Annotated in this window: 40 protein-coding genes and 1 tRNA gene (1 of these 41 cut by a window edge); 30 read left to right on the top strand and 11 right to left on the bottom strand. The window is 67.3% G+C overall.

Annotated features, from left to right (window positions below):
• From addB to trxA, 3 genes are all read left to right on the top strand, one after another.
• Nucleotides 1-1,498, top strand: a 1,498-nt coding sequence (gene addB / locus ACFQ4E_RS09395; RefSeq protein WP_386802876.1) for a double-strand break repair protein AddB, incomplete at its 5' end; no start/stop codon positions are given.
• Nucleotides 1,495-4,851, top strand: a complete 3,357-nt coding sequence (gene addA / locus ACFQ4E_RS09390) for a double-strand break repair helicase AddA (protein WP_386802874.1) — start codon at nucleotides 1,495-1,497, stop codon at nucleotides 4,849-4,851. The genes addB and addA, both read left to right, overlap by 4 nt.
• A gap of 85 nt (nucleotides 4,852-4,936) precedes the next feature.
• A complete protein-coding gene (trxA, locus tag ACFQ4E_RS09385; protein ID WP_386802872.1) occupies nucleotides 4,937-5,257 on the top strand; it encodes a thioredoxin in 321 nt (106 codons plus the stop codon).
• 51 nt (nucleotides 5,258-5,308) lie between these two features.
• On the opposite strand, the gene ACFQ4E_RS09380 is transcribed toward trxA, so the two are convergent.
• The gene (locus ACFQ4E_RS09380) at nucleotides 5,309-6,283 is read right to left on the bottom strand and encodes a phosphotransferase (RefSeq protein WP_386802870.1); all 975 of its coding nucleotides are present in this window, start codon (nucleotides 6,281-6,283) and stop codon (nucleotides 5,309-5,311) included.
• 74 nt (nucleotides 6,284-6,357) lie between these two features.
• On the opposite strand from ACFQ4E_RS09380, the gene hslV reads away from it, so the two are divergent.
• From hslV to ACFQ4E_RS09360, 4 genes are all read left to right on the top strand, one after another.
• Nucleotides 6,358-6,915 (top strand): ATP-dependent protease subunit HslV, encoded by a 558-nt coding sequence (hslV, locus tag ACFQ4E_RS09375; protein WP_386802868.1) that lies wholly within the window; start codon nucleotides 6,358-6,360, stop codon nucleotides 6,913-6,915.
• A complete protein-coding gene (locus ACFQ4E_RS09370; protein WP_386802866.1) occupies nucleotides 6,912-7,988 on the top strand; it encodes a hypothetical protein in 1,077 nt (358 codons plus the stop codon). Before hslV ends, ACFQ4E_RS09370 begins: the two co-directional genes overlap by 4 nt.
• 52 nt (nucleotides 7,989-8,040) lie before the next feature.
• Entirely contained in the window at nucleotides 8,041-9,348 is a 1,308-nt protein-coding gene (hslU, locus tag ACFQ4E_RS09365) for an ATP-dependent protease ATPase subunit HslU (protein WP_386802865.1), read from the top strand.
• 81 nt (nucleotides 9,349-9,429) lie between these two features.
• Complete coding sequence (locus ACFQ4E_RS09360) at nucleotides 9,430-9,639, top strand: hypothetical protein (RefSeq protein ID WP_386802863.1); 210 nt, start codon at nucleotides 9,430-9,432, stop codon at nucleotides 9,637-9,639.
• 112 nt (nucleotides 9,640-9,751) lie between these two features.
• Here the strand turns inward: ACFQ4E_RS09360 and ACFQ4E_RS09355 are convergent, their stop codons facing one another.
• Complete coding sequence (locus ACFQ4E_RS09355) at nucleotides 9,752-10,348, bottom strand: hypothetical protein (protein WP_386802862.1); 597 nt, start codon at nucleotides 10,346-10,348, stop codon at nucleotides 9,752-9,754.
• 133 nt (nucleotides 10,349-10,481) lie between these two features.
• Between ACFQ4E_RS09355 and ahcY the strand changes: the two genes are divergently transcribed.
• From ahcY to ACFQ4E_RS09335, 4 genes are all read left to right on the top strand, one after another.
• Complete coding sequence (gene ahcY, locus ACFQ4E_RS09350) at nucleotides 10,482-11,870, top strand: adenosylhomocysteinase (RefSeq protein WP_386802860.1); 1,389 nt, start codon at nucleotides 10,482-10,484, stop codon at nucleotides 11,868-11,870.
• Nucleotides 11,871-12,074: 204 nt separating this feature from the next.
• Nucleotides 12,075-13,256, top strand: coding sequence for a hypothetical protein (locus ACFQ4E_RS09345; protein ID WP_386802858.1), 1,182 nt, complete (start codon nucleotides 12,075-12,077; stop codon nucleotides 13,254-13,256).
• A gap of 150 nt (nucleotides 13,257-13,406) precedes the next feature.
• The gene (locus ACFQ4E_RS09340) at nucleotides 13,407-14,390 is read left to right on the top strand and encodes a PRC-barrel domain-containing protein (protein WP_386802856.1); all 984 of its coding nucleotides are present in this window, start codon (nucleotides 13,407-13,409) and stop codon (nucleotides 14,388-14,390) included.
• A 136-nt stretch (nucleotides 14,391-14,526) separates the two neighbouring features.
• A complete protein-coding gene (locus ACFQ4E_RS09335) occupies nucleotides 14,527-14,868 on the top strand; it encodes a DUF2853 family protein (RefSeq protein ID WP_386802854.1) in 342 nt (113 codons plus the stop codon).
• A gap of 231 nt (nucleotides 14,869-15,099) precedes the next feature.
• Here the strand turns inward: ACFQ4E_RS09335 and ACFQ4E_RS09330 are convergent, their stop codons facing one another.
• Genes ACFQ4E_RS09330 through tsaD form a run of 4 tightly spaced genes read right to left on the bottom strand, consistent with a single transcriptional unit; the run spans nucleotide 15,100 to nucleotide 17,813 of the window.
• On the bottom strand, nucleotides 15,100-15,513 hold the full coding sequence (locus ACFQ4E_RS09330) for an EVE domain-containing protein (RefSeq protein ID WP_386802852.1): 414 nt from the start codon (nucleotides 15,511-15,513) through the stop codon (nucleotides 15,100-15,102).
• Entirely contained in the window at nucleotides 15,513-15,782 is a 270-nt protein-coding gene (locus ACFQ4E_RS09325) for a YciI family protein (protein WP_386802851.1), read from the bottom strand. The genes ACFQ4E_RS09330 and ACFQ4E_RS09325 overlap by 1 nt, the downstream gene beginning before the upstream one ends.
• Nucleotide 15,783: 1 nt before the next feature.
• Entirely contained in the window at nucleotides 15,784-16,737 is a 954-nt protein-coding gene (locus ACFQ4E_RS09320) for an NAD(P)H-dependent glycerol-3-phosphate dehydrogenase (RefSeq protein ID WP_386802849.1), read from the bottom strand.
• On the bottom strand, nucleotides 16,734-17,813 hold the full coding sequence (tsaD, locus tag ACFQ4E_RS09315) for a tRNA (adenosine(37)-N6)-threonylcarbamoyltransferase complex transferase subunit TsaD (protein WP_386802847.1): 1,080 nt from the start codon (nucleotides 17,811-17,813) through the stop codon (nucleotides 16,734-16,736). Before tsaD ends, ACFQ4E_RS09320 begins: the two co-directional genes overlap by 4 nt.
• A gap of 73 nt (nucleotides 17,814-17,886) precedes the next feature.
• Here tsaD and ACFQ4E_RS09310 point away from each other — a divergent pair, with 73 nt between their 5' ends.
• The 6 genes from ACFQ4E_RS09310 to ACFQ4E_RS09285 all read left to right on the top strand — a co-directional run bounded on the left by ACFQ4E_RS09310 (nucleotide 17,887) and on the right by ACFQ4E_RS09285 (nucleotide 23,928).
• Nucleotides 17,887-18,612, top strand: coding sequence for a uroporphyrinogen-III synthase (locus tag ACFQ4E_RS09310; RefSeq protein WP_386802845.1), 726 nt, complete (start codon nucleotides 17,887-17,889; stop codon nucleotides 18,610-18,612).
• A 53-nt stretch (nucleotides 18,613-18,665) separates the two neighbouring features.
• Nucleotides 18,666-20,219: a mitofilin family membrane protein gene (locus tag ACFQ4E_RS09305; protein WP_386802843.1), complete on the top strand. Its 1,554-nt coding sequence runs from the start codon at nucleotides 18,666-18,668 to the stop codon at nucleotides 20,217-20,219.
• Nucleotides 20,220-20,232: 13 nt separating this feature from the next.
• The gene (locus ACFQ4E_RS09300; RefSeq protein ID WP_386802841.1) at nucleotides 20,233-21,732 is read left to right on the top strand and encodes a heme biosynthesis protein HemY; all 1,500 of its coding nucleotides are present in this window, start codon (nucleotides 20,233-20,235) and stop codon (nucleotides 21,730-21,732) included.
• Nucleotides 21,733-22,059: 327 nt separating this feature from the next.
• Nucleotides 22,060-22,875 (top strand): TIGR04255 family protein, encoded by an 816-nt coding sequence (locus ACFQ4E_RS09295; RefSeq protein ID WP_386802839.1) that lies wholly within the window; start codon nucleotides 22,060-22,062, stop codon nucleotides 22,873-22,875.
• Entirely contained in the window at nucleotides 22,872-23,450 is a 579-nt protein-coding gene (locus tag ACFQ4E_RS09290; RefSeq protein WP_386802838.1) for a hypothetical protein, read from the top strand. Before ACFQ4E_RS09295 ends, ACFQ4E_RS09290 begins: the two co-directional genes overlap by 4 nt.
• A gap of 118 nt (nucleotides 23,451-23,568) precedes the next feature.
• Nucleotides 23,569-23,928 (top strand): hypothetical protein, encoded by a 360-nt coding sequence (locus tag ACFQ4E_RS09285; RefSeq protein ID WP_386802837.1) that lies wholly within the window; start codon nucleotides 23,569-23,571, stop codon nucleotides 23,926-23,928.
• Nucleotides 23,929-23,933: 5 nt separating this feature from the next.
• Here the strand turns inward: ACFQ4E_RS09285 and ACFQ4E_RS09280 are convergent.
• Nucleotides 23,934-24,009 (bottom strand) — tRNA-Thr (locus ACFQ4E_RS09280).
• A gap of 357 nt (nucleotides 24,010-24,366) precedes the next feature.
• On the bottom strand, nucleotides 24,367-25,344 hold the full coding sequence (locus tag ACFQ4E_RS09275) for a LysR family transcriptional regulator (RefSeq protein ID WP_386802835.1): 978 nt from the start codon (nucleotides 25,342-25,344) through the stop codon (nucleotides 24,367-24,369).
• A 177-nt stretch (nucleotides 25,345-25,521) separates the two neighbouring features.
• Between ACFQ4E_RS09275 and chvE the strand changes: the two genes are divergently transcribed.
• From chvE to yjfF, 11 genes are all read left to right on the top strand, one after another.
• Entirely contained in the window at nucleotides 25,522-26,586 is a 1,065-nt protein-coding gene (gene chvE / locus ACFQ4E_RS09270; protein ID WP_386802833.1) for a multiple monosaccharide ABC transporter substrate-binding protein, read from the top strand.
• Between the two features lie 108 nt (nucleotides 26,587-26,694).
• Nucleotides 26,695-28,227, top strand: coding sequence for a multiple monosaccharide ABC transporter ATP-binding protein (gene mmsA, locus ACFQ4E_RS09265; protein WP_386802831.1), 1,533 nt, complete (start codon nucleotides 26,695-26,697; stop codon nucleotides 28,225-28,227).
• The gene (gene mmsB / locus ACFQ4E_RS09260) at nucleotides 28,224-29,429 is read left to right on the top strand and encodes a multiple monosaccharide ABC transporter permease (protein ID WP_386802829.1); all 1,206 of its coding nucleotides are present in this window, start codon (nucleotides 28,224-28,226) and stop codon (nucleotides 29,427-29,429) included. Before mmsA ends, mmsB begins: the two co-directional genes overlap by 4 nt.
• Before the next feature lie 4 nt (nucleotides 29,430-29,433).
• Entirely contained in the window at nucleotides 29,434-30,426 is a 993-nt protein-coding gene (gene araD1, locus ACFQ4E_RS09255) for an AraD1 family protein (protein WP_386802827.1), read from the top strand.
• Between the two features lie 8 nt (nucleotides 30,427-30,434).
• On the top strand, nucleotides 30,435-32,180 hold the full coding sequence (gene araD, locus ACFQ4E_RS09250; protein ID WP_386802825.1) for an L-arabinonate dehydratase: 1,746 nt from the start codon (nucleotides 30,435-30,437) through the stop codon (nucleotides 32,178-32,180).
• Nucleotides 32,167-33,132: a Gfo/Idh/MocA family protein gene (locus ACFQ4E_RS09245; RefSeq protein ID WP_386802823.1), complete on the top strand. Its 966-nt coding sequence runs from the start codon at nucleotides 32,167-32,169 to the stop codon at nucleotides 33,130-33,132. The genes araD and ACFQ4E_RS09245 overlap by 14 nt, the downstream gene beginning before the upstream one ends.
• Nucleotide 33,133: 1 nt before the next feature.
• Nucleotides 33,134-34,657, top strand: a complete 1,524-nt coding sequence (locus ACFQ4E_RS09240; RefSeq protein ID WP_386802821.1) for an aldehyde dehydrogenase (NADP(+)) — start codon at nucleotides 33,134-33,136, stop codon at nucleotides 34,655-34,657.
• A gap of 101 nt (nucleotides 34,658-34,758) precedes the next feature.
• Nucleotides 34,759-35,706, top strand: a complete 948-nt coding sequence (ytfQ, locus tag ACFQ4E_RS09235) for a galactofuranose ABC transporter, galactofuranose-binding protein YtfQ (RefSeq protein ID WP_386802820.1) — start codon at nucleotides 34,759-34,761, stop codon at nucleotides 35,704-35,706.
• Nucleotides 35,707-35,767: 61 nt separating this feature from the next.
• On the top strand, nucleotides 35,768-37,276 hold the full coding sequence (locus ACFQ4E_RS09230; protein ID WP_386802818.1) for a sugar ABC transporter ATP-binding protein: 1,509 nt from the start codon (nucleotides 35,768-35,770) through the stop codon (nucleotides 37,274-37,276).
• Nucleotides 37,273-38,298 (top strand): ABC transporter permease, encoded by a 1,026-nt coding sequence (locus ACFQ4E_RS09225; protein WP_386802817.1) that lies wholly within the window; start codon nucleotides 37,273-37,275, stop codon nucleotides 38,296-38,298. Before ACFQ4E_RS09230 ends, ACFQ4E_RS09225 begins: the two co-directional genes overlap by 4 nt.
• The gene (yjfF, locus tag ACFQ4E_RS09220; protein ID WP_386802814.1) at nucleotides 38,295-39,260 is read left to right on the top strand and encodes a galactofuranose ABC transporter, permease protein YjfF; all 966 of its coding nucleotides are present in this window, start codon (nucleotides 38,295-38,297) and stop codon (nucleotides 39,258-39,260) included. The genes ACFQ4E_RS09225 and yjfF overlap by 4 nt, the downstream gene beginning before the upstream one ends.
• 19 nt (nucleotides 39,261-39,279) lie before the next feature.
• Here the strand turns inward: yjfF and ACFQ4E_RS09215 are convergent, their stop codons facing one another.
• Genes ACFQ4E_RS09215 through ACFQ4E_RS09205 form a run of 3 tightly spaced genes read right to left on the bottom strand, consistent with a single transcriptional unit; the run spans nucleotide 39,280 to nucleotide 42,916 of the window.
• On the bottom strand, nucleotides 39,280-40,275 hold the full coding sequence (locus ACFQ4E_RS09215; RefSeq protein ID WP_386802812.1) for an ABC transporter substrate-binding protein: 996 nt from the start codon (nucleotides 40,273-40,275) through the stop codon (nucleotides 39,280-39,282).
• Nucleotides 40,275-42,167 (bottom strand): MFS transporter, encoded by a 1,893-nt coding sequence (locus ACFQ4E_RS09210; RefSeq protein ID WP_386802811.1) that lies wholly within the window; start codon nucleotides 42,165-42,167, stop codon nucleotides 40,275-40,277. Before ACFQ4E_RS09210 ends, ACFQ4E_RS09215 begins: the two co-directional genes overlap by 1 nt.
• Nucleotides 42,164-42,916, bottom strand: a complete 753-nt coding sequence (locus tag ACFQ4E_RS09205; RefSeq protein ID WP_386802809.1) for a hypothetical protein — start codon at nucleotides 42,914-42,916, stop codon at nucleotides 42,164-42,166. Before ACFQ4E_RS09205 ends, ACFQ4E_RS09210 begins: the two co-directional genes overlap by 4 nt.
• A gap of 481 nt (nucleotides 42,917-43,397) precedes the next feature.
• On the opposite strand from ACFQ4E_RS09205, the gene ACFQ4E_RS09200 reads away from it, so the two are divergent.
• Nucleotides 43,398-43,805 (top strand): hypothetical protein, encoded by a 408-nt coding sequence (locus tag ACFQ4E_RS09200; protein WP_386802808.1) that lies wholly within the window; start codon nucleotides 43,398-43,400, stop codon nucleotides 43,803-43,805.
• A gap of 172 nt (nucleotides 43,806-43,977) precedes the next feature.
• Nucleotides 43,978-44,016 carry the start of a DUF3734 domain-containing protein gene (locus ACFQ4E_RS09195; protein ID WP_386802806.1) on the top strand. It continues 1,086 nt past the right edge of the window, so the window shows 39 of its 1,125 coding nt (coding positions 1-39); it begins with the start codon at nucleotides 43,978-43,980; the stop codon falls past the right edge of the window.

Below are 44,016 nucleotides of genomic sequence, written 5' to 3'. Positions count from 1 at the left end.
GCGGACCGAGGCGCTGGTGGCGGGGCCCGCGGGCGGCGCCGAGGCGCTCTGGGACCGGGCGGAGGGGCGCGGCGCGCTCAAGGTGATGGAGGCGCTGGCCGCCGAGGCCGAACATGGCACCGATCTCGACGCGCGGGGCTATGCCGATCTCTTCGAGGCGGTGCTGTCGCGGGCCGAACCGGTGCGCCGCCCGGACGAGGCGCATCCGCAGGTGCTGATCTGGGGCACGATCGAGGCGCGGGTGATGGGCGCGGATCTGTTGATCCTCGGCGGGCTCAACGAAGGCTCCTGGCCCGAGGTTCCCGCCGCCGATCCCTGGCTCAATCGCGCGATGCGGGCGGAGCTGGGGCTCTTGCTGCCGGAGCGGCGGATCGGGCTTTCGGCGCATGATTTCCAGCAGGCCGCCGCCGCGCGCGAGGTCTGGTTCACCCGCGCCGCGCGCTCGGATGAGGCCGAGACGGTGCCCGCCCGCTGGCTGAACCGGATCACCAACCTGATGTCCGGCCTGCCCGGACGGCAGGGTCCCGAGGCGCTCGCGGCGATGCGCGCGCGCGGTCAGGGCTGGCTTTCGGCGGCGCGCGCGTTGGAGCGGGCCGAGCCGGTCGCGCGGGCGCCGCGCCCTGCGCCGGTGCCACCCGTGGAGGTGCGCCCGCGCAAGCTTTCGGTCACCGAGATCCGGACGCTGATCCGCGACCCGTACGCGATCTATGCGCGCCATGTGCTGCGCCTCCGCCCGCTCGATCCGCTGCAGCCCGAACCCGATGCGCTGATGCGCGGCACGGCGCTGCACGACGCGATGGAGGCCTTTGTCGGGCGCAGCCTTCACGATCCCGATGCGCTGACCCCGGCCGAAATGCGCGCCGAGATCGCCCGGCAGCTCGACGCCCTGCCCTTTCCGCTGGTGCGCCATCTCTGGGCGGCGCGGGTCGCGCGGGTGGCCGAGAGCTTCTGCGCCGAGGAACGCGAGCGGCAGGCGGTGGCGCGCCCGGGCGTGTTCGAGCGCAAGGGGCGCGGCGAGATGGCCGATCCCGCCTTCACGCTGACCTGCAAGGCCGACCGGATCGACATCGACGACGGCGGCAACGCGCTGATCTACGACTACAAGACCGGCCGCCCTCCGACGCCGAAGGAGCAGCGGCATTTCGACAAGCAGCTTCTCCTCGAAGCGGCCCTGGCCGAGCGCGGGGGCTTCGACGATCTCGGTCCGATGTCGGTGCGCCGCGCGGCTTATATCGGCCTTGGCGCCGAGGGCGGCGAGGTCGAGGCGCCGCTCAGGACCGATCCCGCCGAGCCCTTTGATCCCGAGAAGCCCCGGCTGACGCCTGCAGAGATCTGGGCCGAGTTCGAAGAGCTGATGCGGCGGTATTTCGACCCCGGGCAGGGCTTCACTGCGCGCCGCGCGATGCGCGAGGACCGGATGAGCGGCGATTATGACCAGCTCGCCCGGCTGGGCGAATGGGAGCTGTCGGACGCGCCGGAAAAGCAGGTGTTGAGATGAGCCGCGATCTGGCCACCCAGCGGCAGGTCGATGCCGCCGATCCCGGGGCCTCGACCTGGCTCGCCGCCAATGCCGGGTCGGGCAAGACCCGCGTGTTGACCGACCGGGTGGCGCGGCTTCTTCTGGGAGGGACGGCGCCCGAGAACATCCTCTGCCTCACCTATACCAAGGCCGCCGCGAGCGAGATGCAGAACCGGCTGTTCCTGCGGCTCGGGGAATGGGCGATGCTAGACGACGCCGAGCTGACGCGGGAGCTTGCGGCGCTCGGGGCCGAGACCGGCGATACGGTGTTCCTGCAGAAAGCGCGGACGCTCTTTGCCCGCGCGATCGAGGCGCCGGGCGGGCTGCGCATCCAGACAATCCACTCGTTCTGCGCGGCGCTTTTGCGTCGTTTCCCGCTCGAGGCCGGGGTCAGCCCGCAATTTCGCGAGATGGACGACCGCACGGCGGAGCTTCTGCGCGCCGAGATCGTCGAGCGGATGGCCGAGGGTCCCGAGGCCGCGCTGGTCGCCGACCTGGCGGCGGAGTTCACCGGTGCCGACGATTCGCTCGACGATCTTCTGCAGGGCATCCTGGGACATCGCGCGGGCTTCGAGCCTCCGCGCAGCCGTGCCGATCTGGCCGCGGTCTACGATCTCGATCCCGGGCGCGATGCCGACAGCGTGCTGGCGGATGTGTTCAGCCCCGGGGCGGACCGGCTGATCGCCGATCTGGGTCCGGTGCTTGCGAGCTCGGGCGGCAATGACACCAAATATGGCGCGCCGCTCCTGGGCATCACCGGGCGCAGCCGGACGGATTTCGACCGGCTGGCCTCGGTCTGTCTGACGGCCAAGGGCACGCCGCGCGCGCGCTTCCCCAAAGCCGGGCTGCGCAAGGACCATCCCGATCTCTTCGAGGCCTATGATGCGCTCGCCTCCCGGGTCGAGGACGCGGTCGCGGAACTGGCCGCGCAGGACGCGCTTGCCCGCGACTTGGCGCTGCACCGGTTCGCGGCCGCGTTCCTGCCCGCCTATGACCGCGCCAAACTCCTGCGCGGGTTTCTCGATTTCGACGACCTGATCGAGAAGGCGCGCGCGCTTCTGTCCGAGCGGGCGGTGGCGGAATGGGTGCTCTACCGGCTCGATGGCGGCATCGACCACATCCTGGTGGACGAGGCGCAGGACACCTCGCCGGTGCAATGGCAGGTGATCGAGCGGCTGGCGCAGGAGTTCACCGCCGGTGCGGGCGCGCGCGAGGTGACGCGGACGATCTTCGTGGTCGGCGACAAGAAGCAGTCGATCTACTCGTTCCAGGGCGCCGATCCGCGCGAGTTCGACCGGATGCGGGCCGAGTTCCGCGACCGGCTGGCACGGACCGACCGGCCCCTGGCCGAGCGCAATCTCCAGCATTCCTTCCGCTCGGCGGCGACGATCCTGTCGCTGGTCGACCGCACCTTCGAGGGCGCCGAGGACTCGGGCTTTTCGCCCGAGGAGCGGCATGTGGCGTTCAAGTCCGGGCTGCCGGGCCGGGTCGAGCTCTGGCCCGTGGTCGAGGCGCCCGAGACGCCGGAAGAGGCCGAGTGGTACGATCCGGTCGACCGGCTGGGCGAAAGCCACGAGACCGTGGTGCTCGCCCGCCGCATCGCCGCCTGGATCGACGAGCGTCTCGCGGCGGAAACGCCCCTGCCCGAGGCCGAGCGGGACGGCTCGATCCGCTGGCGGCGGATGTCGCCCGGCGACGTTCTGATCCTCGTGCAGCGGCGCGGGCCGCTTTTCGGGGCGATCCTCAGGGCCTGCAAGGCGCGCGGGCTGCCGATGGCCGGAGCCGACCGGCTCAAGGTCATGGCCGAGCTGGCGGTGCGCGACATCCAGGCGCTCCTGTCGTTTCTGGCCACCCAGGACGACGATTACGCGCTGGCCTGCGCGCTGCGCTCGCCGCTTCTGGGGCTCGACGAACAGGCGCTCTACAGTCTCGCGCAGCCGCGCAAGGGCGGTCTCTGGGAGGCGCTGCGGCAGGCACGGGACGTGTATCCGGGCGTTCTCGCGATCCTCGACGATCTGCGCGGCGTGGCCGATTACCTGCGCCCCTACGACCTGATCGAGCGCATCCTGACGCGCCATGACGGGCGGCGGCGCCTGATCGGGCGGCTGGGCGAGGAGGCCGAGGACGGGATCGACGCGCTTCTGGGACAGGCGCTGGCCTATGAGGAGGGCAACGTGCCCTCGCTGACCGGGTTTCTCCAATGGATGCAGAGCGACGATCTGGAGATCAAGCGCAGCGCCGAGGCCGCGGGCGGGCGCATCCGGATCATGACGGCGCATGGCGCGAAGGGTCTCGAAGCGCCGGTGGTGATCATGCCCGATTGCGCGATGCGGCAGAACACGCTTCGGGCGCAGGTGCTGCCGGGCCCCGGCGCGGCGCTCTGGAAGGCACGGGGCGATGCCAAGCCCGCGGCACAGGCGGCAATCGAGGACGAGATGAAGGCCGCGCAGCTGCGCGAACGCGACCGGCTGCTCTATGTCGCGATGACGCGGGCCGAGACCTGGCTGGTCGTGGCGGCGGCGGGGCAGCTCGGCAAGGATGGCGCGGCCTGGCACGACCGCATCCGCGTCGCGATGGAGGCCGAGGGCGCGGCGCCGCTTCCAGTGACGAGCGATGGCGTGGCGGTGGGCGAGGGTCTGGTCCTCGGTGCGGATTTCGCGTCCGTGGGGACGGCGGAGGACGCGCCCGAGGCGGGCGACGAGGCGCTCGCCGATCCGCCGGAGCTTGCGCCCTTGCCGCCGCTGCCCTTCGCGGAAGTGCTGCGCAGCCCGTCGGACCTGGGCGGAGCCAAGGCGCTGCCAGGGGCGGCGGGCGACGACACGGAGACGGCGCTGGAGCGCGGCACGCTCCTGCACCTGCTTCTCGAGACGCTGCCGCTCTTCGACGCGGACGACCGGAAAGCGGCGTCGGACGCGGTGCTTTCAGCGCGCGGCGTGGCCGAGGCCGAGCGGGCGGCGCTGCATGACGAGGTGACGGCGCTGCTCGAGGCCCCGGCGCTCGCGCGGCTCTTCGATCCCGGCGCGCTGGCCGAGGTCGGGATCACCGGAGAGGTCGCGGGGCTCGGGCGGCTCTCGGGGATCATCGACCGGCTGGTGCTGACCCCGGAGCGGGTGCTCGCGGTGGATTTCAAGTCGAACCGCACCCTGCCCAAGGGCCCCGAGGACACGCCCGACGGGCTTTTGCGACAGATGGCGGCCTATCGCGAGATGCTGCGCGCGCTCTATCCCGACCGGCGCGTGGAGACGGCGCTTCTCTGGACCGCGGCGGGCCGTCTCGACACGGTTCCCGACGCGCTTCTTGATGCCGCGCTGGCGCAGGCCGCAACATCTTGACGCTACCCTGCCCCATTCTTACGTTCTGGGCCAACACGGGGCATATGCCTCGCGACCGATTCACTGCATTTTCAGGAGAACTGATATGGGCACTGTCGCTGTCACCGATGCCACGTTCGATCAGGAAGTAAAGAATTCCGACGTTCCCGTGGTCGTGGATTTCTGGGCCGAATGGTGCGGCCCCTGCAAGCAGATCGGCCCGGCTCTGGAAGAGCTGTCCGACGAGTATGGCGACAAGATCAAGGTCGCCAAGGTCGATGTCGACCAGAACCCGAACACCGCCGCCGCCATGGGCGTGCGCGGCATTCCGGCGCTCTTCATCTTCAAGGATGGGCAGGTCGTGTCGAACCGCGCGGGCGCGGCGCCGAAGGCCGCGCTGAAGGGCTGGATCGACGACTCGATCTGATCTCTGCCCGAGAGGTTTTAGGGACCCCGTCGCAGCCGCGGCGGGGTCTTTTCATGTGGGGTCGGCAAAGCTGCGCTCGGCCAGCGCCATGAGGCGGCGCAGGCGGCGATCCTGGGCGGGGCTGCGCTCGGCCTCGGTCGCGGGCAGGCCCCACCAGTCGGCGAGGATCCGGTGGCGCAGCAACAGCCCGACCGAGGGATCGTCGGGACCGACAAGATCGTAGCCCGCGAAGAAGCCGTCGCGGGCAGCGGCAGGCAGAACATCGCCCGGAGCGATGGTTTTGGGGTCGGCGCGGAGCGTGGCGTAATCGACGAGCAGGCGCGCGAGGTCGTGGCCGACCGGCGCTGATCCCGCCTCGGCGAAGTCGAGACCGGCGGTCTGCGGTCCGATCACGATGTTGCGCATGTGCAGATCGCCATGCAGCGCGGCGGTGACGCTCTGGCGTCCGGCGAAACCCGGCGCGAGCGCGCGGTAGCGGGCGGCGGCGGCGCGGAAGCGGCTGTCCTGCGCGACCCGACGGGTCCCTGCGTCCATCTCGGCGAGGATGCGGTCGAGATAGTCGAGCTGGAATTTCGGCCGGAACGGACGGCGCTCGCCGAAGCCGCTCTGGTGGAAGGCGGCGATCCAGGCCCCTGCACGCCTCAGAAGCGCCGGGTGGTCGCTTGCGGGCGCCTCTTCGGTCAGGCGAGACAGATGCGTGCCCGCGACGAAACCCATGAGGCAGGCCTGACGCTCGGGATGGATCGCCAGGAGCGGCGGCACGGTCATGTGGGCGCCCGAAGGAAACCGCGCGGCGATCTCGGAATGGCGCGCCATCTGCGCCAGGAACGCCTCGGGCCGCTCGGGGCGCGCCTCGTATTTCAGCACGAGATCCGCGCCATCGCGCGACATCCGAAGGAGCACCCGCGCCACGCGCGCATCCTGCCGGAGGGCCAGGCGCGACGCGGTCCAGCCCGACGGATCGAGCCCGGCCTCGCGGGCCAGATCGGGCCAGAGTGCCCGTGCATCGCGGTCCAGATCCTCCATGCCCGTCTTTCCAGCGGGTTGCGCCGCTGCTGTCCAGCCCTCATATCGAGCCGGACAAGAGATTGGAGATCCACATGGCCGAGAACGACTTTCCGGGATGGCACGGCACCACGATCATCGGCGTCAAGAAGGGCGGCCGGGTGGTGATCGCGGGCGACGGGCAGGTGAGCCTTGGCAACACGGTCATCAAGGGCTCGGCCCGCAAGGTGCGGCGGCTCTCCCCCGGCGGTTACGACGTGGTCGCGGGATTTGCCGGATCGACGGCGGATGCGTTCACGCTTCTGGAGCGGCTCGAGGCCAAGCTCGAGGCGACGCCCGGTCAGCTTCAGCGCGCCGCGGTGGAACTGGCCAAGGACTGGCGCACGGACAAGTACCTCCAGAAGCTCGAGGCGATGCTGATCGTGACCGACGGGGCGGAGCTTTACGTGATCACCGGCGCGGGCGACGTGCTGGAGCCCGAGCATGACGTGGCTGCCATCGGATCGGGCGGCAATTACGCGCTCGCCGCCGCCCGGGCGATGATGGACAGCGACAAGGATGCCGAGAGCGTGGCGCGCGATGCGATGGCTATCGCCGCCGATATCTGCGTCTTCACCAACGGCAACCTGACCGTCGAGACCATCGGCGGATGATCGACGAGGACGACCTGCGCGCCGCCGTCCAGGCGGGCATGATCACCGAGGCGCAGGCCGCGACGCTCGGCGCCCTGGCACACAGACGCCGCGGCGCGCGCGAGAACCTCGCCGAGGGCGACGAGCCCTTCGAGCTCTTCCGGGGCTTCAACGAGATCTTCATCGTCGTCGGCCTCATCGTCCTCGCGACCGGCTGGATCGGTCTGGCGGGCGTGTCGGTCACGCTGATGAGCTCCGACCCGCGCAACTCGGTGATCTTCTGGTCGATGATCGGCGCGGCGCTCGTCTGGCTGCTGTCGGAATATTTCATCCGCCGCCGCCGGATGGTGGCCCCGGCGATCATGCTCTCGGTGCTCTGGGCCGGGAACGCGCTGCCGGGACTGGCGGTGGCCTTCGCGAACATCTTCGAGCTGGCGATGAAGGAATACAGCTCGCTGACGGTGCCGCTCGGGGTCACCACCGCGGCGGTGGCGCTCTTCTGGTGGCGCTTCCGCGTGCCCTTCGCGACGGCGATGATCGCGGTCGGCCTCTTCGTGACCGCGATGCTGCTCGCGGCCTCGTCCTCGGGCTCGCCCACGACGCTGCGCGAGGTGTTCCTGCTGTCGGCGGACGGGCCCTTTGCCTGGATCACGCTGGCGCTCGGAGCCTTGGTCTTCGCGGTGGCGATGGCCTTCGACATGTCCGACCCGCACCGGGTGACGCGGCGGGCGGCGAACGGCTTCTGGCTGCATCTCGTGGCCGCGCCCGCGCTCGTCAACACGCTGGCGCTGACGCTTCTCGAGCGGCAGAACCATCCGCTCCTCGCCGCGATGCTGGTGGTTCTGGCGGCGATTGCCATCATCATCGACCGGCGCTCGTTCCTGATCGCGGCGATCGGCTACACCGTGGTGCTTTCGGGCACCTTGTTCGAGGCGGATGGCGCGGCCGTGACGGTGTTTCTCCTGGGGCTCGGGCTCCTGCTTCTGGGCGCGTTCTGGGACCGCATCCGGGCGCTTCTCCTGGCGATGCTGCCGGGCTGGCTGCCGCTCGAGAAACTGCCGCCCTCGACTGCGGTTCCGCTCAAGCGGGTTTGAATTCCTGCCTCCGCGCCCCCAACTCGATCCCGACAAAGCACAAAGGCACGACATGACCGACCTGACCCCGCGAGAGATCGTCTCGGAGCTCGACCGCTTCATCATCGGCCAGAAGGACGCCAAGCGCGCCGTGGCCGTGGCGCTGCGCAATCGCTGGCGGCGCAAGCAGCTTGCCGACGATCTGCGCGACGAGGTGTATCCCAAGAACATCCTGATGATCGGGCCGACCGGCGTCGGCAAGACCGAGATCTCACGGCGGCTGGCCAAGCTCGCCCGCGCGCCCTTCATCAAGGTCGAGGCGACCAAGTTCACCGAGGTCGGCTATGTCGGCCGCGACGTGGAGCAGATCGTGCGTGACCTCGTGGATGCCTCGATCGCGATGACCCGCGAGCACATGCGCGATGACGTGAAGGCGGCGGCGCACCAAGCCGCCGAGGATCGCGTGATCGCCGCCATCGCCGGTGAGGACGCCCGCGAGGGCACGCGCGAGCGCTTCCGAGAGAAGCTCAAGCGCGGCGAGCTCGACGACACGATGATCGAGCTCGACATCGCCGAGACCGCGAGCCCCTTCCCCGCCATGGAGATCCCCGGCCAGCCCGGAATGGGGATGGGCGGCATGAACCTCGGCGACATCTTCGGCAAGGCCTTCGGCGGGCGCACCGTGCGCAAGCGGATGAGCGTGCGCGACAGCTACGAGATCCTGATCGGCGAAGAGGCGGACAAGCTTCTGGACGACGAGCAGGTCAAGCAGGCGGCGCTGTCGGCGGTCGAGCAGAACGGCATCGTGTTCCTCGACGAGATCGACAAGGTCTGCGCCCGCACCGACGCGCGCGGCGGCGATGTGAGCCGCGAGGGCGTACAGCGCGATCTCTTGCCGCTGATCGAGGGCACGACGGTCTCGACCAAGCACGGGCCGGTGAAGACCGACCATATCCTCTTCATCGCCTCGGGCGCGTTCCACATCGCCAAGCCCTCGGACCTCTTGCCCGAGCTGCAGGGCCGCCTGCCGATCCGGGTAAACCTGCGTCCGCTGACCGAAGGGGATTTCGTCCGCATCCTGACCGAGACCGACAACGCGCTGACCCGGCAATACACCGCGCTCATGGCGACCGAGGAAGTGACGGTCACCTTCACCGAGAACGGCATCGCCGCGCTCGCGCGCATCGCCGCCGAGGTGAACACCAGCGTCGAAAATATCGGCGCGCGGCGGCTCTACACGGTGATGGAGCGGGTCTTCGAGGAGCTGTCCTTCACCGCGCCGGACAAGTCGGGCGAGACGATCACCGTCGACGCCGATTTCGTCGAGACCCACCTGGGCGACCTGAGCCGGTCGACGGATTTGAGCCGGTATGTGTTGTGACGCGGTCGTCTCGCGCTTGGTAGGGGCCTGTAAACCATTTGGCGCAATGCCGTTCTCTTACTGAGAACAGGAGGCCAGCCTGTGCTGGCAGAGGTCGTCAACGAGCGGCTCAAATATCTTGCCGGTCTTTGCAACGGGCTTGCGCTCGGGTTTATCGGTTTCTCGCTGATACGACCGCTCACCGATGGCGATAGTCCGGCCTGGCGATACGTGGCGGGCGGATTTGCCCTGCACGCGCTCGGTCATTATATTCTCGGCATGTTGAGAGAGGAAAACACCGATGTCGCCTGAGACGCAGGTTCTTCTCACCGGCTTGGGGATCGGCGTCGTTCTGGCGGCTTATGGTCGGTACCTCGTCTGGCGCTATGACCGCGAGGATGCCCGCAAGCGGTCGGAGTAGACCCTACCCGATCTCCGCCAGCAGCGCCGCATGCCGCGCGGTGAACTCGGCGCGGGTCTCCGCGGCGGGTCTGAGGCGGATCGACAGGCCCTCGCGCAGTTTCGGGTCAGGTGCGCCGAAGAAGCGGTTGGCCTCGGTCACCGAAAAGCCCGCGATCTCGACCGCCTCCATCCAGGCCGAGACCTTGTCTGCCTTCTTGATCTGCTTCTTCAGCGTCACGGGCGTCTGCGCTTGCAGTCCGAAGCGGATATGGATCGCCGCCGAGAGCCGCTTGTCGAGCTCCTCGTAATCGGGACCGACCGCGGCCTTCACCGGCGAGATCATGTCGCCAATCACGTATTCCGGCGCATCGTGCAGAAGTGCCGTCAGCCGCTCGCGCGGGCTGGCCTTGGGGCAGAGACGGCCGAAGATCTCCTCGACCAGAAGCGAATGCTCGGCCACCGAATAGGCGTGATCCCCGCGCGTCTGGCCATTCCAGCGCGCGACGAAGGCGAGGCCGTGGGCGATGTCCTCGATCTCGATATCCATCGGCGTCGGGTCGAGAAGGTCGAGCCTGCGGCCCGAGAGCATGCGCTGCCAGGCGCGGGGTTGTCTGGCCATGGGTGCCGTCCGTGAAGGCTGTGATGGCCCCTGAGTGACATGCGCGCGAGCGCGGCGCAACGCGCGTTGCCGCGGGCGCGACCGAATGCTACCAGCCTTGCCAAGCTCGAATTCACCGACCGGAGGGCCGGACATGACGCAAGACTACATCGTGAAAGACATCGCCCTTGCCGCCTATGGGCGCAAGGAACTCGACATCGCCGAGACCGAGATGCCCGGCCTCATGGCGCTTCGCAAGGAATATGGCGAGGCGCAGCCGCTCAAGGGTGCGCGGATCGTGGGCTCGCTCCATATGACGATCCAGACCGCGGTCCTGATCGAGACGCTGGTGGCGCTCGGGGCCGATGTCCGCTGGGCGTCCTGCAACATCTTCTCGACCCAGGATCACGCCGCCGCGGCGATCGCCGAGGCGGGCGTTCCCGTCTTCGCGATCAAGGGGCAGACGCTCGAGGAGCATTGGGACTATCTCGACCGGTCGTTCCTCTTCGAGGACGGTCCGAACATGATCCTCGACGATGGCGGCGACGCGACGCTCTACGTCCTGCTGGGCGCGCGCGCCGAGGCGGGCGAGGACATCATCCCGGTGCCGCAATCCGAGGAAGAGGCGGTCATCAAGGCGCAGATCAAGAAGCGGATGGAGGCGAGCCCCGGCTGGTTCACCAAGATCCGCGACCAGATCCGCGGCGTGTCGGAAGAAACGACCACCGGCGTGAACCGTCTGTATCAGCTGACCAAGGAAGGCCACCTGCCCTTCCCGGCGATCAACGTGAACGACAGCGTCACCAAGTCGAAATTCGACAACAAGTATGGCTGCAAGGAAAGCCTGGTCGACGGCATCCGCCGCGCCACCGACACGATGATGGCGGGCAAGGTCGCGGTTGTGTGCGGCTATGGCGACGTGGGCAAAGGCTCGGCGGCGTCCCTGCGCGGCGCGGGCGCGCGCGTGAAGGTGACCGAGGTCGATCCGATCTGCGCGCTGCAGGCCGCGATGGACGGGTTCGAGGTCGTGCTTCTCGAGGACGTGGTCGCGAGCGCCGACATCTTCATCACCACCACCGGCAACAAGGACGTCATCCGCATCGAGCACATGCGCGAGATGAAGGACATGGCGATCGTCGGCAATATCGGCCATTTCGACAACGAAATTCAGGTCGCCGCGCTCAAGAACCACAAATGGACCAACATCAAGGAACAGGTGGACATGATCGAGATGCCGAACGGCAATCGCATCATCCTCCTGTCCGAAGGCCGCCTTCTGAACCTGGGCAACGCCACCGGGCATCCGTCCTTCGTGATGTCGGCATCCTTCACCAACCAGGTGCTGGCGCAGATCGAGCTCTGGACCAAGGCGGATCACTACGCGATCGGCGTGCATATCCTGCCCAAGCATCTCGACGAGAAGGTCGCCGCGCTGCATCTCGACCGGATCGGCGTGAAGCTCACCAAGCTCGCGCCCGACCAGGCCGCCTATATCGGCGTCACGCCCGAGGGCCCGTTCAAGCCCGAGCATTACCGCTACTGACGACCCAAATCGTCGAATGATGTGTCGAGTTTCCGCCTTTTCGGCGGGAACTCGCCTGCGGGCGTGCCGTCATCGGCGCTTCTTGGCCCGCTGCAGCGCGGCATCCGCCGGATCGGCTGCAACCTTTTTCCCTCCTCCCTTGTTGGAAGCCCATACCAGCGCCGCTGTCATGGCTGCGCGATGCGTGCCGAAGGAGGACACGACATGCTTAAGAAACTTATGATGAGCGCGGCCACCGCCGCTTTGCTGACCAATGCCGCGACCGCGGAGCAGCACACCAGCGGCAACGACGCTGCGATGGAAGAGCAGACCGAAGAGTCGCAGACCTCGTCCGAAGGCTCGACCGACGCGGGCGGCGACGCCAGTGCCGAAGCCACGGCCTCGGGTGACGGTGCAAGCGCCGAAGCGAGCGCCGAAGGTGGCTCCGAGAGCGAGAGCGACAGCGCCGAGAGCGGGTCGATGGGCTCGGAGAACAAGTCTGAAGAGAACAAGTCCGAAGCGGGCTCGATGGGCTCGACCAACGGCGGCAACGCCAGCGAGACCGGCCAGCAGAACGCGGGCAGCGCCAATGACAACGGTCAGAACAACGCTGCAGCCCCCGCGCAGGACAATTCGCCCGCGATGGACGGCGCGCAGCCCGAGCTGGTTGCCCTGACCATCGGCGACATCCTCGGCATGCAGGTCGAGACCCCCGACGGCGAAGGCATCGGCGAGATCGACTACGTGATCGAAAGCTCGGACGGCGTCGACCTGGTGATCGGCATCGGCGGCTTCCTCGGCCTCGGCGAATACACGGTCGCCATCCCCGTGTCGGAGTTTAAGTACGATTCCGAGCGCGGCGTGCTGATCCTCGGCACCGACAAGGAGACCCTCAAGGAGAAGCCCGAGTTCGACGAGAGCGGCGCCGAGAGCCTGCCCTCGGATGACCCTCTGTCCAACTACTGGAGCGGTGAGAACGGCGACAGCGACGAATCCGCAGCCTCGTCCGAGACCGAGATGGGTGCGACCGATGGCGAAGCGTCGGACATGACCTCGTCCGAGGGCGAGACGTCCGACTCCGAAGCGACCGATGGCGAGACCGGCGAGATGGACGCGACCAACTCGGACACGCAGTCGGCCGACAGCGAGACGTCGACCGAGACCGAAGCGAGCACCGAGACCGACGCATCGGCTGAGACGGACACGAGCGGCACGGACACCGAAGCGACGACCGAGACCAACACCGAGATCGATGCAGAAGCCTCGACCGATGGGAGCTCGACCGACGCCGAAGCTTCGGCTGACACCGAGACCGAAACCGACGCTGGCACCGACACGGAAACGGACTCGGGCAGCTCGGAGACCGAAAGCAGCAGCGAGAGCGAGAGCGAGACCCAGAACAACTGATCTGGTCTGCTTGAGGTTGCTGGAAGGCGCGCCACATCGGCGCGCCTTTTTTCATGTCACACGGATCATGGATGTTTTTGCCCCGGACGGAAACCATCCCCCCGGTCTCGCGCGTTGAGCCGCAAACGTGATCCCTATCGGAGACCCGCCATGTTACGCACCCTGCTCCTCAGCGCTGCCGCGCTCACCATCGCCGTCCCGGCCTGGGCCCAGAGCGACGCATCGACCGACACGCAGCTTGTCTCGGCGGTGCCGCCGGGCACGCCGGAGCTGTCGCCCGACCTGAGGATGTCGCGCGTGAAGGACCTGGTCGGCCTGCCGGTCGTCAATCCCGAGGGCGAGACGCTGGGCGAGATCGAGGCGATCCAGACCGCCGGAGAGAGCTTCGAGGCGATCCTGTCGCATGGCGGGCTCTTGGGCCTCGGCGACAGCGACGTCGTGATCCCGATCACGGATCTGACCCTGTCCGAGGACCGCGCGTCCTTCATCCTGGCGATGACCGAGGACGAACTGGCGGCGCTGCCCGAGATCGACGACGACGCGATCGACCCGCTGATCGGCGAGGTCACTTTGGGCGATCTTCTTCCGACGCAGAACATGGGCCGCAACAGCCACATGAATATCGACACGACCGGCAATGGTGGTGGCGGTGGCGAGCGTGCCAGCTCCGAGGACGGGGGCGAGAGCGCGCAAGGCCGCGCCGACGCGCCTGCGGCCGGTCTGAGCGACAGCGCAAGCTCGCTGTCGGGTGGCACGGAGGCACCTGAGCAGGAGAGCGCTTCGAGCGACGGCGCGTCAGATCAGGGCGAGGACGATCAGAGCGCGTCTGAGGAAAGCTCCGACGGTCAGTCCGCGACCGAAGAGAGTGCCGACGGCGAGGCCACGACAGAGGAGAGCGCGGACGGCCAGACCACGACCGACGAGAACGCCGACGGCCTGACCGCGACCGAGGAAAACGCCGACGGACAAACCGCGACTGAAGAGGCCCCGGCCGAAGAGGGCGCGCAGTCCGAGGACGGGTCCGACCCGTCGGCCGAGGAGTTGAGCGAGAGCGTCCCGGACACGCCGCAGGAGGAAGAGCCCGGCAACCAGACCTCGAGCGGCGAGAGCGTCCCCGAGACCAAGGACAACTGATCCCGCCCGACACACCCCCCGCGCCAACGCGCGGGGGATTTCGCTTGGCGCGACGGGGTTTCAGCCGATACGCTCCTGCGCGGGTCCGCGGGAGGCGCGGGTTCAGGTATTTTCGGCGGAACAGGGAGCCAAGACCGTGGGAAAAAGAGACGAGTTGATCGCGAAATATGCAGACGATCTGCGCAACAAATGCGGCATGGAGCCGGACATGGACCTTCTGACGAAGGTGACCATCGGCTGCGGACCGGCGATCTACAATGACGACGCCTCGACCGTCGCAGCCTCGCAGAAAAGCGAGCTCGAGACGATCAAGGAGAACTTCCTGCAAAAGAAGCTCGGCCTGCCCGACAGCCCGGACCTGATGGCGGCCATCGACTCGGTGATCGAGACCTACGGCAAGTCCGAGCGGAACAAGTACCGCGCGGTCTTCTATTACATGCTGGTCAAGCATTTCGGCAAAGACAGCGTCTACGGCTGAGGCTTTGACCGCGTCCCGGTTACCGGGACGTTGACAGACTGAGAAGAATTGCGGGCGTTCGGCATTTGCCGCGACGCCCGCGTGCTTGTTAGGCTCGCGCGACAGAGACCAGAACGGTCGGTCCCGGATATCCGACGCAGCGTGGGAGCGCTGGGTGAGGACGAGGGTTCCGGCCCGGGCGGTCCGGGACCCTCGCGTGATCCTTTCGGCAATCGCGGGGGCGACGCGGGATCAGCCCTTGGCCATCTCGAGGATGAAGTCCCATTCCTCGTCGCGGACCGGCTGCACCGACAGGCGCGAATTGTTGACGAGCACCATCTCCTTGAGACGCGGCTCGTCCTTGATCGCATCAAGGCTCACCGGCGCGGGCAAGGGCTCGATCGCCTTGATGTCGACGCACTCCCAACGGTCGTCATCGGTGGTGCTGTCGGGATGCGCCTCGGCGATGATCTCGACGATGCCGACGATCTCGCGGTCCTTCTGGCTGTGATAGAAGAAGCCCCGGTCGCCCTTGGCCATCTCGCGCATGAAGTTGCGCGCCTGGTAGTTGCGCACGCCGTCCCATTCCTCGCCCGCATCGCCCTTGGCGACCTGATCGTCCCAGGACCAGGTCGAGGGTTCGGACTTGAACAGCCAATAGCGCATCAGCCGATCACCTTCTTCCACTCGATCAGCTCGACATCGCCGAAGAGGCCCGCGTGCTTGTAGGGATCGTTCGCGGCCCAGTCCTCGGCCTCGGCGAGATCGGCGACCTCGAGGATCACGAGCGACCCGGCCATGTCTCCGTCGACGATCAGCGGACCGGCCTGAACGACCTTCCCGGTCTCCTCGATATAGGCGAGGTGGCGGTCGCGGTTGGCCTTGCGGATCTCGAGCGCACCGGGCTTGTCGCGGGCGATCAGGGCTACGAACATGTCATTCCTCCTTGAGCGGGCGCGCCAGCAACGCGGTGATCGCGTCGCTCACGCTGGTTTTTCCGCTACATATCGCGTCCACCGCGACGGCGATAGGCAGCTCGATCCCGGCCTCGCCCGCAAGAGCGGTGACGGCCCTGGCGGTCGCGACGCCCTCGACGGTGCCGCTCTCGCCCGCGCCGCCCGAGCCGAGGCTTTGCCCGTGGCGGAAGTTGCGCGAGAGATCCGAACCGCAGGTGAGGGCGAGATCGCCCAGGCCCGAAAGACCGGCCAGAGTTTCGGGGTCGGCACCGAGATGCGCGGCGAGGCGGCGCATCTCGGCAAAGCCCCGGGTCATCAGCGCGGCGCGGGCGCTGTCTCCGAGGCCCGCGCCGATGGCCGCGCCGCAGGCGATGGCGACGACGTTCTTGAGCGCGCCGCCCAGTTCCGCGCCGATGGGGTCGGGGCTGCGATACAGCCGGAGCGTCGGCGTCGAGAGCGCCTTTTGCAGATGTTCCGCCGCGGCCTCGTCCCGGCAGGCCAGCGTCAGGGCGGTCGGCAGGTCGCGGGCGATATCGGCGGCAAAGCTCGGACCGGTCAGGATCGCGGGCACCGCGTCGGGATGGGCGCGCGCGATTAGCGCCGTGGGACCGAGGTTCGAGCCGAGGTCGATCCCCTTGCAGGCGGCGACGAGCCTCTGGCCGGGGCGCAGGCGCAGGTTCGGCAGGAGACCCGAGAGCGCCTGCATCGGCACGGCGAGAACCAGCGTTCCGGCCTGGGACGCGGCGCCGAGGTCGTCGGTGATCAGAAGGCTGTCGGGGAGGGCCGCGTCCGGCAGGCGCGGGGCGCGATGGGTCCGGCGCATCTCGGCGACGGCCCCGGGATCGCGGCTCCAGAGCGTCACCTCGCGCCCGGCCCGGGCCCAGACCACCGCGAGCGCGGTGCCGAACGCCCCCGCTCCCAGAACCGAGATCATGCCTTGGCGCCTTTGCGTCCGCTGCCCAGCATCGGCGCGGCGCCTTGGTCGAGCGGCCAGCGCGGGCGCGCGGCGAGGGTCATGTCGTCGCCCGCGCCTGCCTCGAAGAGCTCGCCGCCCGCATAGGCGATCATCGCGGCGTTGTCGGTGCAGAGCGCCAGCGGCGGGGCGGTGAAACGCAGGTCCCTCTCGGCACAGAGTTCGGTCAGCGCGCCGCGGATCGCGGTGTTGGCGGCGACCCCGCCCGCGACGGCGAGCGCAGGCTCGGCGGGGTGTTCGGACAGGTAGAGCGTCAGCGCGCGTCGGGTCTTCTCGGCGATGACATCGCAGACCGCCGCCTGGAACCCGGCGCAGAGATCGGCCCGGTCGGCGCGGGTCAGCCCGCCCTTCTCGGCCACGATCGCGTCGCGGGCGCGCAGGAGCGCCGTCTTCAGGCCGGAGAAGGAGAAATCGCAGCCCTCGCGGTCCAGAAGCGGACGCGGGAACGCAAAGCGGGCCGGATCGCCCGTGGCGGCCTCGCGCTCGACGGAGGGGCCGCCGGGTTGCGGCAGCGCCAGAAGGCGCGCGGCCTTGTCGAAGGCCTCGCCGGGCGCGTCGTCGATGGTGCCGCCGAGCCGCGAAAAGGCTTGCGCGCCGCGCACGATCAGGAACTGGCAATGGCCGCCTGAGACGAGGAGCATGAGATAGGGATAGGCGAGCCCGTCGGTCAGCCGGGGCGTCAGCGCGTGACCGGCCAGGTGATTGACCCCGATGAGCGGCGTGCCGAGCCCGAGCGCCAGCCCCTTGGCCAGCATCACCCCCGACAAGACACCGCCAATCAGGCCGGGACCGGCGGTCACGGCGATGGCATCGATGCCGGAGAGGGTCACACCCCCGCGCGACAGCGCCTCTTCGACCGCGAGATCGAGCTTCTCGGCATGGGCGCGGGCGGCGATCTCGGGGACGACGCCGCCGAAGGCCGCGTGCAGTTCGGCCTGCCCCAGGACGACCGAGGACAGCACCTCGCGGCCGCGCACGAGGGCCGCCGCGGTGTCGTCGCAGCTCGATTCGATGCCGAGGATCAGGGGCGGGCTCATGGCGACCGGCGTTGCGTGAAACCAAAGGCCGGGGTAGCACCGTCGGGTGCTGCCCACAATGCCGGAGCTCGCGATGCCGAGACCGCCGATCCTGTTGATGACCCGGCCAGAGCCGCAATCCCGCGCCTTTGTCGAGAGCCTCGGCGTGGAGGTCGACGTGGTGATCTCGCCGCTCATCGGGATCGCGCCGGTGGGTCCGTTGCCCGATCCGGGGCGGTTCGCGGGGCTGATCCTCACCTCGGCCAACGCCGCGCGGATCTACGGCGAGATCGACGGGACCAAGGGCCTGACCGCCTGGTGCGTGGGTGCCCGCACCGCCGACGCCGCTCGCGAGGCCGGGCTCGAGGCCGAGGCCCTGGGCGGCGACGCCGCGGCCCTGACCGAGTCGCTCATCGCCCGGAACGTACCCGGTCCGCTTCTGCACCTGCGCGGCTTCCACAGCCGCGGCGCGGTGGCCGACCGGCTGATCGAGGCAGGGATCGAGACCCATGAGGCGGTGATCTACGACCAGCCCGCGCAACCGCTCACGCCCGGGGCCCGCGCCGCGCTCGATGGCGACAGACCCGTCATTGCACCGCTATTTTCCCCGAGGACAGCGGAAGTTTTCGCCCTATATGAGCCGTTTGACGGATCGGTGCATGTGGTCGCGATGAGCGCCGCGGTGGCCGAAGCGGTCGAGGGGCTGCCCCTCGCCGGATTAGAGATCGCTGCCTCTCCGACGGGCGCGGACATGGCCGAGACGGTTCTGCGACTGTTGTCTCGGCTGGCTGCGCTTGAGACACCGGAAGGCGGACAGTAAGGTTCAATGGGCGTCCGGATCGCCCGGACGACAGACTCGAAGGGGATTGCCGCGTGGCACGATCGAAAAAACCCGCAAGCGAGACGCCCAAGGGCGGCACGGAAACCGAGGCCGAAACCGACGCCAAGGTGACCGAGGCGGCCTCCGACACCGCAGGCGACGGCACCGAAACGCGCGACGAGGACACGCCGGGCCGGGTCGAGGAAGGCGAAGCGCTGACCGCGGCGGCCCCCGAGACCGACGGCGCGGGCTCGGAGACACCGACGCCCGCCGACGGCGACATCTCTTCGGACGATCCCGACGCGGCGATGATCGACAAGGGCGAGGCGCTCGCCCCCGAGGGCACGGACGAGCCGGGCGGCCCCGCCCCGGAGACAAACGCAGACGCGCCGGTCGCGGCCGAGACAAGCGACGAGACCGAGGCGTCGCGCCCCGGCGAGCTGCCGGGCTTCGCGCCCGCCCCGAACCCGCCGGTGCGCGAGGTCGTGGTGCAGCGCAAGGGCGGCTTCTTCCCGATGCTGCTCGGCGGTGTCGCCGCCGCCGCCCTGGGCTTCGCGCTGTCGGAATATCTCGGGCCGCAGGGCTGGTTCGGTGTCGGCAAGAGCATGTTCGAGGACGAGACCCGCGACGCGATGGCCGCCCAGCAGCAGAGCCTCGACACGCTGAGCGGACGGATCAACGGCATCGAGACCGGCCTCTCCGAGGTCGACCTGACCAGCGTCGAGACGGCGGTCGCCGATCTCGTGCAGCGCAGCGGCGAGCTTGGCACCCAGGTCACCGCGCTCAAGGGCCGCGTCGACGACATGGCGGGCGTGCTCGAGACCATGGCGGGCGAGTTGACCAACACCAGCTCCTCGGGCAGCGCGCTCGACCAGCGGCTGACCGCGCTCGAGAAAGCCCCGATGGAAGAGATCGTCTCGCCGGAGACCATCGCCGCCTACGAGCGCGAAATGGCGCGCATCCAGGAGGCGGTCGAGTCGCAGCGTGGCGATTTCGAGAGCCGCATCGCAGCGCAGCAGGCGGAGATGGAGGCGCAGCGCGCCGAGATCGCAACGCTCGCCGAACGCGCGGTCGAGGCCGAGCGCCAGGCCGCCAGCGAAGCGCGCACCGCCGAGCTGCGCGGCGCTGTCGCCCAGCTGGCCTCTGCCGTGGACAACGGCGCGCCCTATGCCGAAGAGCTCGCGACGCTCGATGAGAGCGGCGCGGTCGAGGTCCCCGAAGGCCTGTCGGCCTCGGCCGAGGAAGGCGTCGCCACCCTTCAGAGCCTCGTCGAGAGCTTTCCCGATGCAGCCCGCGACGCGCTCGCGGCAGCGCGCGGCGAGACCCCCGACAGCCCGCCTCAGGGCGTGGGTGGCGTGGTCAGCTTCTTCAAGTCGCAACTGGGTGCCCGGTCGGTGGTACCGCGCGACGGGGACGATCCCGACGCGGTCCTGTCGCGGGCCGAGGCCGCCGTCCGGGACGGCGATCTCTCTACCGCACTCTCGGAGATTTCCGCACTTCCCGAGGCCGCGCAGGACGCGATGGCCGACTGGACCGCACGGGCAGAGGCCCGGGCCGCGGCTCTCACGGGCGCCGAGGCGCTCGCCGAGCAACTGAACTCGAACTAAGGGGCGCGCCGACATGCTGTGGTCTCTCATCAAGATACTGGTTTTCGTCGCCCTCGTCGCCGCACTGGCCTACGGGGCAAGCTGGCTCATGGGCACAACGGGCGGGGTGCAGGTCACCGTGGCGGGGGTCGAATACACCTTCGGCCCGCTGCAATCGGTGATCGGCGCCATCGTGCTGCTGTTCCTGGCCTGGGTCTTCTTCAAGCTCCTGTCGCTGCTCATCGCCACGATCCGCTTCATCAACGGCGACGAGACCGCGATCACCCGCTATTTCGACCGCAACCGCGAGCGCAAGGGCTACGCCGCGCTCGAGGAATCGCTGACCGCGCTGGCGGCGGGCGAAGGCAAGCAGGCGATGGCCAAGGCCGCCAAGGCCGACCGCTACCTGCACAAGCCGCAGGTCACCAATCTCCTGACCGCGCAGGCGGCGGAACTGCAGGGCGACCGCAAGAAGGCCGAGGACACCTACAAGCGCCTTCTCGAGCATGACGAGACCCGCTTCGTCGGCGTGCGCGGCATCCTCAAGCAGCGCCTGGCGCAGGGCGATACCGACACGGCGCTGGCGCTCGCGCAGCGCGCCTTCGCGATCAAGCCCAAGCACGAGGAAATCCAGGATATCCTCCTGAAGCTGCAGGCCAAGAACGGCGACTGGCAGGGCGCGCGCGAGACGCTGAACGCCAAGCTCAAGCACGGCGCGCTGCCTCGCGACGTGCACAAGCGCCGCGACGCGGTACTGGCGCTCAGCCAGGCCAAGGCGGTGCTCGACGAGGGCAAGTCGATCGAGGCCCGTGAGGCGGCGATCTCGGCCAACAAGACCTCGCCCGATCTGGTGCCCGCCGCGACCATGGCCGCGCGCTCCTTCATCGCAGAGGATCGCAAGAAGAACGCCACGCGGCTTCTCAAAACCGCATGGGAGGCGCAGCCTCATCCCGACCTTGCGCAGGCCTTCGCCGAGATCGAGCCCAAGGAGACCCCCGCCGAGCGTCTGCGCCGGTTCCAGCACCTCCTGTCGATCAACCCGACCCATCGCGAGACGCGGCTTCTGAATGCCGAACTGCACCTCGCCGCCGAGGATTTCCCCGGCGCGCGCCGTGCGCTCGGCGATCTGCCCGAGAGCGATCCCGACACCCGCGTGCTGACCATCATGGCGGCGATCGAGCGCGGCGAAGGGGCCGAGGACGCGGTGGTCCGCGGCTGGCTCGCCAAGGCCGTCACCGCGCCGCGCGGTCCGGCCTGGGTCTGCGAGAATTGCAGCCATGTGCAGGCCGAGTGGACACCGGTCTGCGGCCATTGCGAGGCGTTCGACACGCTGGCCTGGACCCGTCCGCCGCAGGGCGACGCCTCCCCGGTCGGCGCCGAGATGCTGCCACTCCTGGTCGGCCCCAGCGCAACCTCGCCGACCACCCCGGCGCCCGAGCCCACCGGCCCGAACGCCGAGGTGCTCGAGCACATCGCCTCGACCGACAAGACCCGGAAACAGGCGGCCCCGGACAGCGAAGAGGCAACGAAATAGGCTCTTTTCAGGGGGCGGCCCCGGTGCTAAGAGGCCGCCCACCAGCTCTCTCGCAGAGACCAGTGCCGGTGTAGCTCAGCTGGTAGAGCACGTCATTCGTAATGAGTGACGAATCGCCCAAATGTCTAAACACCATCAAGACGTTAGGTGTGTTCAATACTCCGGATTCCGAGAATGTTTCGAGAATTTGCAGCCGTCAGTGTGACCTATGTGCTCCAAGCAGTGCATGCAGCGCCTCACGCAGAATGATTCGGGAAATTTGGGCGGTGCCAGAACGACGCCCGGCCAAGCCATTGAGCGGGAATCGTTTTATCATGTTGAATCGGAATGAGTTTTTCGATTCAATCGAAGGCACTCAGTGAGGTTTTCAGCGGTCATGGAATGAGCCGCCGGGAGGGCTTGTTGCGCTATAAGAAGGCACCGATCTTGGAGGCCGTGCTGGAGTTCCGCTGGTCGCAAACCAAGACGTTGGACGATCTGAAGGCTGTTCTAGCGTCTTCGGAGTTCGACGCCTTCGAGGAACCCAAGCCGAGGGTCCAAATCGACGCAGCAGTCAATTTTGACGCGAACGCATTTTCTCATCAGCAACGCCAGCTGGGGTTTGAAGCGGCGCTTCGTAACGGTTCCGAGATCGTGTTCTTGGAAGCACAAAAGTTCGTCTTTGTGCAGCGGGCGCCGTATGATCGGTGGGAAAACTTTTCCCAACGCGCACTGGCGTTGCTTGCTTCCGTCTTGTCTGCTCTTGGGCTCGGTGAATTCTCGCGGGTTGGGCTGCGGTTTGTTAACCGGATCGACATACCCAATCATGACGGGCCCGGGATCGACACCGATGAGTACGTGACGATCAAATTCGACGGACCTCGTCATGATATTGGTATCATTGAAGAGTTCCAGATGAGAGTGGTGAAGCCGACCAAAAAGGACGGCATTCACTACGCTCTCGTGCTCGCGACAACTGCGTCCCCGTTGCCCGGCAACTCGGCCATTCTGTTGGACATTGACGTTTTTTCACGACGTCCGGTGCCGGCAAGCGGCAAAAAATTGATTCACACGCTCGATGTAATGCGGGGCGAAAAGAACGATATTTTTGAGGACTGCCTCACAGACAAGGCGCGTTCACTGTTTGGAGGAGTGGAAGAATGACCTTCATAGACATGGGAGTCTTCCCAAGAGGGCCGCTCGTCTCCGGGCGGGCTTATGACAGGATCAATCACTTCTTTGGTCTGCTCGGGCAAGTGGGTGGGGCGGACCGGATCGAAACGCAAGACGCTCCAACATCGTCTACTCGGAGCCCTTTGGAAGAGCGTCTTAGGTTCGTCCAAGATACGATTTCCGAAGTTTCGATGCACCTGCCCAGTGGGTTTGCGGCGGGCCTGAACAAGCAGTTCGCAAACCTGATGGATGAAGATGCTTGGGAAGACAACGATGAACTTATTAATCCGGAGGCACTGACAGCGTTCTTCATGTTGCTCATTTGCTCGGGGACAGGACGACGCCCCGGAATCGGAACTAACGGTCGCGGCTCGATCACGGCATCTTGGACAGCCGCAGGCAACCGCCTCACTGTTGAGTGTCTTCCGAGCGGAAGAGTTAGCTTGGTTCTATCTCGCCAGCAGGGCGACGGTGAAGTTGAGCGGGCAGCTTTTGGCCACATTAAGCCCCAGCGGGTTCGCGAAGTACTTGCGCCTTTCGAACCCGAGGTTTGGTTGGACGGCTGACGGCGACGATCTCCCCAACCCCAGCCGCGTGGTGCGCTATGTGCCATACGGAAAGATGCGGAAGGACGAGGATGACAATTTTCTCGGTCCGCTACCTTCCGCATTCGAGGAGCGTGAGGTGGATGAATATCTTTCCGTGACTTGGTGCGAATACTTCGAGGGATCGGACGAAGAGCAGCTGCGCTGTTCCGTTGAAGCAATTCGGAACAGCAACATGAATGTTAAAGCGAAAGCATGCTTTTGCATAGGGAGCACGCCCGAGATACTCGCAGCCATCGACGACGCGGGCAGCGCTGGTCGCGCTGTGTATCACCCAGAAGATGACAACGATGCCCATGCTGGCATCTACGGTATTGCCCCAGAAGAAGCCCAGCTGCTCACACGCCTCGCCGACGAAGTTTGGTGTAAATTCCTCACCAAAGCCGCAGCTGACGCACTTCCCGAGAGCGGATGTGCGAAATCAGTAGATGTTGCGTAAAGAGATGGTGCCTCAAGAGGGACTCGAACCCCCGACCTTGTCCTTACGAAGGACCTGCTCTACCAGCTGAGCTATTGAGGCGGGCCGCCCGTGCTAATAAAGGCAGCGTTTAGTGCTTTCAAGGGTTTTTCACTTGAGCAACTGTCAATAAGTTGCTGTCGCAAGTTCAGCGCGCCTGCTCACGGAGCATAGGCTCGAATCCTATCACCGGCACCACAAAATCACGACAAGAGCACGATCCTTGTTTGTTAATGCTCTTGCGCCTGTGGGCGATCGTCCTGAGACACCCGACGTAAACCCGCCTGCAAGCGCGGTCGCGACGGGATGACTGGTTGGTGGGCTGAGAGCGCACTCGCCGAAATCGCATCTAAAAAAACGTCCATTCCCGCCTGTCCGATCCCGATCAGGTCGTAGTGCTGTCGGCTGCCTGGGCCTTCGTCACGCGCCGATGCGCTGTTCGATCAGCATGAGGACGCGGCGCACGGCGGGGGAGGGCTCGACCGTGCTGAGGCGGATCAGGGAGTATGGGACCACGGCCAGATCGTCGGCGATGGGAAGGCGGCGGATGCGGCCTCCGAAGGCGGACTCGCCCGCGTAGAAATCGGCAGGCGCACGGGCCAGGGGGGCGATGGCGTTCGTCTCGCAGATGATCGCGAGCGTCAGCAGCATCGACGAGGTGCTCAGGATGCGCGCAGGCGGATTGAGACCGTTGCGCAGCAGGTAGGCCTCGGCGGTGCGGCGGAGGAGCCCGGTTTCGGGCTGCATGACCCAATCATAGGCCAGGCAATCGGCCATTGTCAGATCCGCCTTGCGCGTCAGCGGGTGCTCCAGCCGAGTGACAAGCGACACGGGCTCCGGCCCCACTTCCGTCAACGTGATCGCGCGCTTGTCGATGTCGTCCGGGACGCGGCCGATATAGAAATCGAGATCGCCCGACAGCAGGGCGTCGGCCAGCTTGTCGCTGGTGTCCACATGGACCGACAGCGCGATCTCGGGATAGGTCACGCGCAATTGCCGCAGGACGGGCAGGACCAGTTCGACCGCCGGGCCGGTCACGCTGCCGATGCGCACCGAGCCGCGCTCGCCGGTGCCGAGGGCCGCGATCTGGTGCTGCACGTCCTCGAGGCCATGCAGGATCTCGCGCGCGCGGGCAGAGAGCATTCGACCCGCCCGCGTGAGGGTCACGCCGCGCGCATGGCGCTCGTAGAGCCGCGCATCGACCATCCTTTCAAGCTCCGACATCAGGCGTGAGGCGGCGGGCTGGGTCATCGCCACCTGCGCGGCCGCGCCCGACACGGTGCCGGTCTCCTCGATCGCCACCAGGAGCCGCAGCTGCGGCAGGCGCAACCCCTTGCGGATCAATTCGTCCCGCGCCGGAAGGGTGGGGGTCTTGGCACCGCTATGTGTCTCGGGCATCTCGACCCCATCATACCAATTCGGGCATATCATTTATCAGATAACGAATTTGATTGATATACCGCTCGATGCGCATGATCTCCCATGTCCCACGGACTCACGTCGTCCTCGGGCAGCCAAAGATTACAGGTCCGGATCATCGTGGAGGATGGTGCCCGGACGATGGGAGGACTTCAGATGATAATCACCAGACGCACCCTTGGTGCGACCGCGCTTGCGCTTGTCCTAGCCGCCCCCGCTTTCGCGCAGGACAAGGGCTATGTCGGGATCGCCATGCCCACCAAATCGTCGGCGCGCTGGATCGACGACGGCGACAACATGGTCAAGCAGTTCGAGGAAGCGGGCTACACCGTCGATCTGCAATATGCCGAGGACGACATTCCCAACCAGCTGGCGCAGATCGAGAACCTCATCACCAAGGGCGTCAACGCGCTGGTGATCGCCGCCATCGACGGGACGACGCTGACCAGCGCGCTGGCCAATGCCGCCGCGATGGACATTCCGGTGGTCGCCTATGACCGGCTCATCCGCGATTCCGGGGATGTGAGCTATTACGCGACCTTCGACAACTTCAAGGTCGGCGTGCAGCAGGCGGAAACGCTTGTGCAGGGGCTCGAGGAGCGCTTCCCCGATGCCGAGACGTGGAATGTCGAGCTGTTCGGCGGCAGCCCGGACGACAACAACGCCTATTTCTTTTACGACGGCGCGATGTCGGTGCTGCAGCCGATGATCGATGAGGGCAAGATCGCGATCCCCTCGGGGCAGATGGGCATGGACACGGTCGGCACCCTGCGCTGGGATGGATCGGTCGCGCAGGCGCGCATGGATAATCTCCTTTCGGCCAATTACACCGACCAGCAGGTGCATGGCGTGCTCTCGCCCTATGACGGTTTGTCGATCGGCATCATCTCGTCGCTGCAAGGGGTGGGCTACGGCTCGGGCGACATGGCGATGCCCATCATCTCCGGCCAGGACGCGGAAATCCCGTCGGTCAAGGCGATCCTTCGGGGCGACCAGTATTCGACCATCTTCAAGGACACCCGCGAACTGGCGCGCGTCACGGTCGGCATGGTCGATGCGCTGCTGCAGGGCGGCGAGCCCGAGATCAACGACACCGAGACCTATGACAACGGTGTCAAAGTGGTGCCGTCCTACCTGCTCGAGCCGCTGCCCGTGACCGCGGAGAACTGGGAAGAGCGGCTGGTCGACAGCGGCTATTACGAGAAGAGCGAGATCGAGTAAGCCCCTTCCGCTTGCTCGGCGACCGGCCCGCTTCATCCGCTGGCCGGTCATTGGGTCCGTCGGGTCGATCCCGACGGACCAACCCCCAAAACCGCGAGCCGTCCTTCCATGTCTGCACTTCTTGAAATGCGCGGGATCACCAAGGAATTCCCCGGTGTGAAGGCGCTCGACGACGTGACGCTCTCGGTCGAGGAAGGCGAGATTCACGCGCTTGTCGGCGAGAACGGCGCGGGCAAGTCGACCCTGATGAAGGTGCTTTCGGGCGTCTATCCGCACGGGTCCTATGACGGCGAGATCGTCTTCGACGGCCAGCCCCGCGCGTTCCGGTCCATCCGCGACAGCGAGGAGATCGGCATTATCATCATCCACCAGGAGCTGGCGCTGATCCCGCTTCTGTCGGTGGCCGAAAACATCTTTCTCGGCAACGAGCGCGCCTCGGGCGGGATCATCGACTGGCGCGAGACGCACAAGCGCGCGGCCGAGCTTCTGGCCCGGGTCGGGCTGAACGAGAACCCCGCGACGCTGGTCGACGATCTGGGTCTCGGCAAGCAGCAACTGGTGGAGATCGCCAAGGCGCTTTCGAAGAACGTGCGGCTCCTGATCCTCGACGAGCCGACCTCGTCGCTGAACGAGACCGACAGCGCCAAGCTTCTGGACCTGCTGATGGAGTTTCGGAAGAAGGGCCTCACCTCGATCCTGATCTCTCACAAGCTGAACGAGATTTCCAAGGTCGCCGACACCATCACCGTGATCCGCGACGGCGCGGCGGTGGCGCGGATGGACTGCGCCGAGGGCGTCGACGAGAACGACATCGTGCGCAACATGGTGGGGCGCGCGCTCGAGGATCGCTATCCGTCCAAGGGCGACACGCGGCCCGGCGAGGTCGCAATGGAGGTGCGGAACTGGACCGTGCGCCACCCGCTCCATGCCGAGCGGCGCGTGGTCAAGGATGTGAGCTTTCACGTCCGCCGGGGCGAGGTGCTGGGCATCGCGGGGCTGATGGGCGCGGGGCGCACCGAGCTCGCGATGAGCCTCTTCGGCCGGTCCTATGGCCGCGACATCAGCGGCGAGGTCCGCATCAACGGCGCGCCCGTCGATCTCTCGACCGTGCGCCGCGCGATCAACGCGGGCCTCGCTTACGCCACCGAGGACCGCAAGACCTACGGCCTGGTGCTCGACGACACCATCCGGCGCAACGTGCCGCTCGCGGACCTGCCCGCGATTGCGCGCAATGGCGTGGTCGATCCGAGGCGCGAGGCCGAGGTGGCTGAACTCTACCGCGACAAGCTGGCGATCAAGTCCTCGTCAATCGAACAGGCTGCCGTGAATCTCTCGGGCGGAAACCAGCAGAAGGTCGTCCTGTCGAAATGGCTCTTCGCCGATCCCGATATCCTCATCCTCGATGAGCCGACCCGCGGCATCGACGTGGGCGCCAAGTTCGAGATCTACACGGTGATCCGCGACCTCGCCGCGCAGGGCAAGGCGATCATCGTGATCTCCTCCGAACTGCCCGAGCTCCTGGGGATCACCGACCGTCTCTACATCATGAACGAAGGACGCTTTGTCGGGGAAATGCCCACGGCGGAGGCCAGTCAGGAAAAAATCATGTCGAAAATCGTCACGGCGGGAAAACACGCATGACCGACTCCGCATCCCAGACCCCTGCCCCCGCCCAGGAGCAGACCGCCTCCGGCTGGCAGTTTCTGAAACATCACCTCCGGGAATACGGCATCCTGATCGCGCTCGTCGTGATCATGGCCTTCTTCCAGGTCGCGACCGGGGGCATTCTGCTGAAGCCGGTGAACCTGACGAACCTCGTCCTGCAGAACTCCTATATCGTCATCATGGCGGTGGGGATGCTCTTGGTCATCGTCTGCGGCCATATCGACCTCTCCGTCGGATCGGTCCTGGGCTTCATCGGCGCGCTCGCCGCGGTGATGATCGTGAACTGGGATCTCCACTGGCTGATCGCGGCGGTGCTCTGCCTTGCCGCCGGCGCGGCCATCGGGGCCGCGCAGGGGTTCTGGGTCGCGTATCTGCGCATCCCGTCCTTCATCGTGACGCTCGCGGGCATGCTCGTCTTCAAGGGGCTCACGCTCTGGCTTCTGGCCGGGCAGTCGGTCGGCCCCTTCCCGCCGGAATTCCGGCTGATCGCCTCGGGCTTCGTGCCGGATATCTTCAACGGCGACAGCCTGAACCTGCTGTCGCTCATCGTCGGAATTTTCGTGGCGTCCCTGCTGCTGTGGCTGTCGGTGCGCACCCGCGCGCGCCAATCCGCGGCCGGAGCCGAGACCGAGCCCTTCGCGCTCTTCGCGGGACGCAATGCGCTGATCTTCGGCGCGCTGGTCTACATGTCCTGGCTGATGGCGGATTTCCGCGGCCTGCCCAATGTCTTCATCGTCATGGCCCTGCTGATCGCGGTCTATTCCTTACTGACCTCGCGCACCACGTTTGGCCGCCGCATCTATGCCATCGGCGGCAACGAGAAGGCGGCGAGCCTGTCGGGCATCAACTCGCAGCGGCTCACGTTCCTGACCTTCGCCAATATGGGGATGCTGGCCGCGCTCGCGGGCCTCGTCTTCGCCGCAAGGCTCAACACCGCGACCCCGAAAGCGGGCGTGGCCTTCGAGCTCGACGTCATCGCCGCCGTCTTCATCGGCGGGGCCTCGATGTCGGGCGGCGTGGGCACCGTGGTCGGCGCGGTGATCGGGGCCTTCATCATGGGCGTCATGAACAACGGCATGTCGATCCTCGGCATCGGCATCGACTGGCAACAGGTCATCAAGGGCCTCGTGCTCTTGGCCGCCGTGATCTTCGACGTGCTGAACAAGCAAAAAGGATAACGCCATGCTGCTTTCCCAATACGCCCGCGCGGATGGCACGCCGCAGATCGTGGCCCGCGACGGAACCGAGGCCTATGAGGTCAAGACGGGTCTCTCGCTTTACGATCTCGCCATGGACTGCCTGACCGCAGGCGAGCGGCTGCGCGACCGGATCGCCACGATCGGCCTGACCGGCGCGGTGGATCTCGAGACGCTCTATGCCGAGGGGCGTCTCTTGCCGCCCGTCACGCATCCCGACCCCGCGCATCTGCACCTGACCGGCACGGGTCTAACGCATCTGGGCTCCGCCTCGACGCGGGCTGCGATGCACAAGAAGGCCGACGACAACGAGACCGACAGCATGAAGATGTTCCGGCTCGGTGTCGAAGGCGGCAAGCCCGCCAATGGCGCCGCCGGGGTCCAGCCGGAGTGGTTCTACAAGGGCAACGGCACCGCGCTCGTCTCGCCCGGGGCCGCGCTCACCGCGCCCAAGTTCGCCGAGGACGGGGGCGAGGAGCCCGAGATTGCGGGGGTCTACCTCATCGCGCCCGACGGCACGCCCGTGCGTCTGGGCTGGGCCCTGGCGAACGAATTTTCCGACCACGTGATGGAGCGGCGGAACTACCTCTACCTCGCGCATTCCAAGCTGCGCCAGGCGGCCATCGGCCCCGAGCTGCTAATCGGCGATCTGCCCGAGCATATCGAGGGCGTCTCGCGCGTGTATCGGGGCCAGGAGATGATCTTCGAGAAGCCGTTCCTGTCGGGCGAGGCGAATATGAGCCATTCCTTCGCCAATCTCGAACACCACCACTTCAAGTATCCGCTCTTCCGCCAGCCCGGCGATCTGCATGTGCACATGTTCGGCACCGCGACCCTGTCCTTCGCCGATGGCGTCGAGACCCGCGACGGCGACCTCTTCGAAATCGAGGCCGGGATTTTCGGTCTGCCGCTGCGCAACCCCTTGGCCTTCACGCCCCGCGGCACCCCCGAACCGCGCACCGAAATCCGCAGTATCTGAGGACCGCCATGACCTTCACACCGGCAAAATGGCCCAGGAAACTCAGATCCCAGGAATGGTACGGCGGCACCTCGCGGGACAACATCTACCACCGCGGCTGGCTCAAGAACCAAGGCTACCCGCACGACCTCTTCGACGGGCGCCCGGTGATCGGCATCCTCAACACCTGGTCGGACCTCACGCCCTGCAACGGGCACCTGCGCGAGTTGGCCGAGAAGGTGAAGGCCGGGGTCTGGGAGGCGGGGGGCTTTCCGGTCGAGGTCCCGGTCTTCTCGGCCTCGGAAAACACCTTCCGCCCCACGGCGATGATGTATCGCAACCTCGCCGCCATGGCGGTGGAGGAGCAGATGCGCGCGCAACCCATCGACGGCGCGGTGCTTCTGGTGGGCTGCGACAAGACCACGCCCAGCCTGATCATGGGTGCCGCGTCAACCGACATCCCCTCCATCGTCGTGACCGGCGGGCCGATGCTGAACGGCTGGTTCCGGGGCGAGCGCGTAGGCTCTGGCACCGCGCTCTGGCAGATGAGCGAGGACATCAAGGCGGGCAAGATGACCCGCGAGGATTTCCTTGAGGCCGAACAGGCGATGTCGCGCTCGTCCGGCACCTGCAACACGATGGGCACCGCCTCGACCATGGCGTCCATGGCCGAAGCGCTCGGCATGGCGCTGTCGGGCAACGCGGCGATCCCGGCGGTCGACGCGCGGCGGCGCGTGATGGCTCAGATGTCGGGCCGCCGCATCGTGCAGATGGTCAAGGACGACCTGAAGCCCTCGGACATCATGACCAAAGAGGCGTTCGAGAACGCGATCCGCGTCAACGGCGCGATCGGCGGCTCGACCAACGCGGTGGTGCATCTGCTGGCCATGGCGGGCCGGTGCGGCGTCGATCTCACCCTCGACGACTGGGACCGGCTGGGGCGCGAGGTGCCGACCATCGTCAACCTCATGCCCTCCGGCAAATACCTGATGGAGGAGTTCTTCTACGCGGGCGGCCTGCCCGTGGTGCTGAAGCATCTCGGCGAGGCCGGGATGCTGCACAAGGACGCGCTGACCGTATCGGGCGACAGCATCTGGAGCGAGGTCAAGGACGCGGTCAACTGGAACGAGGATGTCATCCGCCCCGCCGACCGTGCGCTCACCGCAAGCGGCGGCATCGCTGTTCTGCGCGGCAATCTCGCACCCGGTGGCTGCGTGCTGAAACCCTCCGCCGCGACGCCCGCGCTGATGCAGCACCGGGGCCGCGCGGTCGTGTTCGAGGACATCGACGACTACAAGGCCAAGATCAACGACGACGCGCTCGATATCGACGAGACCTGCGTCATGGTCCTGAAGAATTGCGGGCCCAAGGGCTATCCCGGCATGTCCGAGGTCGGCAATATGGGCCTGCCGCCCAAGGTTCTGAAGAAGGGCATCACCGACATGGTCCGCATCTCGGATGCGCGCATGTCGGGCACCGCCTATGGCACCGTGCTTCTGCACACCGCGCCCGAGGCCGCGGCGGGCGGCCCCCTCGCCATCGTGCAGAACGGCGACATGATCGAGATCGACGTCGCGAACCGCCGCATCCATCTCGACCTGCCGGAGGAGGAGATCGCGGCGCGGCTCGCGCAGTGGACGCCCCCCGAGATGCCCGCGGCGAATGGCGGCTACACGCGGCTTTATCACGATGCGGTCGAGGGTGCGGATACCGGCGCCGATTTCAGCTTCCTCAAGGGATGTCGCGGAAACGAGGTGCCCCGTGACAGCCACTAGGATCGCGGTGGTGGGCATCGGCAAGATCGCCCGCGACGAGCACATCCCCGCCCTCGCGGCCTCGCCCGCGTTTGAGCTTGCCGCGACGGTCAGCCGGTCGGGCGGCGTGTCCGGCGTCGAGAACTTCGATACGGTCGAGGCGCTTCTGGCCGCCCGTCCCGACATTCCCGCGATCAGCTTCTGCACCCCGCCGCAGGTCCGCTACGCGGGCGCGCGCGCGGCGCTGGAGGCCGGGCGTCAGGTGATGCTGGAAAAACCGCCCGGCGCGTCGCTGTCGGAGGTCCACGCGCTTCAGGCGCTGGCGGCGGAGCGGGGCTTGAGCCTCTTAACCACCTGGCATTCGCGCCACGCCGCCTGCGTCCCCGCCGCGAAGGCCTGGCTGGCGGACAAGCGCGTCACCTCGGTCCGCATCGACTGGAAGGAGGACGTGCGCGTCTGGCATCCCGGCCAGCTCTGGATCTGGCAGGCGGGCGGGCTTGGCATCTTCGATCCGGCGATCAACGCCTTTTCGATCCTCACCGAGATCCTGCCCGTGCCCGTCCATGTGACCGGCGCGGATCTGCTCTTTCCGGGGAATTGCGAGACCCCGATTGCGGCCCGGGTCAACATGAACGGCCCGGATGGCGCGCTGGTCACCGCGGAACTGGATTTCCTCTGGGAGGGCGAGGCGCTCTGGCGGCTGGAGATCGAGACCGATGCGGGCACGCTGATCCTCGACCGCGGCGGCGCGGCGATGAGGATCGACGGCCAGCCTCAGGGCGACGACACGCCCAAGACCGACGCCAAGATCCCCGGCGAATATGACCGGCTTTACGCCCGCTTTGCCGAGCTTCTCGCGACCAAAGGCACGGATGTCGATCTGAGACCGATGGTCCTGGTTGCCGATGCCTTCACCCTCGGCAGGCGCTTCGAGGGCCCCGAGTTCATTGACCCGACGACGAAGGAGAGCTGACATGCTCGACAGCACCCCCCTCACCGGAAAACACCTCATCGACGGCACCTGGACCGAGGGCGGCGCGTCCTTCACCTCCGAGCCCGTGACCGGCGAGGGTCTGGTGGTCCAGAGCGGTGGCGCAGCCGAGATCGACGCGGCAGTCGAGGCCGCCGAGACCGCCTTTGGGCAGTATGGCTGGACCGACCGCGAGACCCGCGCGCGATTTCTCGAGGCGATCGCCGACGAGATCGAGGCGCGCGGGGCCGCGCTGACCACCCATGGCACCGCCGAGACCGGCCTGCCCGAGGCGCGGCTCGAAGGTGAACGCGGTCGCACGACGGGCCAGCTCCGCATGTTCGCCGAGCATATCCGCAAGGGCGACTATCTCGACATCCGCCACGACCCCGCCCTGCCCAACCGCACACCGATGCCGCGCCCCGACCTGCGGCTGATCCAGCGCCCCCTCGGGCCGGTCGCCGTCTTCGGCGCATCGAACTTCCCGCTCGCCTTCTCGACCGCTGGGGGCGACACCGCCGCGGCCCTCGCGGCGGGCTGCCCCGTGGTCTACAAGGGGCACCCTGGCCACCCGGTCACGGGCGAGCTGGTGGCGCAGGCCATCGCCGCCGCCATCGAGACGACCGGCATGCCCACGGGCACCTTCGGCTTCGTGCAGTCGAACACCAACGAGGCCGGCGAGGCGCTGGTCAAGCACCCGCTCATCCGGGCGGTGGGCTTCACCGGCTCCTATCGCGGCGGCAAGGCGCTCTTCGACATCGCCATGGCGCGGCCCGAGCCGATCCCGTTCTTCGGCGAGCTTGGCTCGATCAACCCGGTCTTCGCGATGCCCGCGGCCCTCGCCGCGCGCGGTGCGGAGATGGGCAAAGCCTGGGCCGGGTCGCTGACCATGGGCGTGGGCCAGTTCTGCACCAATCCGGGCGTCGTGATCCTGCCCGAAGGCGCGGAGGGCGACGCGTTCCGCGAGGCAGCCCTCGCGGCGCTGGCCGAGACCGGCGCACAGCCGATGCTGACGGCGGGGACTGCGAGAGCCTACGCCGCTTCGGTGGAGACAGCGGCCAAATCCGCGCGGCGTCTGACCGAGGCAGGCACCGCGCCCGACCGCTCCGCCCTTCCGGCTGTCTTCGAGGTCAGCGGCGCGGAGTGGCTCGCCAATCCCGATCTAGCCGAGGAGATGTTCGGCCCCGCAGCGATCCTGATCCGCACCGCCTCGGACGCGGAAACGCTGGAGATCGCGCGGGCCTTTTCGGGCCAGCTCACGGTCACGCTGCAGATGGACGAGGCCGACACCGACGCCGTGCGCGCACTCATGCCGACGCTCGAGCGCATGGCGGGGCGGGTGTTGGCCAACGGCTTTCCCACCGGCGTCGAGGTGGCCGACGCGATGGTGCATGGCGGGCCGTTCCCGGCCTCCACGAATTTCGGCGCGACCTCGGTCGGCAGCCTCGGCATCCGCCGCTTCCTGCGGCCGGTGTCGTTCCAGAACATCCCGCCGGCGCTCTTGCCTGACGATCTGCAAAGGATTTGAGGCCGAGCGGGACATGAAATACTGGCGGCGGATAATCTGCCGTCGGTCGTCGGGACCCCAAAACGGAACGGGGCCGTCACTTTAGGGAGGAGACCCATAACATGAAGTTATTGCTCAGCAGCGTGGCGTTCGCGGCCTTCGGCGCGACCGCCGCCTTCGCCCAGACCGTGGGCTTTTCGCAGATCGGATCGGAGTCGGGCTGGCGCGCCGCCGAAACGACCCTGACCCGCCAGCAGGCCGAGGAACGCGGCATCGATCTGAAGTTCTCGGACGCGCAGCAGAAACAGGAAAACCAGATCGCCGCGATCCGGTCCTTCATCGCGCAGGGCGTCGACGCGATCCTTTTGGCCCCGGTGGTCGCCACCGGCTGGGACAGCGTGCTCGAAGAGGCGCAGGAGGCGGAGATCCCGGTCGTCCTGCTCGACCGCCAGGTCGACAGCGACCCGTCGCTCTACCTGACCGCCGTCGGCTCCGATCTGGTGCATGAAGGCGAGGTGGCGGGCCAATGGCTGGTCGACGCGGTTGGCGGCAAGGAGTGCCGCGTGGTCGAGCTGCAGGGCACCACCGGCTCCTCCCCCGCGATCGACCGCAAGACCGGGTTCGAACAGGGCATCAGCGGCGCCGACAATATCGAGATCGTCCGCTCCCAGACCGGCGATTTCACCCGCGCGCAGGGCAAGGAAGTGATGGAAAGCTTCCTGCAGGCCGAGGGCGGCGGCGCGGATATCTGCGCGCTCTACGCCCATAACGACGACATGGCAGTGGGGGCGATCCAGGCGATCAAGGAAGCCGGTCTGAAACCCGGCGAGGACATCCTGATCGTCTCCATCGACGCGGTGCCGGATATCTTCCAGGCGATGGCCGCGGGCGAAGCGAACGCGACCGTGGAGCTGACGCCGAACATGGCGGGCCCCGCCTTCGACGCGCTCGCAGCCTACATGGCCGACGGCACCGAGCCCGAGAAGTTCATCCAGACGGAATCGAAGCTCTATACGCAAGACGACGATCCCGCCGGTGAATACGAGCGCCGCAAGGATCTCGGCTACTGATGCGCAGCGGCGGCGGGACACCCGGTGCGTCCCGCCGCTCCAACCGATAGACCGGTGGTCCATGCTTCTGTCGATCCGATCCCTGACCAAGACCTTCCCCGGCACGCGGGCGCTCGACGCCGTCGATTTCGATCTGGCCGCCGGCGAGGTGCATGCGTTTCTGGGCGAGAACGGGGCCGGCAAGTCGACGCTGATCAAATGCCTCACCGGCGCCTATGAACGCGATGCGGGCACGATCTTGCTGGACGGCACCGAGGTCTCGCCGCGCTCCACCGCCGAAGCGCAGGATCTGGGCATCGGCACCGTCTACCAGGAGGTGAACCTCCTGCCCAACCTGAGCGTCGCGCAGAACCTCACATTCGGACGCGAGCCGCGCCGCTTCGGCATGGTCGATCCGCGCGCGCAGCGGCGGCAGGCCGAGGCGATGCTCGAGGGCTACGGCCTCGACATCGACGTCAGCCGCGATCTCGGCGCCTATTCCGTCGCGATCCGCCAGATCATCGCCATCGCTCGCGCGGTTGCGCTGTCGGGCAAGATCCTGATCCTTGACGAGCCGACCGCGAGCCTCGACAGCCGCGAGGTGGAAACGCTTTTCGGCGTCGTGCGCGGATTGCGCGACCAGGGCCTCGGGATCGTCTTCGTGTCGCATTTCCTCGATCAGGTCTTCGACCTGACCGACCGCGTGACCGTCCTGCGCAACGGCCAGAAGGTCACGACCGAACGCACCGCCGATCTGGACCGGGTGCGGCTGATCGAGCACATGCTGGGCCGCACGCTCGAGGGTGAAGTGAGCGGCACCGCCAAGCGCCACCGCGCGGGCCAGTCCTGGCCAGAGATGCTGCGCTTCGAAGGCTTCGGCCGGCGCGGCCATGTGGCACCTTTCGATCTGACCGTGGGCAAGGGCGAGGTTCTGGGCCTTGCGGGGCTCCTGGGCTCGGGCCGCACCGAAAGCGCGGAGCTGATGTTCGGCCTCGTGCCTGCCCAGACCGGAAGCGCAGAGGACCAGAGCGGCACGCTCGATCTGTCGTCGCCGCGCAAGGCCATCTCGGCGGGCTTCGGCTTTGCCCCGGAAGAGCGCAAGACCGACGGCATCGTCGCGGATCTGTCGGTGCGCGAGAACATCGTGCTGGCGCTGCAGGCCCGACGCGGCTGGGCGCGCCCCCTGCCCCGCGCCGAGCAGCGGCGGCTGGCCGAGGACTATATCCGGAAGCTCGACATCCGCACCTCCGGGCCGGAAAAACCCATCGGCGAGCTCTCGGGCGGCAACCAGCAGAAGGTCGTGCTGGCCCGCTGGCTGGCGATGAACCCGCGCTTCCTGATCCTCGACGAACCCACACGCGGCATCGACGTGGGCGCGCATGCCGAGATCCTGAGGCTCATCCAGGACGTCACCGCGCAGGGCATGTCGATCCTCGTCATCTCCTCGGAACTCGACGAGCTGATCGCGGTCGCCGACCGCGTCATCGTGGTGCGCGACAGACGCCACGTGGCCGAGATCACGGGCGCGGAGATCACCACCGCCACCATCGTGCGCGCCATCGCGAGCTCCGACACGGAGGTGCCCGCATGACCCTCTTGCGCCGCGTGGCCCCGCAACTCCTGACGCTGGTCGCGCTCGTGGCGCTGGTCAGCTTCTTCTTCCCGGGCTTCCTCAGGGTCGAGATGGTCGACGGCCGCCTCGTCGGCCCGGTCATGGACATCCTCAAGCGCGGCGCGCCGGTGGGGCTTCTGGCGGTGGGCATGACGCTGGTGATCGCGACGCGCGGCATCGACCTCAGCGTCGGCACCACCATGGCGATCACCGGCGCGGTCGCCGCGTGGTCGATCACCCAAGGTTACGGCCTCGGCCCGGCCCTCGCGCTCGCGCTTTTGACGGGGGTCGCCGCGGGGCTCTGGAACGGAGTTCTGGTGGCCGTGCTCGGCATCCAGCCCATCGTGGCGACGCTGATCCTGATGACCTCGGGCCGCGGCATCGCCCAGCTCGTGACCGAAGGCCGGATCCTGACCTTCTCGCATGAGGGGCTGGCCTTTTTCGGATCAGGCGCGGTCTTGGGCATCCCGACACCCGCCTGGCTCTGGGTCCTGACGGCAGGGGGGGTGGCGCTTCTGATGCGGCGCTCCGCGCTCGGCATGCTGATCGAGGCGGTGGGCGTGAACCGCGCGGCCTCGGCGCTCGCCGGTGTGAACGCCACGGTCCTGCTGATCGCGGTCTACATCGCCTCGGGCCTCTGCGCGGCGCTCGCGGGCATCGTCGCGACGGCGGATATTCGCGGCGCGGATGCCAACAATGCTGGGCTCTGGCTGGAGCTCGACGCGATCCTCGCAGTGGTGATCGGCGGCAATTCCCTTTTGGGCGGGCGGTTCTCGATCATCGCCTCGGTGCTGGGCGCGCTGATCATCCAGACGGTGGACACCGGCATCCTACTCGCGGGCTTTCCGTCGGAATACAACCTCGTCATCAAGGCCGCGCTCGTCCTGATCATACTCGTCGTGCAGAGCCCCAACATGAGCCATCACTGGCACCTGTTGCGCCGCTCGGCGCTCGCGCGGCGAGAGACGGCGATGCAGGCCGCACGGGAGCAAGGCAAATGAACCCCCGCCTCTATCCGCTGGCCGCGACCGTCGCGATCTTCGCCCTCGCCTGGGTGATCTGCGCGGCGCAGTTTCCCTTCATGCTGTCGACCCGCGTGGTGGGCAACCTTCTGACCGACAACGCCTATCTCGGGATCGTCGCGGTGGGCATGACGGTGGTCATCCTCTCGGGCGGCATCGACCTGTCGGTGGGCTCGGTGATCGCCTTCTCAGGCGTCTTCGTGGCTGTGATGCTGCGCGACACCGGGCTGCATCCGCTCGCGGTCTTCGCGCTTCTCCTGATCCTGACCACGGGGTTCGGCGCGGCGATGGGATTGCTGATCCACGCGCTCGCCATGCCGCCCTTCATCGTCACTCTGGCGGGCATGTTCCTCGCGCGCGGCGCGGCCTACATGCTGACCATCGATTCCGTGCCGATCGATCATGCGTTCTACGACTTCCTCGACGACGCCTATTACCTCATGCCCGGCAAGGGGCGGCTGACGCTCATCGGCGTCGTCATGCTCTTGACCGTGGCCTTCGGCATGATCATCGCCCACCGCACGCGCTTCGGCGCGTCGGTCTTCGCGCTCGGCGGGGGGGAGGCCGCGGCGCGGCTGATGGGCGTCAAGGTCGCGCGGACCACCGTGGCGATCTACGCCTTTTCCGGCCTCATGGCGGGCCTCTCGGGGATCGTCTTCTCGATCTACACCAGCTCCGGCTATCCTCTGGCCACGGTCGGCACCGAGCTTACCGCCATCGCCGCCGTGGTGATAGGCGGCACGCTCCTGACCGGCGGCGCGGGTTTCGTCTTCGGCACGCTGATCGGCGTGCTGACCATGGGGCTCATACAGACCTACATCGTCTTCGACGGCACGCTCTCGAGCTGGTGGACCAAGATCATCATCGGCCTGCTGCTTCTGGCCTTCATCCTGCTGCAGAAGGGATTGCTGCGCCTGTCCTTGGCGCGGAGCCGAACCTGATCCAGGGACCGGCGCGCGCCTATTTGATGATCTCGGCGAATTCGAGCAGCGCGATGGGCGGCCAGAGATCGATATCGCGCGAGACCTCCAGGTTCACCGTCAGCGCGAAATCCTTCATCCGGGCGACGGGCAGGTCCGAGGGGGCCCTGCCCTCGACGAGGATCGCTTCGACCTGTTGCCCCGCGAGGCGGCCCACCTCGTAATAGCGCGCGGCGACCGAGATGAGGGCGTGGCCGTTGCGCACCATCTCCTCATAGGGGCTCAGAACGGGCAGGTCCGCGTCCCGTGCCGCGGCGCCGAGGATCGCGGCATTGGCGCGCAGGAAGGACGAGCTGCCGACATAGAACGCATCGGCGCCGGAGGCTTTCAGCGCGCGGACCTGATCGCCGATATCCTCGGCCCTCGGGGCACCGCTTTCCGACAGGACAAAGGCGCGGTCGAGAAGGCGTATCCCGTAGTCCGGCACCAGCTCGGCCAGCTCGTCGCGCTTCAGGACCGAGTTCGGCTCGTTGGGATTGTAGAGAAGGCCGAGCGCATCCATGCCGGGCAGAAGCTCGCGCAGGGTTTCGACGTTGACCTGCTCGGGCACGCGGTTGTAGGTGCCCGTCACGTTGTCGCGCCCGGTGTGATCGAGGCTTTCGACGATGCCGGACCCGACCGGGTCGGCCACGATCATGAAGACCTGCGGAATGTCGTGGTTGAACGCGGGATCGCCCCGCTGCGCCAGTGTCCCGGCCGTGGCGAGGGTCACGCTCGTGCCCCAGGACACGATGAGATCGGCCTCGGCCTGCCGCGCCTCGTCCATCAGGCCCGTGAGCTGCGTGCGGTCGCGGGCGGCGTCGCGCACCACGACGGAGATCTCGGGCGCGGCCTCGGCCAGGTGGTCGATGACGCCCCGGCAGGCCTCTTCGCAGCCGCGCCAGGTCGCCATGAGAACGGTCTTCTCCGCGGCACTCGCCAGCGTTGCGGCGCAGACGAGCCCCGGGACCAGAAACGCCTGAAGGATCGCCCGCATCAAAACTCAACCGCCTCGTCTGTCCTGCGCCCGGCTCCGAACATGGCAAAGACGCCCATGGCAGACAAGGAAAGCGCTCCGAAGGCCGTCAGGATCGGGCCCGGGGTCGCGGCCTCGAAGAAGACCAGGGCAAGGAGGAACGCCGCGATCGCGCCCAGCCGCTCGGCCATGCGGTAGCGGTCGATCCACTCTGCATGCGCCCCCGCCGCCGCGACCACGAGCGCATAGAGCGGCGCCCGGATCAGGGCGTGACCGACCCCGAGGATCACCACGAGGAAAATCGGGCTGAGCGACAGGGCTGAGGCCGAAAGGAGGGCACCGGCCACCACCAGCGCTCCGGCGATCACCGCCATGCGTTCCGAGAGCCTCTGGCGGGCGACGATCTCTGCGGCGAGGGGCGCGACGAGGATCGTCGGCAAGTAGTAGAGCATGATGATCCGCCCGATCATGGCGGTATCGTAGCCCGTCCGCGCGAGGAGAAGCGGCATCAGGTACCAGATCACCACGGCGGTGATCGCGCTTGTCGGGATCGCGATACATCCGACCAGCATCGCATAGGCATGAAGCTGCGGCTTCCGACCGCTCGCGGACCGGGGCGCGCGCGGCTGCCCTGCGGGGCCTGACAGTGCCCATCGCGATACCGGAAAAGCGGCGAGGATCGCCACCGCGCCGAGAAGGATCGCCGAGGCGTAGCCCGCCTCGAAAGCCGCGATGCCGCCGACCACGGTCCCGGCGAGGATACCTCCGAAAAGCGCCGTGTTCTGCGTGGCCTGCGTGCGGGTCGCCATCTGTCGCCCGCCTGCCCGCAACGCGAAGGCCGAGCAGGCCACCAGCGCCACGGTATAGCCCGCCCCGACAACCATCCGGCCCAGCGCCAGCGCGGTCAGGCCCGACGAGACCGCCATGAGGACGAGCCCGAGAGTGACCGGCACCATGGCCCAGCCGAAGGCGCGGCGCGGTCCGACCCGGCGCACGAAGGGACCGGCGAAGGGCGCCATCACCGCCGCGGCGGCCAGGTAGAGAACCAGCGGCGCCGCTGCCGCGAATGTCTCGGGGAGCTGCGCTGGATACTCCGCGCTCTTGGCCATCAGCGGCAGGAAGGACGCCGTCGTCTCGGTTCCAAACGCCAGGAGGAAGACCGGCAGCCGCGCGGTCACCGGCAACGACACCTCGAGCCGGGCGATGTCCTCCCGGTCCTTGGCGAGATGCCAAGCCCGGTCGTTCAGCTGTTCCACAAGGCGCGACAAGGGGCCGTCGCCCGGCACGGCGATGACCGCGCGGAACCGCCCGCGCCGCTGCTCGTCCAGAAGCCGGATCAGGGCCTCGCGCGGCAACCAGATGCTCCGCGCGGCCAGGGCCAGGATCACCTCCGTCCCGAGAAGCACGATGGCCAGCGCGATCAGGCCGATATCGATCAGCACGCGGAAGGTCCGCGCCTCGAGGAGCCGCGGGTTGCCGTGGATGGTCATCACCGCGGCGATCTCGTTTCCGAGAAGCACCGGAATGGTGTCGGTCCAGCTGCGAAACCCGAGCCACGGGCTTTGCGGTATCTCGCGGTTGAGGACGGCCAGATCGAGGAGAACCTCGCCGGACTGCGATCTGACCTCGACATGCTGGATCTCGGGGAATGTCGCGACGAGCGTCTCGACCTTCTCGTCGAGCCCGGCCATGGCGGTGATCGGGATGCCGAACTCGAGCGCCCGTTGCAGGTCGTCGCGGAGCATCGTGCCGAGCAGTTCCGTGCGCTGGCGCAGCTCGGGCTGGGTGGAGCGATCGAAGGCCCGGAGCGTCACCGCCGCGAAGATCGACACTGTCACCGCCAGGATGACCACCATGGACAGCATGACCCGGATCCGGACCGCCTGCGGGCGCGTCGACGCATGCGCGATCAAGAGCGCGCGTCCCGGGCGTCGAGATAGGCTGCCTCCGCCTCGCGCAGGGCTTGCGCGATATCGTCCCGGTGCTCCGCTGTCGCGCTGTCGCTGTGCCCCCGCCAGTGGCGCCGCAGCTGCGCGAGTTGCTGGTCCGCGATCTGCCGGTCGATCTCCATCTCGGGCGAGAGCGCGCGCCGGACGGCATAGGCCGAGGCGAGGCTGCCCAGGATGCAGAAGAGCAGCGCCGCCGTGGCGAGCCGCCCGGCCATCGCCCAGACCGAGGCGGTGGTGGTCGCGCCGGAATATTCCGTCAGAAGCGCCCCGGCGATACCGCCCTGCCCGTCTCCGAAGGTGACGAGATAGCGGAAATCGCCTTTCTCGCGGTAGCTCGGAGGGAGGTCGGGGGTCTTCAACCGGCGCAGTGTCTCGGTGCCGATTGTTTCGTGGTCGTCGCCGAACGTGCTGATCCTGACCTCGCCATCGGGCTCCAGAACACGCAGGGCGAGGATGGCGTCATCCGCCTGCTTCGAGCGTTCGAGGATGGCGCGCAGGTTGCGCACCGCGGAGATGTCGAGCCCGATGGCCGCGGCCGAAGCCAAGGGCTCTGCCGCCCGGTCCGCGACGATCCGCAACCTCTCCCGCTCGAGCTCCGAGCGGACCTGGCCGTATTGCAGGATCGACAGAACGACGAACACGACCAGAACAGCAAGATTGATCGCGACCGCCGACAGGATCAGCGCGTGATAGGAACTTGAATTCCCTCCCATGGGGGCGAGGCTAGGGGGCCGTCGAACCGCCTGTCAATCATTCTGCCCCGGCAGAACCGCGACAGCGGGCGGCCTTTTCGGCCGTGGTCTCAAGATCATTTGCAGCGGCCGCGCGACCCGCTTCGGTGCGGCGCACGCCTGACGTGTTTTGCGCGCGAGCAGGGCAACCGTGGACCTGTCGAGTTGTCAGGTCGTCCGCACGCCCGACGGCGCACCCGCGAAACCTGTCACAGATGTAAATTCCGGGAAAATCGGGGCGCAGGCGGGGCCCCTAGATAGGGGTCAACGCTGAAGACAAGAAAGGCCCGCAAGGATGACACATCTCCTGAGATACCTCGCCCAAAGGATCGCCTCGGCGCTGTCCGGGCCGGCGCTTGTCCGGCACGCGGCGCGCGTTCCCGCCAGGTCATCCGCGCGCGCCTCCCTGAACAGACCGGGTCGCGTCTCTCTGACCCGGACAGATGACTGAAAGGACACCGTCATGAACTCTCCCCTGCTCGCCCTCGTCTCGGCCGCCTGCCTCGCGGCGCCCGCGCTGGTGTCGGCCCAGCCTCTCGACTGCCCGGCCCCGGCGCCCGTCTTCTCGGAGGCCGATGCCACGCCGCTCGACCTGTCGACGCTCGCGCAGACCGTCGGATCGACCGAACTGGACGGCGCATCCTTGCACGCGGTCGCGGACCAGGTCCGCTCGGACTATCCCGACGCGTCCGACGCGGATATCGCCGACATCCTGATCACCGCGTTCTGCACCTATCTCAAGACCGACGCGCCCGAGAGCCATCGCAGCGAGGCGAATGTGACCGCCTTCGAGCAGGAAGCCTATGACGCGGTCTTCGGAGGCGCTCCGCCGCAGGATTACCCCCGCCAGGGATGGCTATACGGAAACTGATCCGAGCCGATACGAAAAGCGCGACCCGTCACCTCCGGTGGCGGGTTTTTCATTTGAATACAGCGCAGTGCCGAACCTGTCAGAGAAGTAAACTTGCCGAAAAGCGCGCGCCTGAGTGCGGTCCTAGATGTTCTTCAACGACGCGAAACGCGACTTGGAAGGACCGAATGACATGCCCGCCACAGAACTCAACGCACTGGTCTTGCAAGGC

The sequence above is a fragment of the Litorisediminicola beolgyonensis genome (assembly GCF_042679605.1).
GTDB classification, from domain to species: Bacteria; Pseudomonadota; Alphaproteobacteria; order Rhodobacterales; family Rhodobacteraceae; genus Litorisediminicola; species Litorisediminicola beolgyonensis.
Note: the sequence above shows the minus strand (reverse complement) of the source record. Positions and strands in the feature narration are given on the sequence as shown.

What these genes read in the sequence shown, in the direction of transcription:
- addA (WP_386802874.1), top strand. Translation starts at nt 1,495, where the DNA reads ATGAGCCGCGATCTGGCCACCCAGCGGCAGGTCGATGCCGCCGATCCC.
- trxA (WP_386802872.1), top strand. Translation starts at nt 4,937, where the DNA reads ATGGGCACTGTCGCTGTCACCGATGCCACGTTCGATCAGGAAGTAAAG.
- ACFQ4E_RS09380 (WP_386802870.1), bottom strand. Translation starts at nt 6,283, where the DNA reads ATGGAGGATCTGGACCGCGATGCACGGGCACTCTGGCCCGATCTGGCC.
- hslV (WP_386802868.1), top strand. Translation starts at nt 6,358, where the DNA reads ATGGCCGAGAACGACTTTCCGGGATGGCACGGCACCACGATCATCGGC.
- ACFQ4E_RS09370 (WP_386802866.1), top strand. Translation starts at nt 6,912, where the DNA reads ATGATCGACGAGGACGACCTGCGCGCCGCCGTCCAGGCGGGCATGATC.
- hslU (WP_386802865.1), top strand. Translation starts at nt 8,041, where the DNA reads ATGACCGACCTGACCCCGCGAGAGATCGTCTCGGAGCTCGACCGCTTC.
- ACFQ4E_RS09355 (WP_386802862.1), bottom strand. Translation starts at nt 10,348, where the DNA reads ATGGCCAGACAACCCCGCGCCTGGCAGCGCATGCTCTCGGGCCGCAGG.
- ahcY (WP_386802860.1), top strand. Translation starts at nt 10,482, where the DNA reads ATGACGCAAGACTACATCGTGAAAGACATCGCCCTTGCCGCCTATGGG.
- ACFQ4E_RS09345 (WP_386802858.1), top strand. Translation starts at nt 12,075, where the DNA reads ATGCTTAAGAAACTTATGATGAGCGCGGCCACCGCCGCTTTGCTGACC.
- ACFQ4E_RS09340 (WP_386802856.1), top strand. Translation starts at nt 13,407, where the DNA reads ATGTTACGCACCCTGCTCCTCAGCGCTGCCGCGCTCACCATCGCCGTC.
- ACFQ4E_RS09330 (WP_386802852.1), bottom strand. Translation starts at nt 15,513, where the DNA reads ATGCGCTATTGGCTGTTCAAGTCCGAACCCTCGACCTGGTCCTGGGAC.
- ACFQ4E_RS09325 (WP_386802851.1), bottom strand. Translation starts at nt 15,782, where the DNA reads ATGTTCGTAGCCCTGATCGCCCGCGACAAGCCCGGTGCGCTCGAGATC.
- ACFQ4E_RS09320 (WP_386802849.1), bottom strand. Translation starts at nt 16,737, where the DNA reads ATGATCTCGGTTCTGGGAGCGGGGGCGTTCGGCACCGCGCTCGCGGTG.
- tsaD (WP_386802847.1), bottom strand. Translation starts at nt 17,813, where the DNA reads ATGAGCCCGCCCCTGATCCTCGGCATCGAATCGAGCTGCGACGACACC.
- ACFQ4E_RS09310 (WP_386802845.1), top strand. Translation starts at nt 17,887, where the DNA reads ATGCCGAGACCGCCGATCCTGTTGATGACCCGGCCAGAGCCGCAATCC.
- ACFQ4E_RS09300 (WP_386802841.1), top strand. Translation starts at nt 20,233, where the DNA reads ATGCTGTGGTCTCTCATCAAGATACTGGTTTTCGTCGCCCTCGTCGCC.
- ACFQ4E_RS09295 (WP_386802839.1), top strand. Translation starts at nt 22,060, where the DNA reads ATGAGTTTTTCGATTCAATCGAAGGCACTCAGTGAGGTTTTCAGCGGT.
- ACFQ4E_RS09290 (WP_386802838.1), top strand. Translation starts at nt 22,872, where the DNA reads ATGACCTTCATAGACATGGGAGTCTTCCCAAGAGGGCCGCTCGTCTCC.
- ACFQ4E_RS09275 (WP_386802835.1), bottom strand. Translation starts at nt 25,344, where the DNA reads ATGCCCGAGACACATAGCGGTGCCAAGACCCCCACCCTTCCGGCGCGG.
- chvE (WP_386802833.1), top strand. Translation starts at nt 25,522, where the DNA reads ATGATAATCACCAGACGCACCCTTGGTGCGACCGCGCTTGCGCTTGTC.
- mmsA (WP_386802831.1), top strand. Translation starts at nt 26,695, where the DNA reads ATGTCTGCACTTCTTGAAATGCGCGGGATCACCAAGGAATTCCCCGGT.
- mmsB (WP_386802829.1), top strand. Translation starts at nt 28,224, where the DNA reads ATGACCGACTCCGCATCCCAGACCCCTGCCCCCGCCCAGGAGCAGACC.
- araD1 (WP_386802827.1), top strand. Translation starts at nt 29,434, where the DNA reads ATGCTGCTTTCCCAATACGCCCGCGCGGATGGCACGCCGCAGATCGTG.
- araD (WP_386802825.1), top strand. Translation starts at nt 30,435, where the DNA reads ATGACCTTCACACCGGCAAAATGGCCCAGGAAACTCAGATCCCAGGAA.
- ACFQ4E_RS09240 (WP_386802821.1), top strand. Translation starts at nt 33,134, where the DNA reads ATGCTCGACAGCACCCCCCTCACCGGAAAACACCTCATCGACGGCACC.
- ytfQ (WP_386802820.1), top strand. Translation starts at nt 34,759, where the DNA reads ATGAAGTTATTGCTCAGCAGCGTGGCGTTCGCGGCCTTCGGCGCGACC.
- ACFQ4E_RS09230 (WP_386802818.1), top strand. Translation starts at nt 35,768, where the DNA reads ATGCTTCTGTCGATCCGATCCCTGACCAAGACCTTCCCCGGCACGCGG.
- ACFQ4E_RS09225 (WP_386802817.1), top strand. Translation starts at nt 37,273, where the DNA reads ATGACCCTCTTGCGCCGCGTGGCCCCGCAACTCCTGACGCTGGTCGCG.
- yjfF (WP_386802814.1), top strand. Translation starts at nt 38,295, where the DNA reads ATGAACCCCCGCCTCTATCCGCTGGCCGCGACCGTCGCGATCTTCGCC.
- ACFQ4E_RS09215 (WP_386802812.1), bottom strand. Translation starts at nt 40,275, where the DNA reads ATGCGGGCGATCCTTCAGGCGTTTCTGGTCCCGGGGCTCGTCTGCGCC.
- ACFQ4E_RS09205 (WP_386802809.1), bottom strand. Translation starts at nt 42,916, where the DNA reads ATGGGAGGGAATTCAAGTTCCTATCACGCGCTGATCCTGTCGGCGGTC.
- ACFQ4E_RS09200 (WP_386802808.1), top strand. Translation starts at nt 43,398, where the DNA reads ATGAACTCTCCCCTGCTCGCCCTCGTCTCGGCCGCCTGCCTCGCGGCG.